The sequence below is a fragment of the Pseudomonas sp. WS 5027 genome, from assembly GCF_012985695.1.
GTDB lineage: Bacteria > Pseudomonadota > Gammaproteobacteria > Pseudomonadales > Pseudomonadaceae > Aquipseudomonas > Aquipseudomonas hygromyciniae.
In genome coordinates, this window is record NZ_JAAQWU010000025.1 from 1 (window position 1) to 57671 (window position 57671).

Below are 57671 nucleotides of genomic sequence, written 5' to 3' on the forward strand. Positions count from 1 at the left end.
GTAGTGAAACGATGCATCGCCGATGGTAGTGTGGGGTTTCCCCATGTGAGAGTAGGTCATCGTCAAGATTAAATTCCGAAACCCCAATTGCGAAAGCAGTTGGGGTTTTGTTTTGGGCGGTCGAAAAAAGAGTGCTCTTAACTCGGTTGATAGCCACTTGACCCCCGTTCGGGCAATTCAATACAAAGTGTTTCTGCATTTTTGGTATGGTGCAGCACCTGTTCCAAGGACTGATCTTTGCACCGCAGGATGCGGCATTGTCCCTGCTTAACGAGATGCTGTAGAAATGCCCGAAGCCATACCGATCAAAGACCACGAAAAAGAGCATCGCTTGGTCAACAAACGCCTGCTGGCCTGCGCAATACTGGTGCTTGGCATCACCTGCGCCCTAGTCGCCCGCATGTACTTCCTGCAAGTGGTTGAGTTCGACTATCACTCCACCATCTCCGAAAACAATCGTGTCCACGTCCTACCCATCACCCCGACTCGCGGCCTGATCTATGACCGGAACGGCGTGGTCCTGGCCGATAACCGCCCCAGTTATAACCTGACGATCACCCGCGAACGGGCGACCGACCTCAAAGGCGAGCTGGATTCGATCATCACTCTCCTGCACCTGCCAGCCGAAGACCGCGCAGTCTTTGACAAGGCCTTGAAGCAGGCGCGTCACCCATTTGTGCCCGTGACGCTGTTCTATGAATTGACTGAAGAACAGATCGCCATATTGGCCGTCAACGAATTCCGCCTGCCCGGCGTGGATGTGGAACCACAGTTCGTGCGTCACTACCCGTTGGGTGCACACTTCGCGCACTCCATTGGCTACGTGGGCCGTATCAACGAAAAAGAGTCAAAAGAGCTGGATTCGGTCGAGTATCGTGGCACGCAATCTATCGGCAAAACCGGTATCGAGCGTTTCTACGAGCCACAGTTGCACGGCCATGTGGGTTATGAAGAGGTCGAGACCAACGCCCAGGGCCGAGTCCTGCGAGTGCTCAAGCATACCGACCCGATCCCTGGTAAAAACATTGTCCTGAGCCTGGATATCAAGCTCCAGGAAGCCGCCGAAGAAGCCCTGGGCGATCGTCGTGGTTCAGTGGTTGCCCTTGATCCGCAAACCGGCGAAGTCCTGGCAATGGTCAGCAAGCCCAGCTTTGACCCCAACGCGTTTGTCACCGGCATCAGCTTCAAGGAATATGCCGCTCTGCATGATTCCATCGACCGCCCCTTGTTCAACCGGGTCCTGCGCGGGCTGTATGCGCCAGGCTCGACGATCAAGCCGGAAGTGGCCATCGCCGGTCTCGACAGTGGTGTCGTCACCGCACAGACACGGGTCTTTGACCCCGGTTACTACCAACTGCCCGACTTTGATCACAAATACCGCAACTGGAACCACAGCGGCGATGGCTGGGTAGATATGGACGCTGCCATCATGCGTTCCAACGACACCTACTTCTACGACCTGGCCCACAAACTGGGGATCGATCGCCTACACGACTATATGGCCGAATTCGGCCTGGGCCAGAAAGTCTCCCTGGATATGTTCGAAGAGTCGGCTGGCTTGATGCCGTCCCAGGCCTGGAAACGTGCGACGCGCCGCCAGCCGTGGTTCCCGGGCGAAACCGTGATCCTTGGCATCGGCCAGGGCTATATGCAGGTCACGCCATTGCAACTGGCCCAGGCCACCGCGCTGATCGCCAACAAGGGCGTGTGGAATCGCCCGCATCTGGCCAAGACCATCGACGGTGTACCGCCCGTGGATGAACATCCCATGCCCAATGTCGTCCTTAAGAACCCCCGCGACTGGGACCAGGTCAACCACGGCATGCAAATGGTGATGCACGATCCGCGCGGGATCGCCCGCGCATCGGCCGCCGGCGCGCAGTACCGGATCGCCGGCAAGAGCGGGACCGCACAGGTGGTGGCGATCAAGCAGGGGGAGCGCTACAACCGGCTCAAGACCCGCGAGCGCAATCGCGATAACGCATTGTTCGTCGGCTTCGCCCCGGCTGAGCACCCGAGGATCGTGATTTCAGTGATGATCGAAAACGGCGAGGCGGGCGGCCGCGTAGCAGGCCCGGTGGTACGCCAGATCATGGATGCCTGGCTGCTTGACCAACAGGGCCACCTCAAACCGCAGTACGCTACCCCGGCCAAGGCACCGGGTGACCCTCACGTATAGGACACCTGCCACCGCGGACTCGGCCAACACCTTCAAGGCCCAGTCGTTCGGCCACTGTCAGCGACGAGGCCCTGCATTCAAGGGCGCCGAAGCCATCCTCGCTACTACGGCCAGGAACGCACTGCGTCCCTGGCCGTGCCCTACGATTGGTGAGCTACTTGATCACCACCGGGTTCACCGGTGCGCCGCTGCCACCGACAATCTTCAACGGTGCAGCGGTATAGAGGAACTTCCACTGACCGTCGTCAGCGCAATCGGCGGCCAGTTCCTCCAGCAGCACAATCTCGGTAAAGGCGATACCGAGGTTGCGCATCAGCGCACAATGCAATGGAATCTGCACCCCCGACACCGGATCGGTGATCACCTCATTGGCGATGGTGTCGGTCACCAGGTTGGGGATTTCCATGGTATGGAACCACTCCACCAACTCCCGGCTGTAGGTCAGGCCAGGCTCCACCAGGTCCTTGAAGAACTCAGTCTTGCCATACTCGTAGAACGCGCCCATGGAGCCGGTACGGATGATCAGGATGTCGCGTTTTTCGATGGTCACGCCCTGGGCCTTGGCAGCCGCCAGCAAGTCCAGGTGGTTGAAGGTTTCGCCACGGCCCAGGTATTTCTTGCCGCGATGGCGAGCCATGTCGATCAGCACCGCGCGCCCGACCACGCCACGTTCGGCAATCGCCAGCACACTGGCCTTGGCCATGCCGCCGACGGTGCTCATGGCGTCGTAGCCGTTCCACAGTTGATTGTCGTACCAGGCATGCCCGAGGGCGTCGTACTGGGTCGAGCCTTGCAACTGCATGAAGATCACATCGTCGCAATACGCCGCGCCACCGGTCATTTCGGGTTGCTTGCCGAAGTGATAGTGGCTGTGATCCAGGGTATTGAAGCGCATCGACGGGTTGCGCGCCGGCCACATCGGGTCGCCGCCCGGATGGCCGATCTGCACCTGCAGCGTGAAGGTCTTGCCCTGGCGCACCGAGGCCACGCCGCGCAGCACTTCGGCTTCGGTCAGGTAATTGAGGGCGCCGACCTCATCGTCCGGTCCCCATTTACCCCAGTTCTTTGGCAGGCCATCGAGTAATTGCTTGGTGCTCGGTTCGTTCTTGTTATGTAAGTCACACATATCGACTCCGATCCCTATGGTCGTTGAGTTACACGCAGCGCCCACCATCGACTTCAAGGCAAGTGCCGGTGATAAAAGCCGCTTCGTCCGAGGCCAGGTACAGGCAGGCATTGGCCACGTCTTGCGGGGTGGAAAAACGTCCCAGGGGGATAGTCGCCATGAACTTCTGACGGTTTTCCGGGGTGTCCGGCACACCCATGAACTCACTGAGCAGCGCAGTGGCGCCGACCACCGGGTTCACGCAGTTGACGCGGATATTGTCCGGACCCAGTTCCGCTGCCATGGTCTTGCTCATGACCACCACCGCGCCCTTGCTGCCGTTATACCAGACCAGCCCGGGGCGCGGGCGGATCGCCGCAGTCGAGGCAATATTGACGAACACGCCGCCGCCCTGGCCGCGAAAGTGCGGCACAAAGTGCTTGGCGCTAAGGAAGATACTTTTGACGTTGACCGCGAACACCCGGTCGAACTCGGCCTCGTCCACTTCCAGCATCGGCCGGTTGCGGTGGGTGGTGCCGGCGTTGTTGATGACGATATCCAGCCCGCCGAATTGCTCCAGGGTCGCCCGCAGCAGCGCGCCCACGCTTTCGTCGTTGGCCACGTTGACCTCGACGAAATGAGCATGGCCGCCGCTGGCTGCGATCTCATTGACCACCCGCTGGCCGCCGGTGGCGTTCATGTCGGCGACGATAACCCGCGCACCTTGTTGGGCGAAGGTCTTGGCGATGCCCTCACCAAAGCCGGAACCGGCGCCGGTGACGATGGCTACTTTGTTTGCAAGACGCATGGAGTGTTCTCCTTTCTTGTTGTTGTAATGGCTTAGCCGTGTTTGATCGCAATGGTCTTCAAGGTGGTAAAGCCCAGCAGGGCCTCGAAGCCTTTTTCGCGGCCATAACCGCTGGACTTGACGCCGCCGAAGGGCAGTTCAACCCCGCCGCCGGCCCCGTAGTTATTGATGAAAACCTGGCCGCAGCGCAGTTTGCGGGCCAGGCGCATCTGCCGGGCGCCGTCGCGGGTCCACACGCCGGCGACCAGGCCGAAATCGCTGCCGTTGGCCAGGCGGATGGCCTCGGCTTCGTCGTCGAAGGGCATCACGGCCAGCACCGGGCCAAAGACTTCCTCCTGGGCCAGGCGGCTGTCGGGCGGCACGTCGCGAAACAGCACCGCTTCCTGGAAGTAACCGCCACTGCCGGCCTCGGCCATCACCTGGCCGCGCGCGGCAACGGGGATGCCGGCCTGCTCGGCTTCGCGCACAAACTCGCGCACCAGGCGCTGTTGCTTCTGGTTGATCAGCGGGCCCATATCCAAGTCCAGCGCCGAAGGCCCGGTGCGCAGCTCGGAAAAGCGCTGGCTGAGCCTGGCCAGCACCGTTTCATACACGCTGCGCTCTACCAGCAAGCGGCTACCGGCAGAACAGGTCTGCCCGCAGTTCTGCACAATGGCATTGACCAGCACCGGCAGGGCTTCCTCCAGGTCCGCATCGGCGAACACCAGTTGCGGTGATTTGCCGCCCAGTTCCAGGGTCACCGGGCAATGCCGCTCTGCGGCCGCTTTCGATACCGCGGTGCCGGTCACGGTGGAGCCAGTAAAGGAGATGTGATCGATTCCCGGATGGCTGCACAACGCAGCGCCCGCTTCGTAGCCATAGCCGGTCACCACATTGATCGCGCCCGCCGGAAAGCCCACGTCGGCGGCGATCTGTGCCAGGCGCAGCAGCGACAGGCTGGCATCCTCGGCCGGCTTGACCACGCAAGCATTGCCCGCCGCCAGGGACGCACCGACGCTGCGGCCGAAGATCTGCATCGGGTAATTCCACGGGATGATATGCCCCGTCACCCCATGGGGCTCGCGCACCGTCAGCACCGTGTAGCCGTTTTGATAGGGCAGGGTTTCGCCGTGCAACTTGTCGGCGGCGCCAGCGTAATACTCGAAGTAGCGGGCGAGGGCGGTGGCATCGGCCCGTGCGACTTTCAGCGCCTTGCCGGTGTCCCGTGCCTCGATCTGCGCCAACTCTTCGTGGTGTTGCAACACGGCCATACCGAGCCTGGCCAGCAAGCGGCTGCGCTCCAGGGCCGACAACGAGCCCCATGGACCATCAAAGGTCTCGCCCACGGCCTGGCGGGCGGCGCTGACGGCGGTGTGGATATCGGCAGCGGTGCCCCGGGCGATGCTGGAATAGGTTTCGCCACTGCTGGGATCAATCACCGGAATGTCTTCCTGCGACGTCGAGGCCTGCCATTGGTTGGCGATGTAGTGTGCGTTGATCATGTTCAGCTCCTGTTCCCGGCGATGCATTCGGCGATGGCTACGCCCACTTCAATCGTGCTGGCGCTGCCGCCCATTTCCCGGGTGCGTGGACCTTCGGCAAGTACCGTCTCGATGGCCGAGACAATGGCGGCGGCGGCCTGTTGGTAGAGCGGGTTGCCATTGCCCAGATGCTCGATCATCAACGCCGCCGACCAGATCTGCCCGATGGGGTTGGCCACGCCGAGCCCGGCGATATCCGGTGCCGAGCCGTGCACCGGCTCGAACAGCGACGGGTAGCGTCGCTCGGGGTTGAGGTTGGCCGACGGGGCAATACCGATGGTGCCGGTACAGGCCGGGCCGAGGTCGGAGAGGATGTCGCCAAACAGGTTGGAGGCCACCACCACGTCAAACCAGTCCGGGTGTTGCACGAAGTGCGCACACAGAATATCGATATGGAATTTAGCGCTCTTGACGTCCGGGTAGCGCTGGGCGATCAGGTTCACCCGCTCGTCCCAGAATGGCATGGTGATGGAAATACCGTTGGATTTGGTGGCGGCCACCAGGTTCTTGCGCGGTCGCTGCTGGGCCAGTTTGAAGGCATAGTCCACCACCCGGTCCACGCCTTCGCGGGAGAAGATCGACTCCTGCACCGCGATCTCGCGCGGCGTGCCTTCCCACATCCGCCCGCCGACGCTGGAGTATTCGCCCTCGGTGTTTTCCCGCACCACGATAAAGTCGATATCCCCCGGCACACGGCCGGCGAGCGGGCAGGGCACGCCGGGCATCAGGCGTACCGGGCGGATGTTGATGTACTGGTCGAACTGGCGGCGGATCTTCAGCAGCGACTCCCACACCGCCGTGTGGTCGGCGATGATGTCCGGTGCGCCCACGGCACCGAAGAAGATCGCGTCATGGCTGCCGATCTGCTCGGCCCAGTCGTCCGGCATCATGCTGCCGTGGGCCAGGTAGTGCTCGCTGCACCAGGCGAAGTGATCGAACTCAAAGGCAATGCCGAAACGCCGGCTGACAGCCTCCAGTACACGCAGGCCTTCGGGCACCACCTCGCGGCCGATACCGTCGCCGGGAATCACGGCAATACGATGGGGGGTGCTGGTCGTGGAATTGGACACGCCGTGTCTCCTGTTTTTGTTGTTGTCAGTGAGGCGGGGACATTCTTGGCACAGCTGCAGCGGTGGGGGAATTGCTGATTATGGAAGTGGCCTTCGCAAAACTCGAAGGCCAGTGGTTAGGCGCGATGGCAGGCACCGAGGTAGTCGAACAGCGCCAGGCTTGTAGGCGAAGGCTGTTGCTGGCGGGTGCAGAGGTACATCTGGCGGTCGGCCCAAGGGTCGTCGATTTCGATAAAGCGCAAGGCCATTTCCTTGCGAAAGATCTGCACTGCACCCTGGGGCAACACGCCAACCCCTTGCCCGGCGGCAATCAGTCGGCACACGGCTTCAAAGCTGCGTACCTGGACCCGCAGGCGCAGCGGCATGCCAATCGCGGCGGCGGCTTCGGTGATCAGTGCGGTGATGGCGGCGTTATCTTCCAGACCGACAAAGTCATAGCCCAGCAAATCCGCAAAGCGCGCATGGCGCATCTTGAACGGATGATCATCGGGCACCAGCAGGCACAGGCGGTCCTGGCAGTAAGGGACAAAGCGCAGGTCCTCGCCGCCGGGTTGGGTGGTGACGATCCCCACATCGGCCACGCCATCGCGCACCGCCTGGAGGATTTCGCGGCTGCGCTCCTCGCGGATATCCAGGCGGATACCGGGATGCAGGGCGTTCCACTGGGTCAATTGGTTGGGCAGTTGCTGGCTCATCGCCGAGCTGTTGGCATACAGGCACACACGGCCGGTGGCGCCCTTGGCGTAGTCGGCAAGGTCGGCATGCATTACGTCTACCGCGCGCAAGATCGACAACCCATGCTCGACCAGCACTTCCCCGGCCGCCGTCGGCGAGACGCCGGTCGAGGAGCGGTGCAACAGGGCGACCTTGAAATGCTGCTCGAGCAACGACAGACGTCGGCTGGCCGCTGACAGCGAGAGGTGCGACTGCTCGGCAGCCCGGGACAGATTGCCCAGCTTGACCGTCTTGAGGAACAGCTCGATGGAGGTGAGATCGGGGGCCATGCCAGAGTCCTTGTGCGCGGTCTGTGAAAACTACGCAGTTGGGGCCGGGCTGTCCAATCGGTTGCCTGCGCTTTTGATACAGACTTGGAGGCGCCGCCGATCCCTCGACTTTTGTGAAGGGCAGAAAATTTCTATTAAGGCCTTATGGCGGATGCCGAGTAGAATCGCGCCCTGAAAGCGATTCCTGAGGTGCGGCAAGGTGGATTTACAGCAGGGTTTTGTCCTGACCCGGCATTGGTCCGATACCCCGGCGGGCACGCAGGTCAGCTTTTGGCTGGCGACCGACCAGGGGCCGCGGTATATCCGTCTGCCGGTGCAGCCTTCGGTGATGTTTATTCCCGTGGCCCATCGCGAGCACGCGCAACGGGTGCTCAAGGGCGAGCGCGATGTGGATCTGCGACCGCTGCAGTTGTGTGACTTCCATCACCGCCCGGTCCTGGGCCTCTATACCCGCCAGCATCGCCAGGCAATGGACCTGGAAAAACGTCTACGCCAGGCCGGTGTGGATGTTTATGAAGGCGATGTACGCCCCCCCGAACGCTACATGATGGAACGCTTTATCACCGCGCCCGTGGCGTTTGGCGGCACTCCGGGCGAGGGCGGGATGCTGCTGGAGGCGCAGATGAAGCCGGCGCCCGACTACCGCCCGGCGTTGAAGCTGGTGTCTCTGGATATCGAAACCACCGCGCGCGGTGAGCTGTATTCCATCGCCCTGGAAGGCTGCGGCGAGCGGCAGGTGTATATGCTCGGCCCGCCGAACAAAACGGACACCGTGGATTTCAAGCTCGAATACTGCGACAGCCGCGGCCAGTTGCTGGAGCGCCTGAACCAATGGCTGGCGCAACACGACCCCGACGCGATCATCGGCTGGAACCTGGTGCAGTTCGACCTGCGGGTCCTCCACGAGCATGCCCAGCGCCTTAATGTGCCCTTGTTGCTCGGCCGTGGCGGCGAAGCCATGGCCTGGCGTGAACACGGCAGCCGTAACCATTACTTCGCTGCCGCTGCAGGGCGCCTGATCATCGATGGCATCGAAGCCCTGCGTTCGGCAACCTGGAGCTTTGAGTCATTCAGCCTGGAAAACGTCGCCCAGACCCTGCTTGGCGAAGGCAAGTCGATTTCCACGCCTTACCAGCGCATGGACGAGATCAATCGCATGTTCGCCGAGGACAAGCCCGCCCTGGCGCGCTACAACCTCAAGGACTGCGAGCTGGTGACGCGGATTTTCGCAAAGACCGAGCTGCTCAAATTCCTGCTGGAGCGAGCCAGCGTCACCGGCCTGCCGGCGGATCGCAACGGCGGTTCAGTGGCGGCGTTCACCCATTTGTACATGCCACTGATGCATCGCCAGGGCTTTGTCGCCCCCAACCTGGGGGACAAACCACCCCAGGCCAGCCCTGGCGGTTTTGTCATGGATTCGCGGCCGGGGCTTTACGAGTCGGTGCTGGTGCTGGACTACAAAAGCCTTTATCCGTCGATCATTCGCAGCTTCCTGATCGACCCCGTAGGCCTGATCGAAGGCCTGCGCCACCCTGACGACAGCGAGTCGGTGGAAGGCTTTCGCGGTGCGCGGTTTTCTCGCACCCGGCATTGCCTGCCGTCGATTGTGGCGCGGGTCTCCGAAGGCCGCGAGGTGGCCAAGCGTGAGCATAATGCGCCGTTGTCCCAGGCCCTGAAGATCATCATGAATGCCTTCTACGGCGTACTGGGTTCCAGCGGCTGCCGGTTCTTCGACACGCGGCTGGCGTCGTCCATCACGATGCGCGGCCACCAGATCATGCGCCAGACCCGCGAACTGGTCGAAGCCCAGGGGTATGAAGTGATCTATGGCGACACCGACTCCACCTTTGTCTGGCTCGGGAGTGCCCATTCCCAGGAGGATGCCACGCGCATCGGCCAGGGGCTGGTGCAGCACGTCAACCAGTGGTGGCGCGAACGTCTGCAAAGCGAATTCGGCCTGCAAAGCGCCCTGGAATTGCAATACGAAACCCACTTCAGCCGCTTCCTGATGCCGACCATTCGCGGTGCGGAGGAGGGCAGCAAGAAGCGCTACGCCGGCCTGGTGACCCGGGCCGATGGCAGTGAAGAAATGATCTACAAAGGCCTGGAAACCGTGCGCAGCGACTGGTCGCCCCTGGCCCGCCAATTCCAGCAGGAACTCTACCAGCGCATCTTCCACCGCCAGCCCCACCAGGACTATGTGCGCGACTACGTGCGCCGCACCCTCGCCGGCGAATTCGATGAGCTGCTGATCTACCGCAAGCGCCTGCGCCGCCGACTGGGCGATTACGAGCGTAACGTGCCGCCCCATGTGCGGGCCGCGCGCCTGGCCGATGAGTACAACGACCGCGAGGGCCGCCCACACCAGTACCAAAATGGTGGCTGGATTCGCTACGTGATGACCGTCAATGGCCCTGAGCCCCTAGAAGTGCGCCAGGCGCCGATTGACTACGACCACTACGTCACCCGGCAATTGCAGCCGGTGGCCGACGCGATCCTGCCGTTTGTCGATGACGATTTCAGCACCTTGGTCGGTGGTCAGATGGGCTTGTTTTAACAGCGGGAAAACGCTTCACTCTGGACGCTGAACCTGTCGGAGGAACGCCCCATGCACACGCTCTACGGCACACAAAGCTCAGGCTCATGCATCGTCGAAATCGCCCTGCAACGTTGCGGCGTGCCGTGGCAACAGGTGGACGCCAGCCCCTGGGGCGATGCGGCGGGGATGGAGGCCCTTGGGCAGATCAACCCGCTGCGGCAAATCCCCACCCTGCAACTGCCGGATGGCAGCGTGCTGACCGAGAGCGCGGCGATCCTGATCCACCTGGGCCTGGAGTATCCAGACTCTGGGTTGCTGTCCGGCAACCGCGCCCAGATCATTCGTGGCCTGGTGTATATCGCCGCCAACTGCTATTCGGCGATCACCATCATCGACTACCCGCAACGCTTTCTCGACGACGCCGATGAGACGGTGCAGGCGCAATTGATCGCGGGCACGCAACAGAAACTGCACCGAACCTGGCAGGTATTTGCCGAGCAGTTTGCCGGGCAACTTTTTACCCCACAGGGGTTGCCCAATGCCTTGGGCATCATGGCGGGCGCCGTGTCCCGTTGGGAGGGCGTGCGGGACGTCCTGCAGCATTCCCACCCCGCGTGCGCCCAGGCCCTGGCGCAGGTGGATGGCGATCCGCAGGTAGCTCCGGTATTTGCCTGGCACTGGCCGGATTGGCCCGGGCAGTGAGCCCTGGTAATCAGAGGAAACAATGAGGCCCGAGGGGCCTCAAGCCCTTGCGTCGCGGGCGTCCTGGCCTACTCTTTCTGATAGTCGCGTAGGAATCATCCTTGAAATTGGCTGTCGCAGACATGAAACTCAAAAACTCTGCATGGAATTGGAAGGAGGTACGCATGCTCGTCCGGTCGCTGACCCTGGCTACCTTGATGGCGTTTACGGGGCCGTTGTTGGCTGCGGATAACCGAGGCCCGCTGGAACAGGATCAAGGCAAATTCCGCCCGCTGATCGTGATTGCACCCAGCTCTATCGACCCGACTCAGGTCAAGCTCAAGCAAGACCTTGAGCAGCCTGAGAACAAACAGAAGTTCACCGAGCGCAACATGGTGCTCTACACCGTGAACTACACGAACATCGGCATCGTCGGCCAGCGTGATGGCAAGGACCTTGACCCCCAGAACGCCGCTGCGCTGATCCGTGCGCTTAAGCTTGGCGCCAGTGCCGGTACCAAAGTGATTCTGGTGGGCAAGGACGGCGAGAAGAAAGTCGAAAAGACCGTACCGCCCGATACCCTGGACCTTGCAGAGTTCTTCGCCGAAATAGACAAGATGCCAATGGCAGAAAAAGAAGCCGCCGCCCCGACCGAGCCTGAACCCGCCGCACCGGCTGCGGGCAAGCCTGGCGCCAAAGTCAAACCAGGCAAGCACGCGCCGCAACCCCTGGAAGACTAAGCGTACTTATTGTGGCGAGGGGGCTTGTCCCCCGTTGGGCTGCGCAGCAGCCCCAAAAACAGGCGCTACGGAGTATCTGATACACCGCACTCGGCTTACTGGGGCTACTTCGCAGGACTGCGCGGGCGATGCGGCGTTCCGACAAGCCAGCTCCCTCTTTGTTTGGTGGTGTGGCCAAAACGCTGCGCCCGACAAAGATCCCCTGTAGGAGCACCACGCGCAGGCTTTTGCTGTGCGCAGCTCACGCCTTCCACGGCTTGAGCCACAGCCCCAACCCCACCAGTACCCCGGCGCCCGCCAGGGTACTCAAGCCCAGTTGCCAGCCATCGTTGTGCAACGGGTGCAGAACCAGCGCCGCCGCTCCCAGCAACACCACACTCAACCCCCACTGCAACGGCCAGCCCAGTTGCCCGAGCAGGTGTTGGCGTTGCATCAGCAGCAGGTTGGTGACGATCACCCCACCCAGGGCCGCCAAGGCAATGCCCGGCAGGCCGAAAAAGTACGGCAGCACTATCAGCAGGCCGGCATTGACCAGGCTGCCTAGCAGTTCACATTTGAGCGGCAGGCGCGTATCGCCGCTGGCGTAGGCATAACGGGCGAGCATGGCGTTCCAGGCGCCGAACACCAGGGGCGTGGCGAACCAGGCGAGCAGGGCGGGCAGTGGGCCGTCGGCGCTTTGCGCGGGCATCAGCAGGTGAATCAGCACGGGGCTGGCGCCAATCAGGCCGAGGGCCGCCGGCAGGCTCAGCAGGGTGGCGGCGTCCAGGCCACGGCGTAGCAGCGCCAGGCGTTGTTGGCCTTGCTCACCACTCATCATCCCCAGCAATACCTGGTTAAGGCTCATCAGGGCAATCAGCGGCAGGTTGATCAGTTTGCGCGCCAGGTTGACCCAGGTCACCGCGCCTTCGCCCAGGTAACTGGCGATCAGCCGTTCGAGCAAGGCCAGGCCCTGGCTGGCGACGTTACTTGCCAACAGCGGACCGATACGCCCCAGCAGCTCGCGGCCGGCCAGGACATCGCCCTTGACCTGCCAGGGGCGCCAGCCGAACGACCAGACCGGCGCCAGTAGCGGCAGGCACATCAACACGCTGCCGGCAAAAAAACACAGCGCCAGTTCCGCGCTGTCGCTGGCCGTGCCCTGGATAAACAGGTACAGCACTGGCGGCAGGTTGAACAGTAACGAGCCCAACCCCGGCAGCACAAAGCGCTGGCGCGCCTGCAACGGAATACTGAACAGGCCATGCATCACCAGCCCCGGTGCACAGGCGGCCAGCCAGCGCAGGTTGGCAGCGGCCTGGTCGTGGGCGGCGGCGTCCAGCCCCGGGCCGATCAGCCGCACCCACAATGGCGCGCCCAGTGCCAACAGGGCGAACAGGCCCAGGCCCACGCCGAGCAGGCGCGGCGACAGGCTGGCCAACCAGGCTTGCTGGCGCTGCGCATCACGTTGTTGATAGAGGGGCAGGGCAGCCGCTGCGAGCAAGCCGGCGGCCAGGGTCATGCGCAGCGCTTCGGGCAGAAACACCGCCACCAGGAACCCGTCGCTGCGGCTGCCCGCACCCCAGGCCGCGACCAGCAGCCATTCCCGGGCAAAGCCGGCCACCAGCCCGGCGAGGGTCGCCAGGGTCAGCCACAGGGTGCTGCCAAACATCAGTGGAACAGGGTGAACAGGCCCTTGCCACCCACCTTGTAGTTCAGCCCGCGAACGCGTTCGCCCATGACTTTGGCGCCGGTGCCACCGACAATTTTGTACGGCGCGACGGTTTTGGCCACCACGGTATTGGCGGTCACCACCGAGCCTTCGCACAGATGGGTGCCGAAACCGATCAGTGCCCGGCTGCCGATCCACACGTAGTCGTCGATATAAATCGCCCCGGAAATCGACCAGAACTCCGGCGCCTGCAAGTCATGGCTGCCGGCGATGATCAGTACATGGGAGGCAATCGCCACATGGTTGCCGATCACCAGGCCAGAGCGCGCATCCACCTGGCAATGCCAGCCGATCACCGTGTCGTCACCCACTCTGAGGTTGTGGATGCCTAGCACCTCGGTGTTGCGCCACAGGCTGGAGCCCTTGCCGATCTTCGCGCCGCCCAAGCGCAGCCAGCCGATACGGATGTGGTGGCTGGGGATCTTGTTGATCAGGATGTTGTAGGCCATGTCCCAGGCGCTGCGCCAGCGGTCCTTGAGGGTTGCCAGGTTCTTGCCATAGATCGGCAGGAACTGCGCCGGGATATCCTGTTTCATGCGATGGAACAAGCGGCGTGCCACCGGATGTCCAATGGTCGGTTCTACGTCGAAGGAGGTCATCCAGAAGAGTTTGTTGCTGCCTTCGCCTTCTTCAAAAACCACCTCGTTGGCCAGGCACCAGGCCAAGCCATCTTGCAAGTCTTCCAGGCTCACGCCGAGTTCGCTGGCCAGGGCGGGCAGGCGGTCACGCAGGTCGGGGGAGTGAATAGTGCGATGTTTCATGGTCGGTCATCCTTTGGCACGGAAACAGGAGCGGTAATGGTCGGGCTCAGGCGCACCTGTTGCAGGCTGATGCCCATCAACAGCCAGAACAGCGCGATCAATACAAAGGTGAAGCTGAAGTAGTGGTCGAAAATCCCGGTCAGCAGCGCCGCCAGCACGCCGCACACGCAGCCCAGCCACAGCGCGTTGTCGGCGGTGACCTTGCGCACCGAGCCAAGCGGCCGCACTTCGCGCCACCACAATACGGTGACGGCGATAAACAACAGCATCCCGGGAATGCCGATCTTGTAGATGAAGTTCAGCCACAGGTTGGAAATCCCCAGCAGGTTGCTGCCCGGCACCGGTGGGTCGATTTTGAAGCCGATGCCTAGCGGGTACTTGGCCATTACTTTGGGGAACCCGGCGTACTCGTCGAAGCGGATCTCGGTACTGGCGTTGGTGGTCGAGAACATCGTCATCAAACGGTCCTGCAACGGCGGATAGAACATCACCAGGGCGATCACAAAGGCGACGCCGATGCCGATAATCCGCCCGCTGTTGGGCACACGCTTATAGGTCAGCCAGATCAGGATCAGCGCCAGGGCCACAATCGCGCCCCGGGAGATACTCAGCAGCAGCCCGGCGCAACCGAGCACGGCCACCGCCAGGCCCAGGGCGCGGCGCCAGCCGGTGCGGGTCCAGCCGTAGAACAGCGCCAGCGGGATAAACAGCACCAACACGCCACCGGTCAGGTTCGGGTGAACCCAAGGCGAGGCCATGCGCTTGTAGTTGGCCGAGAAGATGTCCTTGACCGCCTCGGGGTGGGCGTATTTGAGGTCGGTGAGGATGTCGATCATCGACATCGCATTGCGCGTCTTGAGGAACATGAAGATCGACAGCAACAGCATCGCCAGGTTGCCCAGCAGCAGGGCGACCACCACTTTGTCGCGGTCGGCATCGGTGCGCAGCAGCAGCGGCACGATAAACAGCAGCGACAGGTTCATCAGCCAGCGTACCCAGTTGACCGGCCCATTGCCCTCGGCGTGGATGATGATCATGCCCCAGATAAACGGGATGGTGCTGAACAGCATCAGCCACATCAATGCCCGTTCGGTGGGGCGCCAGACCATGAAACCACGGGTCTTGCCGATAAACGATTGCCAGAACACCCCGGCCCAGGTCAGGCCCAGCACGGCTTCGCTGATGGTGGTGCGGATCCCCAACTGCAAGGTGGTGTAGGGAATACTGGTGGCCAAGACGGCAAAGATCAGCAGCCCCCACAAGGGTTTGCGGATCAGGGTCAGCGCCACGCCCACGCCGACCACTATCATAAAGACCTTCATCGGCGGCAGCGCCAACAGCAAGCCACCGAAGACCAGGCCCAGGAGCAGACTAACGAGTTTTCCTGGCAGCATTAGCGGTTCAATTCCTTGAGCAGTTTATCCAGGCGCAGGCGATAGGCCGGTTCGGCAAATTGCCGGGCCCACGTGCGTTGCAATTGGGGGTCGGCCTTGGCCCCAGGCGCTGCCAGTGACAGCATCAATGTTTGCAGTTGCCCGGCGTCGTCGGGGGCAAAGCGCGGCGCCGTGGGCGGCGCCACTTCATCCAGGGCCGAACCACGGGCCACCGCCACTGGCGTGCCGACACTCAGCGCTTCCACCACCGGCAGGCCAAACCCTTCGGCATAGGAAGGCTGCCACAGGTATGCGGCCTGCCGGTACAGCGCCTGCAACTGGCCGTCGGACAGGCCGTTGCGCCAATGCAGGCCGGGCAAGTCGCCGAGGGTCGCCGGCACATCGCTGGCGTGGCCAACCAATACCAAATCCGGCACGCTCGGGTCCTGGGCGCGGCTGGCTTGCCATTGCGCAAGAAAGAACGCCATGTTCTTGCGTGGCTCACGGGTGCCCACCACCAGCCAGTAGCGCGCGGGCAAGCCCTCGGGCAGCGGCTCGGGTGCTTCGGTGAACTGCGGCACCAAGTTGTTCAACACCCGGAACTTGGCCCGCGCCCAGGGAAACAGGCGCGCGGCTTCATCGCACGAGAACTGCGACGGGCACCACACCCGATCCGCCTGCCAGACCGACCAGGCAATCGACGCGCCATCGATCAGGCGATAGGCCAGGGCCTTGAGTCGGGAGCGATGGAAGTTGCGGTGGGTCAGTTGGAACAGGTCGTGCAGCACCAGCACATAGCGGGTGCCTGCGGGTTTGCGGCACAAGGGCAAGCCCATATTGGCCGTGGCGATGTACAACTCGATCCGCTGTTCGTGGATCCCACGGGGCAAAAAACCGCGTTCAAAGCGCAGCCGCACCTGGGGGCGTTGCAGGCCTTCCAGCGGGCTGGTCCAGGACGGGCACACCGCCGTATCGCGCTGGGGATGATCCAGTGGTGCTTCGCTAAACAGCACCACTTCAGTGTTGTCCCGGGAGCGCAAGGCTTGCTCCAGGGCCAGGACCTGACGGGCGATGCCCGACGACGGCGCGACCGTGGCGGGGCGGTAATCCAGGGCTACGCGCATGCTTGGGGCTCCTGATAGGTAGGCAAGGTGCGGTAGATCTGCTCCAGTTCGTTACCGGCCACCGCCCAGTCGTGATAGTTGCGTGCGTAGTCCCGCGCGGCATCCGCCAGTTGGCGGGCCAGCGCCGGTTCGTCCAGCAGGCGCACAATGGCGTCGGCCAGGGCTTCGGCGCTTTCACCGGCCAGATAATGTGCCTGCGCCTCGACCGCCAGCCCGGACACGCCCTGGGCGGTGCTCACCAGCGGCAGACCTGCGGCCATTGCCTCCAGCACTTTGAGTTTGGAGCCGCCGCCGTGGCGCAGGGCGGCGACAAAACCTGCGCAGCGGCGCTGCAAGGCGGTCAGGTCGGGGACAAAGCCCTGCCATTCAATACGTTCGTCCGGCCAGCGCTCGCGCCAGTGTTCGGGCAAGCCGAAGCCGGCCACCGCCAGGCGGGCGCCGGGGCACTGCAACCAGACCCTGGGGAAGATTTCGTCGAGCAGCCACTGCACCGCGTCGAGGTTCGGCGCGTATTCGTAGTTGCCGACAAACAGCAGGCGCTGGCTCTGCGCATCGGCGCTGACTGTGCTGAATGCACGGCTGTCGACCCCGTTGACCACCACGCTCACCGGGGTCGCGGTCAGTTGGCCGATGGCCTGGGCATCGGCCTGGGTCACGGCCACCACATGGCACGCCGCATCAAACGCCTTGCGTTCCCACTGCCGGCAGCGCCACTGGTCGTAGCGCACGAACGGCCCGGCCCATTTCGGGAAACGGTCATAGGTGGCGCCGCCCAGGCTGGATTCCAGGTTGTGCTCGGTGAGCACGAAATCCCGCGATTGCTGGCGCAGGATATTGAAGTACGGTTGCAGGCTGTAGCTGTGTTCGACCTGGATCACATCCCAGGTTTCGTCCAGCAGTTCGCCAAAGCGCGCCTGCAATAGCGGCGACAGGCCGTTGACCGTGGTCAGCAGCGGCCAGGGCGCAAACACCCCGGCGAGCAGGGTCATGGGGTGTTTGAGCGGCCGGCGTGGTACCACGATCAGGCGTTCGAGCAAGGGCTCAAGGGCGGCGTGCACAGCGGCGTCGGCCGCCGTCTTCGATTGCACCAGCAAGGTGATGCGGTGCCCGCGCTCACTCAAGGTACGCAGCAAATGGTACTGCCGGGTCTTGCCGCCGCTGGTCATCGGCCACGGCAGATAGGGCACAATCCACAGGATTCTCACGTGCAGCTCTCCATGCCTGGGCGTGCTACCACACCAGTATCTGCAACGACGGTTTCACCACGGGGCGAATGCCGTTGTAATCGTTAAGGGCTTGCCTGGCGCCGGTCAATGGGTCCAGCAACTCGGCGTGCTGTACTTTGGGCAAGGTGATGCTGGTGCCTTCAGCGCTCCAGTACATCAACAGGTGTTTACCGTCTTCGCGGGTCCAGGCCACGCTGTAGAAAGTCTTGGGTACGTCCTCCAGTACCGGAGTGACGCCCGGCTTGAGCGTCGGCCCGGTGATCTCGAGGAAGCGGGCGAGGGCGCTATAGACCGGCTTGGGTTCGCCGTTGAGGTCGAGCAGGCCGTAGTGCTGGTCACGCACCGAGGCGCGTTCATCCAGGTCGGACAGGGCAAACAGGAAGATCTTCTGGTAGTCCTGGGACGCCATCAGCGCCAGGCGGCGCAAGGTGAAATCGGCCTGGCCGTCGACGCCGATCAGGTCCTGCATCTCCTTGGGCCCGGCATAGCTGGACCAGCCCCACTCGGTAGCCCACACATCCTTGACTCCGGCACCGTGCAGCACCGCATTGAGCTGGTCGCCGCGCAGCAGTACTTCATTCTTGCCCGGTTCGTCGGTTTCCGGGGTCATCGAATACGGGTGATACGCCGCCACCATGCCCAGGGTTTGTACGCCCATTTTGCCGAGGGCTTCGAACATCAGGCTCTTGCCGCTCGGTGGCATCTGGCTGTAGTAGGCCATGCCGCCCATCACCTGGATCTTGTCCGGGGCGGCGATGTTCAGCGCCTGGTGACTGGCCAGCAGCAAGCGTGCGTATTCCTCGGCATTCACCTGCGGGCGCCAATTGTTCGGCAGGTTCTGTTCGTTCCACACCTGCCAGGCGTTGATATTCGGGTAGCGCTTGGCCAATAGCGCCAGGCGCAGGGCGTACACGTTGGCATCCCTTGGGCGGTACTGGTCCTGGAATTGCGCGCCCTTGGGGGCGGTGGTGATGAAGGGCGCCGAGCCGACGAGGTAGAACACCGAGCGGATCTTCTCGGCCGTCAGGGTGCGGTCCAGTTCGTCGAAGGTGCTCAGTTGATAGTCTTCTTCCTTGGGTTCCAGGCGGTCCCAGTGCAGGTCGACACGCACCCAGTCCAGCCCCAGCTTCTGGTATTGGCGGATCTGCTTCTGGTACTGCTCGGGCTTGAACCACAGAAAATGCGCGTTCACCCCCAAAAATTCTCGCCAGACCACGGTGCGCTGGGGCGCCAGGTTGACCGGCTCCGCATCGACCTTTTCACTGAGCAGCAGTGCGCCGCCCACGGCAAGGGCAATGACCAATGGCAGGTAGCGCCACATCGGGCGAGTAGAGGACGTGTTCATCGCAAAGGCTCCTTGACTGCGGCCTGGAACAACTCGGTAAAGCGTTGGGCGGTATTGGCCCACTGGCGCTGGCGGCCGATGTCGGCAGCGTGGTCGGCCCACTGGCGGGCCTGTTGCGGGTCGAGGATCAGGCGGCTCAAGGCATCGCTCAACGAGGTGATATCACCCTGTTGATAGGTGATGCCATTGCCACCGGCAACTTCTTCGGCGAAGGCGCGGGCGTTGGAGGTAATCACCCCGCGCCCGCAGGCATTGGCCCAGGACAGCGCGCCACTGGTGCCGCGCATCTGGCCAAGGAAGCCGAGCTTTTTCGATTCGCGGTACGGCAGCACCATCACATGGTGCGCCTGGATCGTGCGCGGGATATCGGCTGAAGGCAGGTCCAGTTGCCAGTCCACCACATCGCCCAGTTGCAGGGTGGCGATCAGTTGGCGCAGGCCATCGAGGTAGTTGCCGGCTGGGTCGAAGGTCATTTCCGGCGCGGTGCCACCGGCCAGGGTCAGGCGCACCTGGCCACGGCATTGCGGGTGGGTGGCCAGGGCGCGGGCCAGGGCTTGCAGCAGGTCTTCGATGCCCTTGCCCCGGTAGATAAAGCCGAAGTACAGCAGGCGCAACGGTTGCAACGGCGGCAAGGCCGCGGGGGCGATGGGCAGGTTGCCGTGGGCAATCACCGCCACTTGTTCGGGATTGAGGCCCATGCGCTGGCGCAGGCAGTCGCCACCCAGGCGGGTGAGGGTGATCAGGCGACGCATGCTTTTGGCCAGGCGCCGCTCTTCGTAAAGGGTCAATGGATCGGCCAGCAACGCCGCCGCCTGGGGCAGCGGGTGGGGCAGGCGTTCGAGCAGGGTCAGTGGGAAGAACAGCTTGGCCCGGCGCCAGATCAGGCGTTCCGGATCGTGCACCGTGGCGGTCAGCGGCAATTGCGGCTGGGCCCGGCGCAGGTAATCCAGGGCCTGGAATTCGGCAAAGCGCCCGCCGCCCAGTTCGGCATGCACCAGGTCCACGCCGCGCCAGTCAAAGGCTTGCAGGCGCTGCAACTGTTGCGTCAGGTCCAGGCAACCTTCCAGGGGCGTCAGCACCTCCAGGCCGCGTTCGCGCAACGCGCTGCGTAAATGCGCAGCGTAGTCGGCGATCCCGGTCTGTTCCGGCGGCAGTGGCGCCAGCAGCGCAATGCGCATCAGGCCGCACCGCGCCAGCTGTTGATCCGCGCCAGGACATTGGCCGGCACTTCAAAACGGCGGCGGTTGAGGATCATCCCGTCGACTTTGCCGAACGCAGTGGTCAGCAACGACAGGGCGTTCTCGATGGTCGGCACGGTACTGGTGCGAGCTTCGATCACCAGCACAATCTGGTCGGCGCGGCGCAGGGTAAGGAATGCCTGGGGGTTGGACGACAGGGCAGACGCGTCCAACAGCAGCACTTCACCTGGCTTCGCGGCCTCGCTGCCGTTGACCGAAACGCGGTGGCCACGCTCTTCGAGCAGGCGCTTGAGTTGCTCGATGATAAAGCTCACGCCTTCGCCATGCCGTGCCGAGGTCAGGCCCAGGGCAAAGCCCTCGCTAGCGATACGCTCGGCGGGCAGCAGGCTGTACAGGCGGTAGATGCTGGCGGTGAGGGCTGCCGGCGTGGCGTGTTGCACATCGGGGATGCTGCTCCACAGCGGTACACCGAACACTTCCTGCAAGCGCGCACCATCGTGGATACGCTGGTCCAGCAGGTACAGCACATAGATGGTCAGCAAACCGACGGCCAGGCCGGCAGGAATGGTGAACAGCAGAATCAGCAGGCTCTTGGGAAACACACGCGCCGGGTTAAGGGTGGCGTGTTCGATCAGGGCGATGTTGCTGATCTGGCTGCTGTCCAGTTCGTGGTCGATGCGCGCCTGTTCGAGGTTTTCCGAGTACAGCGCGTAGCTTTTCTCGGCGGTGCGCAGTTGCTGGGTCAGCTTGTTCAGTTCAGGTTCATCGGTCATCGCCTGGTCACGCTGGGCGCGCAGTTCGGCGAGGGTCTTGTCGTAGTTCTCGATTTCCCCGGCCAGTTTGCGCTCCTGCAACTGGGCGTCGATGATCTGCTGCTTGACGTTGATCACCAGGCTGTTGGGCGCGGTGTTTTGCGAGCGTTCCAGGCGTGTCGCTTCCTGGGCGCTGAGGGCCTCCATGTCGCGGATGTTCTGCTCGATCTGGTTGACCTGCGGCGTACCTGGCAAGTAGGTGCGCAGCAGGCGTGCGCGTTCCACCTGCAGGGCATTGAGTTGGCGCTTGAGGTCAAGCTGGGTCGGGTTGAGGCTGGTTTCCCGGGCCGTTACCACTTCCGCTGGCTGGCTCTTGATCTGCTGGCTGGCGTTGGCCAGGAAGCTGCGGATCCCCGCGATCTGGTTTTGTGCGGTGACCTTGGCGTCGGTGACGCGGTCGATCTGGTTGGTCAGGTTTTTCAGGCGCGCATCCACGCTGATCGAATCGATCTGCTTCAAGCGGCCCTGCAGTTCATCCTTGAGCCCCTGGATATTGGTGGCGACCTTGGTACGCTCGGCTTCATAGAAGGTATGCAGGCTCTTGCGCCCGAGAATCCGCGCACGTTCTTCGAGGTAGGCATCGACCCAGGTCTCGACGACCTTTTGCGCGATGACCGGATCGTCCCAGGTGAAGGAAATCTCGATCACCGAGGAACCCGGTTCGTGGCCGGCTTCGAAGTTTTTCTCCAGCTTGGTCGCCAGGCGTTCCAGCGGGCTTTGCTTCTCGGCAAGTCCCACGAACTGCAGGACGCTGCGCACCGCGTCGAGCACTTCGCCGGCGGCTTTCTTGACGTAGAACTTGGTGACTTTCCAGAAGCCCTGTGGCGGCTCGGACGTCATCGCCAGGTAGCGCTCGGCAACGATATGCACGATGGGCCGGCCGGTGAGCATCTTCTCCTCATCCACGATCGGGTCGTGTTGGGTGCTGGGCGCAATCAGCGTCTGGCGGTTGGCGGCTTCGATCGGCAACGTGGTGTTGTCCCGCCCGGGCTTGACCAGCAAGCGCGCGTCGGACTCGTAGCGAGCCGGCAACAGGAAGGCACCCAACACGGCCACCACAATCGTGGTGATCACGGCCAGTTTGAATTCGCGGCGGAAGATGAAAAACAGCCGCAAGAGGTCGCGTAGAGAGCGGATTTCGATCACAGGATCACTCCATTGAAAAAGCGTTGTATGCCAGATGGAATCAGCAGACTTGAGTGATACCAAGCCTGCTCCATGATCAGTTTGGCGAGAGATTGTAGGTGGTATCGCCGGACTTGTTATTGAGCTGATAATTCAAGCCCACTCCAACTCCTTTGTTAACCGGAAACAGCCTTGTGAAGTACATATCCACCGCTTCCACGGTGGCGCCGATGCCCGACTGAGGCACATAGATCAGGTCACCACGTTGCAGGGCCACCCGTGGGTGATTGGAGTCGGTCAGCATGCTGTTCAAGCTGATGAAGTAGGTCTTGTACTTGCCATCCGGGCCGGTACGCATTAACGCCACGTTAGAGCTATCCGCCGACGGCAAAACTCCCCCTGAACTCAGCAACGCCTGCTCCACACTGACATTGCCCGCCAGGTCGAAAAACGCCGGATTAGGCACCGCCCCACCGATAAACACCTTATTGCTCGGGGCGCTGGCGATGTTCACCGTCACCGCCGGTTCGCGGTAGATGCGCTTGTACTTGTCGGTAATTTCCTTGCCCAGGTCTTCAGGCGTGCGCAATGCCGCCTTGATCCGACCGATGTTGGGCATTGAGATCACCCCATCGGGACGCACGACAAATACCGTCATGTCGTCGGCTGCCGCCGGCTCCTGGGCATCGCGCACGATGCGCAGCAAGTCACCGCTCTGGATCAGCACCTGCGGCGGTGGCAGGTCGGCCAGGCCCAACGCTGCCTGGTGACCGGCCTTGAGCGTGTTGTTATCAGGAAGCGGCACCCGCGCAGGGGTCGAACAACCAGCCAGCCAGATCGAGGCACTCAACAGGCTGAACAGGGTAAGACGGGAACGTCGGTTGGTAGTCTTCATGACGGCTCAAGTCCAGTAGGTGGAAAACATGCCCAGGCGCTGCTTGAGCGATTTGGGCAGGTAGCGTTCAAGGTGGCCGAGGCGATAGCCCAGCAATTTAAAGGCACTGCGCACCACCACTTCGGGCGCGCGGTGCAAGGCGTGGGCCTCGCGCAAGGCACGTAGTTCGGCCAGTACATAGCGTTTACCTTCGCCGCCGGCGTCGCCGAACGCTTGGCGAATCCACGGCTCGCGGCCGTAGAACACACCAATGTCGAAGTAGCGGTGAAATTCATCCATGAGTCGGTAATCGTGGGAGTGATAGACCCGGGCGCTGGCGGCGTACTGCACCTTCCAGCCCGCCAGCAGCATGCGTGCGGCGACGTAGGCGTCCTCGCTGCCGATCACATCGGCGGGGAACCCGTCCACGGCCTGCAGGGCGCTGCGCCGGTACACGGAAAACGAGTCGGAGCTAAAGCATGTCTTGATCCCCAACTGCGGCGCATCGGCCAGGCTTTTGCTGCGGCTGTGCGCCGGGTAATTGAAGTGCCGCGACTGCGCCCCCAGCACACCCGCGCCGGGGTGCGGCAGTTGCCGGCCGTAGGCAACACCATTGAGCGGGTCCAGTTGCAGCTCTTCGAGCAGCTTGGCGAAGGTCTCGGGTTCGGCCGGAATCGCGTCCTGGGTCATCACGATCAGGGCGTCGCCGCCCACTTGTTCGCTGGCCCAGCGGCGGGTGCCGCCGTGGTTGAAGTGGCGTGCGTCGATCACTTCGACACGGGCGCCGAACTCGCGAAAGCGCGCCACCGTGTCGTCGCTCGACGCGCTGTCGACCACCAGCATTTCGTCGGGCTGCAGGGTTTGCATGCGCAGCGCCGGCAGCAGCCGGTCGAGGTGGCTGGCGGCGTTGCGGGTCGGGATGATCAGGGAGGTACGCATCAGGGCTGGGGCTCGCCGGCGGGCGCGCGGCCGTAGATATCGTCGAAGCGCACGATGTCGTCCTCGCCCAGGTACTCGCCGCTCTGCACCTCGATCATCACCAGGTCGATGATGCCGGGGTTGGTCAGGCGGTGTTTGTGCCCGGCGGGAATATAGGTGGACTCGTTCATATTGAGCAGGATCTCGCGCTCGCCATTGGTGATCATGGCCGCGCCGCTGACTACCACCCAGTGTTCGCTGCGGTGATGGTGCATCTGCAAAGACAGCGACGCCTTGGGCTTGACCACGATGCGCTTGATCTTGAAGCGGGTGCTTTCCTCCAGCACCGTATAGGTGCCCCAGGGTCGGGTGACGGTGCGGTGCAGGCTGAATGCCGGGTGGTTCTGGCGCTTGAGCTCGGCGACGATATGGCGCACGTCCTGGCTGCGGTTGGCGTCGGCAATCAGCAGGGCGTCGGGGGTGTCGACGATGATCAGGTCGCGCACCCCGACCGCCCCCAACACGCGCTTGGGCGAGTCGATGTAGCAGTTGTGCACGTCGTGCAGGATCGCTTCGCCATTGATCTGGTTGCCGTTGTCGTCGCTGGGGGTCAACTGGCGCACGGCCTCCCAAGAGCCGATATCGCTCCAGCCAATGTCACAGGGCACCACGGCGACCTGGGCGGATTTCTCCATCAGGGCCACGTCGATGGAGATGTCCGGCGCGCTGCCAAAACCTTGCGGGTTCAGTTCGCGCTGGCGGCTGCTGCTGTTCTGCAGGCTGGTGCTGTGCGCCAGCGCGGCTTTGGCGGCGTCCAGCACGGCTGGCGCGTGGGTCGCCAGTTCTTCGAGCACGCTGGCGGCCTTGAAGCAGAACATCCCGGCATTCCACAGATGCTTGCCGCCATCCAGGTAGCCTTGGGCGGTGGCCAGGTCGGGTTTTTCGACGAAGCGCTGGACGCTGAAGCCTTGGGCCAGGGCTGTGCCTTGTTCGATATAGCCAAAGCCCGTTTCGGGGCGGTCGGGCTGGATGCCGAAGGTCACCAGGTAACCCGCTTCGGCCAATTCACGGGCCTGGGCCACGGCCTGGGCGAAGGCGCTTTCATCGAGGATCAGGTGGTCGGCAGGCATCACCAGCAACAGTGCGTCGCCGCCGAAAAACTCTTGCACATGCAGGGCCGCGACCGCGATGGCGGCGGCGGTGTTGCGGCCAAACGGTTCGAGCAGCAGGTCCAGGCCCAATTGGGCCGTGTTGACCGCGCGGTAATCGTCCAGGGTGCGAAACAGCAGGTCGCGGTTGGTCACCGTCAGCACGCTGTCGACCCCCGGCAGGTGGCTGGCGCGCAGGAAGGTTTTCTGCAGCAGGCTCTGGTCGTCGCGCATACGCATGAACGGCTTGGGCATGTTCTGCCGCGAAACCGGCCACAGCCGCGTGCCCGAGCCACCGGAAATGATGCAGGGAATCAATCCGTTGAGGGGGTTCATCAATAGACTTCCTTGGTGGAAAGGACGGCCGGGACCGTCATGAAAACGATGTAAAGGTCAAACCACACCGACCATTTGGCGATGTATTCCAGGTCGTATTCGACCCGTTTCTGAATCTTGAACAGGGTGTCGGTTTCACCGCGGTAGCCATTGATCTGCGCCCAACCGGTGATGCCTGGCTTGACCCGGTGGCGCGAGCTGTACTCGCTGACGGCTTCCTCGAAAGGAATCCCGGCGGCCTTGGTGGCCGTGGCATGGGGGCGTGGGCCGACCATCGACATGTTGCCCAGCAGCACGTTGAACAGTTGGGGCAGCTCGTCGATGCTGGTCTTGCGAATAATCCGCCCGACGCGGGTGATGCGCGGGTCGAGGCGGGTGGTCTGGCATTCGGCATTGCGGTCGGTCTGGTCGACGTACATCGAGCGGAACTTGAACACCCGGATCAGGTTGTCGTTGTAGCCATAGCGCTTCTGGCGAAACAGCACCGGGCCCTTGGAGTCGAGTTTGATGGCGATGGCCGTCACCAGCATGATCGGCGACAACAGCAGCAGCCCGGCACTGGCCAGCAGCAGGTCTTCGCAGCGCTTGATAAAGGGTGACCAGCCGCGCAGTGGCAGTTGCGAGGTGTTGAACATCAGGATGCCGCCGACATCGGTGATGCGGTTGTGGCCATAGCGCAGGGCGGCCATGTCGGGCACCAGCATGACGTTGACCGACATCTGCCGCAGGCGCTTGACCAGCCCGTTGATGCGCTGCTCGGCGGCCCAGGGCAGGGTGATCATTACCTGGTTGACCTGTTCGGACCTGATCAGCTTTTCCAGGTCGCGGGTGTTGCCCAGCAACGGCAGGTTGCTCAGTTCGTTGGGGATGCGTTCGGTGCGGTCGTCGATAAAACCGATCAGGCCGGAGCGGATATCACTGTTGCGCGACAAGTGTTCGGCCACATGCACGGCGGTGTCGGTAAAGCCGAGGATCACCGTGCGCTGCAGGAACTTGCCGTTTTTCATCAGGTTGCGATACAGGCGCAGCATCAGGATGCGTTCCACACCAAACAACAGCAGGCTCAGGGTGAACCAGAACATCAGGTTGCGCGGGCTCAACTGCGGGAACAGCAGCAGGATCTGGTACATGAACAGCAGGATGCAAAAGGCGGAGATCCAGGCGACCAGCATGACGCGAAAACGCAGGCGGTTGCTGAACAGGTCCTCGGAGTACACCCCCAGGGCCTGGAACAGAATGATGGTCAGGATCGCAAAGAACAGCAGCAGGCCCAGGTAGTGGCTACGCATTTGCGGGTCCACCGGATCCGGATAGAACAACAGGATCATCGCCGGCAGGACCGCCGTCAGGCCGTGCAGTAATTTGACGAAAACCACAAAGAATTCAACAAAGCCGGTACGAGTCAGGAACAGGCTGTCGACTGACGACTTCTCACGCATAAATCATCCCTCAATGCACCACCAGGACTTCCCTGTTCGGTTGCTCATCCATAAGGCAGTTGCTTACAAGTGGCGCAACGCGAACGAATGCTTTCGCTGGGTAAAGCGCAATTACCTGTCTGCTCGCAGGTATTCTTGCAAAGTAATGGCTAAATGATGGCTCCTTTTGATTTGTTCGTCAAGGTTTTGACTTTTATCAAGGTGGTTGCCGTCGAGTTTCATAAGATACTCTTGTTGTGACGGATTGTTGACATGTTTTGCCGGTATTCTCAGATTTATCGAGAATAAGTGATGGCTTTTTGGAGTGTAGAAACAAAAATCGGAATTATCCTGCCGGGCAGGAAAACCTTTTTTGACAGAGGGATAGGAGCCGGCTGGCCGGCCCCTACAGGGGGATGGGGATCAGAAGTCGCCCTTGAGACTCACGGTGAAGTTACGCGGCTCGCCATAGAAGTTACCCCAGGAGTCGGTCCCGACGGTCTGGTAGTAGTTTTTGTCGAACAGGTTGTTGCCGTTCAGTGCCACGGTCCAGGTGTTGTCCACCCGATAGGCCAGGCGCGCGCTCCACAAGGCGTAGCCGGGTTGTTCCAGCTTGATTGTCTGGAGCCGGTAGTTGCTGCTTTGGGCACTGACGCCGCTGCCCACTGTCCATTTCGACAGGGCGCCGTCCAATTGGTAGTCACCCCATAGCCGGAACATATGCCGTGGCACATAGCTGGTGGAGGCCCTGCCTTCGGCCTGCGTGTCGATGTTGTTGAGGGTCTTGGTCTGGGTGTAGGTATAGCCGCCGAAGACTTGCAGGCGTTCCAGCAGTTCACCGCTGATCTCGGCCTCCAGACCCTGGGCGCGGACCTTGCCGGTGTCGGTGTAGCAGTAACCGTCGGCCGAGGTGCCGCACTGGGTGAGGTAGTCGGTTTGGGCAGCGTTTTTCTCGATGGCGCGGAACAGTGCCAGGGAGCTGTTGAGGCGCCCGTCGAACCATTCGCCCTTGATCCCCAGTTCGTAGTTCTCGCCGATCTTCGGCTTCAGGGCCGCGCCGCTGACGGTGGCGTAGGAGCTTTGAGGCTGGAAGATATCGGCGTAGCTGGTGTAGACCGACAGGTTGTCGTTGAGGTCATAGATCAACGCGGCGAAGGGTGTGACTTCGCCGGTTTCCTTGGTGCGCGCATCCTGTACGCTCCACTCGCCCCAGGCCAGGTTGTTCGATTGGCGGCGGTTTTCGAACCAACTGACGCGGCTGCCGACCACCAGCAGCAACGGCTCGGTCAGACGCAGGCGCAGGGTGGCGTAGGTGCCGTATTGAGTGGCGGTTTCCTTGACCGTGCCGCCGCGGTACATGTTTGGCCAGAACGTGTCGTCCGCCGGCTCCGGCAGGTGGTGATTGGGTTGGTAGAGGGGCTGGCGCTGGGGCAGGTTGCGGATCGCGTACACATCGTCCTGGCTGCCACGGCTGCCGTTGGCACCGAGGATCAGTTCATGCTCCAGGCCAAAGGCTTCGAACTTGCCGTCGATGTAGGCGTCCAGGCCGTAGTCCTTGTGATCGTAGTCAAACAGCGCGGCGTAGCTGTTGGCCGTGGGGGCCGGGTCGCCATAGGCCACGGTACCTTGGCTGGCGGCGTATTTGATGTCTTGCAGGTTGCGGCTGTGGACCGCGCTGACCTTGAGTTTCCAGTCGTCATTGAAGTGGTGGGTCAGGTCGGCGAACAGGGTGCTGCGCCGACTTTGCCAGTCATTCCAGGATTGGCCCAGGCACGTGGAGCGGCTCAGGCCGATGCTCTTGCCATCGCTGTAGCGCGGGATGCCGCCCCAGCAGGGCGTGGCATCGACGTCTTCGTAGCTGGCGCCGAAACCGAGGGTGGTATCGGGGGTGATATCCATGTCCAGGGCGGTGTAGAACGCCTGGTCCTGGCGCTTGGCGATATCCATGTAGGAAGCACGATTCTGCTGGCTGACCGCCGCCCGGCCGCGCACGGTGCCGCTGTCATTGAGCGGGCCGCCGGTATCCACTTCTGCCTTGTAGTTATCCCAGGTGCCGGCCGAAAGCGCGAGGTGGGTGGTGGGCTTGTCCTGGGGCCGCTTGCGCACAAAATTCACCGCGCCACTGGCGGTACCGGCGCCCTTGAGCATGCCGGCAGCACCCTTGAGCACTTCCACGCGGTCGTAGATCGCCATGTTGGCGCTGAAGCTGTCGGCCTGAACATAATCCTTGCCCATGTCCAGCGGCACGCCGTCGTACTGGTACTGCCCGAGCATCTTGAAACCCCGGGAGTAGAAGTACTTGCCGCCCATAGGCGATTCGTAGGTGGTGATCCCCGGCGTACGTTCCAGTAATTCATCAATGGTGTTGATGTTCTGGTCATCCATAAACGTGCGGGTCATCACACTCACCGATTGCGGGGTTTCCCGCAGGCTGTGTTGGCCCTTGCCAATGGTCACGGCGCCTGTGGTGTAGGAACCACTGCCCTCGGTGGTGGCGCCCAGGCGCTCGCCGGTGATGGTGGTGGCGCCTAGGTTCAGCGCGTCGGTTTGGCCCGTCGCTGGCAGCAGGAGCCAAGTGTTGTCGCCCTGGCGCTGGGCTTGCAGGTCCTGGCCCTGGAGCAGTTGGCCCAGGGCCTGCGGGCTGTCGAATGCGCCGGTCAGGCCCGAGCTGGTTTTGCCGGCCACGCTGCTGGCGTCATAAGACAGGCTGATGCCGGCCTGGCGGGCGAACTGGTCAAGGGCGCTGGCCAGTGGGCCGGGGGCAATATTCCAGGTGCGCGTCTGGCTGTCGCGAGTCGGCTCCTGGGCCAGGGCGGTGCCGGGCAGGGTGCTTGCCAGGCAGGCACAGAGCAGGGCGGCGTTGATGGCTTGGCGCAGGGGGGAACGCTGTGAGGGGAACGCTTGCATGAGCGCGGGTTGCTCCTGAAGGAAGTGGACAGAACGGGCCTGTTGATCGGCCTTTCCTTACAGGTCGAACGGCAATGAGAATTCACCTCATTTATTTTTCACGAGCGGGCGGTGCGCGGGGTAACCGTGACCCAATAGCGGCTGCGATAGGTGACACTGACCGGCAATGCCTGGGCGACCAAGGCCAGCACTTGATCGGTATCGCCCACCTGATAAGTGCCCGACACGCGCAGGCCGGCGACGGCCTCGCTGCAGCGCAACAAGCCGTGGCGGTAGCGGCCCAGTTCGCTGAGGAAGTCATCCAGGCGCATGTCGCGGGCGCTGATCACGCCGTCGCTCCAGGCCCAGGGGTCGAGGCCGTTGGCGGGCGGGGGATGAATCCCGTCGCGGTTGAACAGCACCTGTTCGCCGTGCTTGACCACCTGGCGGGCATTGCCTGATAGACGGTCGGCAAACACCGCGACGCTGCCCTGTTGCACGGCGAGCAGGGTGCCTTGAGGCTCCTCGCGCACCATAAAGCGCGTGCCGAGCGCCCGCAGATAACCGTTGTGGGTCTGTACCCAGAAGGGCCGTGGCGAACGGCCGTCGCGGCCGGTATCGATCAGCATCTGGCCCTGGCGCAGTTGCACCAGGCGTTGTTCGCGGTTGAACGAGGTGTCGATGGCGCTGGCGCTGTTGAGTTGGATACGGCTGCCGTCATCCAGGCTGATCCAGCGCTGTTCACCGGTGGTGGTGCGGTACTCGGCCAGCAGGCTGGGCAGCGGCGTGTAGTCGCGGCCCAGCCAGGTCAACCCGGCGCTACCGGCCACCAGGCCCAGCAGCTTCAAGCTCTCGCGGCGGCTGATCCGCCGGCGAGCGCTGTCCAGGGTCTGGCGACTGAGGTGGGCGGGCAGATGGCGCAAATCATCATTCATCGTCGCGACCCGCTGCCAGGCCTGCTGGTGCTCGGTGCTGCTGGCCAGCCAGCTTTCGAACGCGGCGGTGCTGGCGTCATCGGCGGTGTTGAAACGCAGCTTGATCATCCATTCAATGGCCTGGTCCACCAGGCGCGGATCAGCAGTCGGCATAGCGCAACCGATAACAGGCATGCAGCGCCTTGGCCAGGTCGCGTTCCACGGTGGCCTTGGACACGCCCAGACGCAGGGCGATCTGCGGGCAGGTCAGGCCGTCCAGTTGCGCCAGCAAAAATGCTTCGCGCACCCGTGGCTTGAGCTGGTCCAGCAGGCGGTCAATGCGCTCCAGGCTGTCGAGGATCAACAGGCGGGTTTCTGGCGAAGGGGCTTCGTATTCGGGGAAATGGGCCAGGCTGTCGAGATAGGCGCGTTCCAGTTCGCGCCGCCGATACTGGTCGATCATCAGGCTGCGGGCGATGCTGCTCAGGTACGCCCTGGGTTGCAGCAAGCTCTGCTGCTTGCGGCTATTGAGCAGGCGTACGAAGGTTTCCTGGGCCAGGTCGGCGGCATGCTCGCGACAGCCGGTACGCTGCTTCAACCAGCCGCGCAACCAGGAATGGTGGGTCTGGTAGAGCTGGCCGATTGCCGCATGATCCGGAGGGTAGTCGCTCGACATGGTCGTCCTGGCGCAGGCGTCTTAATTGATAACGGTTCGCATTCTAGGCGTGGCCTGTGGGATTGGGCAATCACCTATCTTCAGCTACCGCGCCGGCAAGCTGGTATCGGTGGCGCAGGTAGGACTAATCTACGGTTTTCCCTGGCGGATGAGCTGAGCATGATCGATCTCGCAACCCTGGCGGTTTTCTCCGGTTCCGTACTGCTGTTGTTGCTGTCGCCCGGGCCGAACATGGCCTTTGTCATCAGCCATGGCGTGAGCTACGGCTGGCGGGGTGGGGTAGCGGCTGGCCTGGGGATCGGCGTGGCGGACCTGCTGCTGACCGCACTGACCGCAACCGGCGTCACCGCCCTGGTGGCCAGTTGGCCCCCGGCCTTTGACCTGATTCGCTATGCCGGCGTGGTCTACCTGCTGTGGCTGGCGTTCAAGACCCTGCAGAAAAAACCGTCCCTGGACACCGCCCAGGTTGTGCGGGTACGCCTGGGCGGGGTGTTTATGCGCGCCATGCTCAACAGCCTGCTCAACCCCAAGGCGCTGCTGTTTTTCATGGTGTTCCTGCCGCAGTTCGTCAAGCCCGAGGCCGGCCCCATTGCCCTGCAACTGGTGCAACTGGGCTTGGTCCTGACGTTGATTGCAGGCGTGTTTCACGCAGTGCTGGGGGTGTTTGGCGGGGCGATCAGCCGGTTTTTCGCTGGCAGTGAAAAGACCGCAGGCCTGCAAAAATGGGGGCTGGCCACGGTGTTGACGTTGCTGGCCGTGCGCCTGGCGTTGATGCCGCGCACGGTGTAGCGGGCTTGTTGTGGCGAGCGGGCTTGTCGGAACGCCGCATCGCCCGCGCTGGGTGGCGGAGCCGCCCCAGAACCTGCCGGCGCGGTATGTCTGAAACAACCGCGGTGCCTGGAGTGGGGCTGCTACGCAGCCCAGCGCGGGGCAAGCCCGCTCGCCACAGGGTAAGTCGTCAGTTTCTGAAAGTTATGTAGATACCGATGGTCATCCCAGGCAAGCCCGCACAAGGGGAAAAGTCCGGTCTTCAGCCCAGCCGCGCCGCTGCCCTTGCGGTGATTTCGGCGCGGGTCTTGCGTGATTGCGCGGTGCGTTTGTTGGCCTCGTCCAGCACTGGCCGTGGCGCGGTGTCTGGGCGCCCGGCGTTGAAGGGCGGGGCCGGCGCATATTCGAGTTGCAACTGCACCAGTTGCGCGGCCGCCTCGCCGTACAACTCGGCGGCCAGGGTCAGGGCAAAATCGATCCCCGCCGTAATGCCGCCACCGGTAAACAGATTGCCGTCGCGCACCACGCGTTCCTGTATCGGGATCGCGCCCAGGGTGGCCAGCATGTCGTGATAGGCCCAGTGCGTAGTAGCCCGCCGCCCGCGCAGCAAGCCCGCCGCACCCAACACCAGCGAGCCGGTACACACCGACGTCACATAGCGTGCGGTCTGGGATTGTTGGCGCAAAAAGCCCAGGGTCGGCTCATCTTCCATCAACGGTCCTACCCCTGAACCGCCCGGTACGCAGATCACATCCAGCACCGGGCAGTCGTCGTAAGTGATGGTTGGACAGAGCACCAACCCGCTGCTGGAAGTGAGTGGCGCCAGGTCTTTCCAGATCAGGTGCAGCTTCACATCCGGCAATGACGCCAGCACGTCGTAGGGCCCGGTGAGGTCCAGTTGCTGGATACCGGGGAACAACACAAAGCCGATCTGCAAGGTCATGGTGAAACTCCAGGAAAGAGGATGGACGGCTTCACTCTAGTGGCCTAGGCTTTGGCGCATACGCCATTGAGCCCACGAATCACGCCAATCATGCCGAAAATCATCCATGTACTCGCCTTTGCCAATGTGCAGGTGCTCGACGTCACCGGCCCCTTGCAGGTGTTTGCCTCGGCCAATGACCTGGCGCGCCAGCAAGGCTTGCCGTTGCCCTATGCGGTCAACGTGATTGCCGCCCAGGCCGAGCCGGTGATGACATCCGCCGGCTTGGCCCTGGTGGCCGAGCCGTTACCTGCTACCGAGACGCCCTGTGACACCCTGGTGATCGCCGGCGGCTGGGGGGTGTATGGCGCCGCCGAAGATCCGGGCCTGGTGGAGTGGGTGCGGAACAAGGCCAGGCACTCTCGGCGCGTGACGTCGGTGTGTACCGGCGCATTCCTGCTGGCTGCCAGTGGCCTGTTGGACGGTTGCCGTGTCGCGACCCACTGGACGCGCTGCGAGGAACTGGCGCGCAAATACCCCAGGCTGCAGGTCGAGGCCAACCCGATTTTTATCCAGCAGGGGGCGGTCTGGACCTCGGCGGGGGTCACCGCCGGTATCGATTTGTGCCTGGCCCTGGTGGAAGAGGACCTGGGCCGCGCGGTGGCCCTGGAGGTGGCGCGGCACTTGGTGGTGTTTCTCAAGCGCCCCGGTGGGCAGTCGCAGTTCAGCGTCACCCTGTCCCTGCAAAAGGGCGGCAGCCGCTTCAGCGAGTTGCATGCGTGGATTGCCGAACACCTGCACCTGGACTTGAACATCCCGACCCTGGCGGCGGCGTGCGGCATGAGCGAACGCAGCTTCGTGCGCCATTACCGCGCCGAAACGGGGCAGACTCCAGCGCGAGCAGTCGAGTTGATCCGCGTGGAAACCGCACGCCGGCAACTGGCCGACAGCGCCGTAGCGATCAAGCGCATCGCCGCGCAATGTGGTTTTGGCAGCGAAGAAACCATGCGCCGCAGTTTTCTGCGCGCCTTGTCGATCACTCCGCAGGTTTACCGCGAGCGGTTTTCGGCGCCGGCTTGAGTCAGCTCAATGCTCGTGTGACAGCAGTGAAAACACCTGCAGGTCCTGATAACACCCCGCCCAGAACCCGGCCTCGCGCAGCACGCCCTCGCGAGTAAAGCCCAAACGTTCCAGCAACGCCTGTGACGGCCGGTTTTGGGGGTGAACCAGCGCTTCGACACGATGCAGTTGCATCTGCGCAAAGCCCCAGTCGAGCACGCTGCGCAGGGCCTCGCTCATCAAGCCGTGCCCCCGGGCCGACGGCGCCAGCTCGCAGGCCAGGGCGCAACTGTTCCAGTGGCGATTCCATTTGAACAGCCCGCAGGTGCCGATCAACCTGCCGTCATGCTCCAGGCCCCAGCGCGTGCCCGGATTGGCCTGGGTGCGCCATTGGGCGAAGGTGGTTATCAGGGTGTGGGCCTGGGATAGGTCGGTCATGGGGTCGATGCCAAACCAAGGCATGGCCTCGGCATCGCGATAGATCGCGAACAGCGCCGGGGCGTCGTTGGCGGTCAACTCCCGCAGTTGCAAGCGTTCGGTGCAGAGGGTGGGGAAGCTATTCAAGTCGAGTTGCCTGGTTGGCGGGAGTCATGCTCGTTCCTTGAGCACAGGAGCAGCGGTATATACCTGGCTTTTTTCGATTGTGAAAGAAGTCGAGGTTCTGTGCTGCCGATGGCGAGCGGGCTATTGTGGCAAGCGGGCTTGTTGTGGCGAGCGGGCTTGCCCCGCGTTGGGCTGCGGAGCAGCCCCAATAGGGTCACCGAGTTCCATCAGGCAGACCGCGATAGCAGGTTTTGGGGCCGCTTCGCAGCCCAGCGCGGGGCAAGCCCGCTCGCCACAACAAGCCCGCTCGCCACAGTCAGTGAGCCCAGCTCTGTAAAACCAGAGGATCAAGGCTGCCACACCGTTTTCTCCCCACTCAACTTACGATCCAGAAACGTCGCCGCGCTGATCAACGCCAAATGACTCAAGGCTTGCGGCGTGTTGCCCAAGTGTCGCGCCTGGCTGTCGAATTCCTCGGCATACAATCCCAGCGGGTTGGCATAGCGCAGCAGTTGCTCGAATTCCAGATGGGCCTTTTCCACTTGGCCTGCGCGAGCCAGGCATTCGACGTACCAGAATGAGCAGGCAGTAAACGCTCCCTCAGTGCCTTGCAGGCCATCAATCTGGCTGTCGTCATTGCGGTAGCGGTACACCATGCCGTCGCGCACCAGGCTTTTTTGGATGGCCTCCAGGGTCGACAACCAGCGTGGGTCGGTGGCCGCCACGAAGCGCACCAGTGGCATCAATAGCATCGAACCATCCAGGGCGGTGCTGCCGATGTGCTGCACGAAATGCCCGCGTTCCTCGTTCCAGAAGTTGTTCCAGATATCTTCATATATCGCCTGGCGGGTCTGGTCCCAGCGGGCGAACGGTGCCGGCAGCGAACGCTTGGAGGCCAGGCGGATCGCGCGGTCGAGGGCGACCCAGCACATCAGCCGTGAGTGCAGGAAGTGATGTTGCTCGCCGCGCATTTCCCAGATGCCGACGTCTTTCTGGTTCCAGGTCTCACACACCTGATCGACCACTTCCAGGGTGTGTTTCCAGCCCTCATGGGAGATGGCTTCGCCGTATTTGTTGACCAGGTACACCGCGTCCATCAGTTCGCCAAAAATATCCAGTTGCACCTGATCATAGGCCTCGTTGCCAATGCGCACCGGTTGCGCGCCGCCATGGCCGCTGAGGTGGGTCAACTCGGTTTCCGGCAACTGTTGGCGGCCGTCGATGCCATACAGGATGTTGATTTTCATCGGCTGCCCGCAGCAATCGCTGACGCGCCCGCGCAACCAGCGCATGTAGTCATTGGCTTCCTGGACAAAACCCAGGCGCATAAAGGCGTAGACGGTGAACGAGGCGTCACGGATCCAGGTGTAGCGGTAGTCCCAATTGCGTTCGCCGCCGGGGGTTTCCGGCAGGCCGAAGGTGGCGGCTGCGAGGATTGCGCCGTGCTTGCGCGAGGTCAGCAGCTTTAGGGCCAGGGCCGAGCGATTGACCATTTCCCGCCAGCGCCCGCGGTAGTTGGACTGGGCCAGCCAGCCGCGCCAGAACGCCAGGGTGCGCTGCAAGCACAGGTCGGTACCGCTGCTGTCGACGCGCACATCGTCCAGGCCGCCAAGGACAAATTCGGCACCTTGGTCCTGGTCCAGGGTAAAGCAGGCGACGGCGGCATCGTCCTCGATCTTCATGGGCAGGCTGCTGGCCAGGCGCAGGCTGGGCAGGCCTGGCGCCTCGAAGCACACATCAGCGTTATCCGCCGTGGCCCGAGTGGGCGCCCGGGCATAGTCATGACGTACCGCGCAGCGCATATGCAGGGTGGCCTTGCCGCTGACCACCCGCACACGGCGTATCAACAGGGGCAGGTCATCGACGTCGTCGCTGATGCTCAGCAGGTCGGTGATTTCCACCACCGCCTCATCGCTCAGCCAGCGGGTTTGCAGGACATTGGTGTCCGGCAGGTAGATCTGCTCCCGGCGCGCCTGGGGCAGGTCCGGGGTCAGTTGGAAGATCCCGGCGGCGGGGGAGTCCAGCAGTGAGCAGAAGATCGATGGGCTGTCGAATTCCGGCCAGCAGAAAAAGTCGATGCTGCCTTGGTCGTTGATCAGCGCTGCACTGCGCATATCGCCGATGATGCCGTGGGCATCGATGGCGCTTTGAGCTTCGTTTTTCAGATCAACCATTGTCTTTGAACTCCGGATAGAGACTCATGCCGCCGTCGATAAACAAGGTGCTGCCCACCACATAGTCGGAGGCATCACTGGCCAGCCAGACCACGGCGTTGGCCACATCTTCGACGTCACCGACGCGGCCATAGGGGATCAGTTTCAGCAGCGCCTGCTCGGCATCGCCCTCGGTGGCGGCGCGGTTGATCGCCGTGCGGATCGCCCCCGGCGCGATGCCGTTGATGCGGATCCGTTGGTGGCTGACTTCCTGGGCGAGGCTGCGCATCAACATTTCGACGCCGCCCTTGGAGGCGGCGTAGTTGACGTGGCCGGCCCATGGGATCAACTGGTGCACCGAACTCATATGGATGATCTTGCCAGCGGCCCGGGATACCCCCGCTCGCACGCCCTGGCGGTTGAAAATACGCAGGGCGGCGCGGGCGCAGAGGAACTGGCCGGTGAGGTTGACGCCGATCACCGCGTTCCACTGCTCAAGGGTCATGTCACTGATGGCGGCGTCTTTTTGCAGGCCGGAATTGGCCACCAGAATGTCGAGATGACCGAAGGCGTCCAGGGTCTGCGCAAACAGGCGCTCGACGTCATCCTCCCTGGACACATCGGCGCCGATGGCCAGGGCCCGGCCACCGCCCTGGTTGATCTGCGCCGCGAGGGCCTGGGCGGGCTCTGCCTGGCGGTTGTAGTTCACCACCACCGCCGCGCCGGCCGCGGCCAAAGCCCTGGCGGCGCCCGCGCCGATGCCGGAGCTGGCGCCGGTGACCACGGCCACTTGTTGTTCCAACGAGATGCGCATTGTCCACCCAACCTTTTTTCCAGGAGTCCATTGAGCTGACTGACCGTGCGCGGCACAAGTTCAGTGGTTTGTCTGGAATGCGACGATGGCTGTCTATATCTATCGTTTTCGCCAATGGGCTTTTAGTTAGAATCACCGGCTTAACGACGTGAGACGCTGCCCATGACAACTGCGCACCGGCCCTGGCTTGAGGCTTATGCCGACAACTACCGCAACGACGAAGTGGTCCATCCCCATTGTCATACCCAGGCGCAACTGATTCACGGCGTCACCGGGGTGATGGTGGTCAGTACGGCCCAGGGCAGTTGGCTGGTGCCGTCCGGGCATGCGTTGTGGGTCCCGGCCGAGACGCCCCACGAAATTCGCATGGCCGGCGAGGTGCACATGCGTACGTTGTTTCTTATGCCCGAGGTGGAGCCTAGTCTTGGGCGCACTTGTCAGGTGATCGAGGTTTCAGCGCTGCTGCGGGAGCTGATCGTGGCCGCCACACTGATTGCCGGTCAGGTCAACAACCCGCGCCTGCTGGCGATGGTGGAGTTGATCCGCATGGAGTTGCTGGCCGCGCCGGTGGTGGCCATGCACGTGCCGGTGCCCGGCGACGCACGGCTGGCCAGGTTGTGTACGCGGTTTATCCGCAACCCGGCCGATGACAGCAGCCTGGAGTCCTGGGCCGACACCCTGAACATGAGTGCGCGCACCCTCAGCCGGATTTTCCAGCGTGAGCTGGGCATGAGCTTTGGCGAGTGGCGCAAGCGTGCGCGCCTGGCGTTGAGCCTGAAGTTACTGGCTCAGGGCGCTTCCATCCTGGAAGTTGCACTGGAACATGGTTATCAAAGCCCCAGCGCGTTCAGTGCGATGTTCCGTCGTTCGCTGGGGTATCCGCCGAGTCATTTCCGCCCCGGGGCCTGATGTTGCTTCATGTAACCCTATTGTCCATTTGGCGACGATACATGGCCCTGGCGCGGGCGAATCTGCCAGGGCGCATGCCTAATCTGCAAAGCTCATTCTTCAGCGAGCTTTGTGATGCCCAGCCTTGTCGTTCATCCCCCCACTAGCAATCGATTCCCGGCAGCCCTGACCCTGCTTTTGCTGGGCGCGCTGGCCGGATGCAGCGGCCTGCCCGACGAACCAGCAGCGCAGTTGATGGCCCAGGCGACAGCGCAATTGTCCAGCGGGTCGGCAACCCAGGTGCTGCCCCAGCGCTGGTGGCAGCTTTACCGCGACCGGCAGCTGGATCTGTTGGTCGAGCAGGCCTTGAACCACAACAAAGACCTTGAGGCCGCCGCCGCTCACGTCGACGCGTTGCTCGCCCGCCTGGAGCAGGTCGACAGCCAGCGCCAACCCTCGACCTTGCTGACTTACGGCGTGGGCTACGGCCGCAGCCGCGACGACCAGACCCTGGCCCAGGCAACCGGTGAACGTGCCGATGCCGAGTGGAGCCATGCTCCCGGATTCTCCCTGAGCTACACCCTGGACCTGTGGGGCGAAGTGCGTTATCGCCTGGCCGCCGCTCGCGCCAATGCGGATGCGGCGCGGGCGCTAGAAGATGAATGGCGGGTGATGGTGGCCGCGCAGACCACACGGGCCTATGCCCAGGCGTGCGTCTATGCCTTCAGCAGCCAGGCGCAGCGTCATTCGGTGCAGGTGTTGGAGCGCAGTGTCGAAGTCACTCGCAAACTGCAGGAGGCCGGCGCGGCCACCGCCCTGGACCTGGCGCGCCTCAATGGCCTGCTGGAAGAAACCCGTGCGCCGTTGCCCATGTTGACTGCCCGCCATCAGGCAGCCCTGTATGAATTGACCGTGCTAAGTGGCATGCGGCCCCAGGACGTGGCCCGCAACAGCTGTGCCCGGCCTCCGCAATTGCAGGCGCCGCTGCCCGTGGGAGATGGCTGGGCGCTGGTGCAGCGGCGTGCCGATATCCGGCGTGCCGAGCGCCAACTGCAAGCGGCCACACTGGCCATTGGCGTCGCCCGCACCGAACTGTACCCGCGGGTGACGTTCGGTGCCGCATTGGAGTCTTCCGCGAGCAGCCTGGGCAAGTTGGGGGACAGTGAGGCGCTGGTGTATTCCGTGGGGCCGTTGCTGTCCTGGCGCTTTCCCAATCGCGGTGTCGCCCAGGCCCAGGTGGGGCAGCGCCGGGCCCAGGCGCGCGAGGCCCAGGCGCGTTTCGACGCCACGGTGCTCAGCGCGTTGAAACAGGTCGAACAAGCCCTGGCGCTGTACCAGGGCGAGCAGCAGCGCCACCAGGCCCTGCAAGCCGCGCTGGACAACAGCCAGCAGGCATTTGAGCTGGCTACCCGCAGTTACCGGGCCGGTGCCCTCGATGCCCTGCAATTGCTCGACAGCGAGCGCAGCCTGGTCAGCCTGCAGGCCACCCTGGCCCAGGCCGACCTGCGCTTGATCAACCGCCAGATCGACCTGTTCCAGGCTCTGGGTGGCGGCTGGCAACGTGACGATCAACCCCAACCCTTACCCCTTGCTGCCCTTGGAGCCAAGCCATGAACCAGGCTGTTGAACCCGCCATCCTGCAATCCACTCCCAGCTTGATGCAGCGCCATCGCCGCGCACTGCTCACAGGCGCATCCCTGGCGACGCTGCTGGGGGTGGGGCTGTTTGCCGGGTATTGGTGGCAGTGGGGGCGATTCCTTGAAGAGACCGACGACGCCTACGTGCGCGCCGACTGGGTCGCGGTCAGCCCGCGCATCGCCGGCTACGTGGCTCAGGTGCTGGTGGAGGACAACCAGCCGGTCAAGGCGGGCGATGTGCTGGTGCAACTGGATGACCGGGACTTTATCGAACAGTTGCGCAGCACCGAGGCGAAGTTGCAGCAAGCCCGGGCAGCGGCGACGGCGCGCCAGTCCAGCCTGCATACCCTGGACGCACGGTTGGGCGAGCAGCAGCAACGCATCGCCCAGGCCCAGGCGGCCTTGAATAGCAGCGAGGCCGAGGCCCATCGTGCTCGCCTGGACTACCTGCGTTATCGCGATTTGGTGGACCAGCAGATTGCTACCCGTGAGCGCCTGGAAACTGCCAGTGCCGGCCAGGCCAAGGCGCTGGCGGCGGTTAACCAAGCCCACGCCCAAGTGGCCCGGCAGCAGGCGCAGTGCCAGGTCCTGCAGGCGCGTCGCCAACAGGCCCAGGCGCGTATCGCCGAATCCCAGGCCCGGGTGGGCGAGGCCCAGGCCAATCTGGCCCTGGCCCGCAATGCCTTGAATGACACGGCGATCCGCGCGCCGTTCGACGGGGTGGTGGGCCAGCGCAAGGTCCGTCGCCAGCAGTATGTGATGCCAGGCCTGCCGTTACTGGCGGTGGTGCCGGTGGAGCAGGCCTATGTGATCGCCAACTACAAGGAAACCCAGTTGCAGCACATGGCGCCGGGGCAATCGGTGGATATTGCGGTGGACAGTTTTGCCGGCCAGCGCTGGCGCGGCCAGGTGGAAAGTATCGCGCCCGGTTCCGGCGCGGTGTTCGCCTTGTTACCGCCGGACAACGCCACCGGCAATTTCACCAAGATTGTGCAGCGCTTTCCGGTGAAGATCCGCCTGGTCGTGGATGAGGCCAATGCCCCCGCGATCTTGCCGGGGATGTCGGTGATCGCCACGGTGGATACCCGTCCGGCCCGCCAGCAGGACAGTTCCCATGGTGGCTGACGCGCGCAGCACCTCGACGGTATCGTTTCGCGCCTGGGTCGCGGTGATCGGTGGTCTGTTCGGTTGCTTCATGGCTGGCATGAACGTGCATGTCACCAGTGCCGCGCTGCCGGAAATCGAAGGGGCCCTGGGGGCTACGTTTGAGGAGGGTTCGTGGATTTCCACGGCCTACCTGGTGGCGGAAATCATCATGATCCCGCTCACCGCGTGGCTGGTGCAGGTGTTCTCGTTGCGGCGGGTGATGCTGTGGGGCTCTGGGGTCTTTCTGGTGGCCTCGGTGGCCTGCTCGATGGCGCCGAACCTGCCGGTGATGATCATCATCCGGGTGATCCAGGGGGCGGCGGGGGCGGTGCTGATTCCGTTGTCGTTCCAGTTGATCATCACTGAACTGCCCGCCAGCAAGATTCCGTTGGGCATGGCGCTGTTCAGCCTGGCCAACAGTGTGGCCCAGGCCGCAGGGCCGTCTATTGGTGGCTGGCTGACCGATGTCTATTCGTGGCGCTGGATCTTCTACCTGCAACTGTTCCCCGGCATCGCGCTGTTGGCGGCAGTGGCCTGGTCCATCGATCGCCAACCGATGAACCTGGGGTTGTTGCGCCAGGGCGACTGGCTGGGCATCGCGTGCATGGTGCTGGGCCTGGGGGCGTTGCAGATCGTGCTGGAGGAGGGCGGGCGCAAGGATTGGTTCGGCTCGGCCTTTATTGTATGGATGAGCCTGGCGGCGGTGGTCGGGCTGGCAGGGTTTATCAGTCGCCAATTGTGGGGCAGCAAAAGCTTTATCAACCTGCGGTTGTTGGCGCACTACAACTTTGGCGTGGCCAGCGTGGCGATGTTTATCTTCGGCGCCAGTACCTATGGCCTGGTGTTTCTGGTGCCCAACTACCTGTCCCAGATGCAGGGCTATAACGCCAGCGAAATTGGCATCAGCCTGATTGCCTACGGCATGGTGCAACTGGTGCTGGCGCCGTTCCTGCCACGGCTGATGAAGTGGTTGAGCGCGAAAATCCTCGTGGCTTCAGGTTTCGCGATCATGGCGTTGGGCTGTTGGATGGGCGCGCATTTGTCGGCCGACAGCGCTAGCAACGTGATCATCCCCTCGATCGTGGTGCGCGGCATCGGCCAGCCGTTGATCATGGTGGCGCTGTCGGTACTGGCGGTGCATGGGCTGGCCAAGGCCGAGTCTGGCTCCGCTTCGGCGGTATTCTCGATGTTGCGCAACCTGGGCGGCGCCGTGGGCACGGCCTTGCTGGCACAGTTGGTAGTGGTGCGCGAGCAGGTGCATTCGGCGCGGATCGGTGAGTCGCTGAACATTTTCGAGCCAGCCTTGCAGCAACGCTTGCCGGGCGGCGGTTTGCTACAGGAACAATGGCCGGAGCACCAGCAGGTGCTGGGGTTGCTGGACCAGAGCGTACGGCACCAGTCATTTTTGATGGCTTACAGCGATGCGTTTTACCTGGCGTGTGTGGCGTTGACGTTGTGTGCGGTGGCGGCGCTGTTGTTGCGGCGTACCTGAGCCTCGTTTCCAGGGGGTAGTTGTGGTGAGGGGCCTACTGTGGTGAGGGGGCTTGTTGTGGCGAGGGGGCTTGTCCCCCGCTGGGTTGCGCAGCGACCCCAAAAAATGGGCCTGCTGCGCAGTCCAGCGGGGGACAAGCCCCCTCGCCACAACAGGCCCGCCTTGCCACCGCAGTCAGGCCACAGGCTTCAAGCCCCGAAGCAGCAGATCCAAGCCTTGCAGCGCTTGCTCCAGGCATTCATCCGGGTGTTCGGCGTGGGCAATCCATTGCGCCGTATCCACCAGGCTGCCATTGATCAATCGGGCCAGCGCCAGGCTGGGAGCCTGTTCAATCAATCCGGTTTGCATCAACCCCTCCAGCAGCCGGCGCAAGGATTCGATGCATTGCTGCTGGGCACCGACGTCAGCACCCAGTACCGCCGGTGCATCTTGCAGCACAATGCGCTGGATTTCCGGGTCCTGGGCCATGCGCAGATAAGCGCGGCAGCGTTCGCAAAAACCGTCCCAGGAGTTTATGGCCTGGGCACTGATTTGTTGCAGGTGCTCATCCATTTCGCCGTCGAGTTGCGCGACGACCGCCGCCAGTAGCCCTTTTTTGTCGCCAAAGTGATGGTACAACGCCCCTCGCGTGAGGCCGGCGCGGGCGGTGAAATCGTCCATCGAGGTATTGGCAAAACCTTGGGTCGCAAAGGCGTGGCGGGCGCTGGCTAGCAAGCGGGCGCGGGTTTCTTCGATCATCTCGGCGCGGGCTCGGCTCATGGAAAACGCTCGTTCTAGTCGGATGGGTAGTTGACATACGCTGCGTATGTTACTCATGATTTGTCACATACGCACCGTATATCTTTTGCCCGGATTGCATTGAATGGCAAGCTCCAGGGCTCCCAGCAAGAGGTCACGCACCATGGCAAACCCCTACGCCGAGTTGTTCCAGGCGCCAGGTTCCAGGGCTTTTGTATCGGCCGGCATGCTCGCGCGCATGCCGATTTCCATGACCGGTATCGGGTTGATCACCATGTTGTCCCAACTGCGTGGTGGTTATGGGCTGGCGGGCGCGGTGGCGGCCACCTTTGCCTTGGCGACGGCGTTTTGCGCGCCCCAGGTTTCACGGCTGGTAGACCGTTACGGTCAGGGCCGCGTATTACCGGTGGCGGCCATGATTGGCGGGGGAGCGTTGCTGCTGTTGCTGCTGTGTACCCGCTTGCAGGCGCCGGATTGGACCCTGTTTATCTTTGCCGCACTGGCCGGTTGCATGCCCAATATGTCGGCCATGGTGCGTGCGCGCTGGACCGAGATCTATCGTGGTCAGCCCCGGTTGCAAACCGCCTTTGCCCTGGAATCGGTGCTTGATGAGGTGTGCTTTATCCTTGGTCCGCCGTTATCGGTGGGGCTGTGCGTGCTGCTGTTTCCCGAAGCCGGGCCGCTGGTGGGCGCGATCTTGCTGGCGGTCGGTGTAACCACCTTCGTTCTGCAAAAACAGACTGAACCGGCGATTCACGCACAGCTTGAGCAGCAGGGCCGCTGGTTGATCACCCAGCCTTCGGTATTGGTGTTGATGATCCTGCTGATGGCCATGGGCACCATTGTCGGTGTGGTGGACGTGGTCAGCGTAGCGTTCGCCCAGCATCAGGGCCAACCGGCGGCGGCGAGCATTGTGCTGTCGGTGTATGCCATTGGCTCGTGCCTGGCGGGGCTGGCTTTTGGTGCGTTGAAATTGCATATGCCGTTGCCCCGGCAGTTCCTGCTCTGTGGCCTGGCCACGGCGTTGACCACGCTGCCGTTATTGTGGGTGGGGGATATCCTCGGGCTGGCGCTGGCGGTGTTTGTGTCCGGGTTGTTTTTTGCGCCGACGCTGATTGTGTCCATGGCGCTGGTGGAGCGGGTCGTGCCCCCCAGCCGTCTGACCGAAGGCATGACCTGGCTGATCACCGGCCTGAGCATCGGCGTGGCCATCGGTGCGGCAAGTTCCGGCTGGATGATCGATCAATATGGCGCCCCCAGCGGGTTCTGGGTGGCGCTGATGGCCGGTGCGGTGGTGCTGGCGGCCGCCGTGTTGGGCTACCGCCGCCTGGGATGAGTCACCCCAGGGCGGGGTGACTGTCCGTAGCGTGATGACGCAGGAACTCGTTCAACGCCTGGCGCGTCAGGTCGTTGAGCGTGACCTTTTTCTGCGTCGCCGCCAGCGCCGCGGCCAGGTGCAGATCATGGCCGACCCGCACATTGAATGAGCCTTTGCATGGTTTTTCCGGTGCCTGGCCGAGTGTCTGGCACGTAGCCAGGTAATCCTCCACGGCTTCGCGAAAGGCCGCTTCCAACTGGGCCACGGTCTGGCCTTCGTAGCTGACCAGGGCGCGGATAAACAGCAGCTTGCCGAACAGGCAATTGTCCTCGACGCTGGCTTCTATGGAGCCGATGTAGCCTTTGTGTTTCAACTGGTTGCTCATTGAAGCAAGCCTCCTGATTCCAACTGTTCAATGATCTGGCGCCGAATGTAGTGTTTCAGCTCATTGCCAGGGTGGGGCTTGTGCAGGGTGATCATTGCACTCGGGTCGCCGATGTCGAACTTGACGCGGCTCCCAGCCCCTTCGATTTGTCGATAACCCAGCCAGCCCAGCAACGTGATGAGCTCAGGCCAGGTAAATGCCATCTGCAGGTTGAGCAGTTTGGCGAGCAGCTTTTCATTTTTGGACACGGCGTTCCCTGCGTGTAACTAAATGTAGTTGCAAATGTGGTTGTGCGTCAATGATAGGACCTCTTCGCGGGCTTCTCCCGGCTTTGATGTAACGCCCGATGACTGCACTCGCCTGCGCTAATTTTTCCCGTCTGGATTCGTTTTATAGGGACGACGTGCCTTTGTGCTTCCTGCCTATTGCTCCGGATCCCAAGAAATGAACGCTGAAGACTCCTTGAAACTTGCTCGCCGGTTTATCGGGTTGCCCCTGGACAAACGCCAGATGTTCCTCCAGGCGCTGCAAAAAGAAGGGATCGACTTCTCGCGTTTTCCGATTCCGGCCCAGGTCGAGGCCGAGGATCGCCAGGCGTTGTCCTACGCCCAGCAGCGGATGTGGTTTCTCTGGCAACTGGATCCGGCCAGCGCAGCCTACAACCTGCCGGGCGCGGTGCGTCTGAAGGGACGTTTGAGTCTGCCAGCGATCGAGCAGGCGTTTGCCAGCTTGATCGCACGGCATGAAACCCTGCGCACAGTGTTCCAGCGCCAGGCCGATGAGCGCCTGTTGCAAGTGCCCTGCGAGCCTGCGTTGGCGATTGAACCTCTGGATCTTTGCAACTTGCCGCTGGCCGAGCGCGAACAGGCGGTGATGGCCGCTGCCACCGCACAATCGCTGCAGCCCTTCGACTTGGCCACTGGCCCGCTGCTGCGTGTGCAATTGCTCAAGCTGGCCGAGCAGGAACATGTGTTGCTGTTGACCCTGCATCACATCGTTTCGGACGGCTGGTCGATGAACGTGCTGATCGACGAGTTCATCCGTTGCTATGACGCCTTTGAGCGCCAGCAGTCGCCGCAACTGCCGGCCCTGCCGATCCAGTACAGCGACTACGCCCTGTGGCAGCGCCGCTGGCTGGAGGCAGGGGAGCAGGCGCGGCAACTGGATTACTGGCGTGAGCAACTGGGCGATGAGCACCCGGTGCTGGAGTTGCCCCTGGACTTCCCACGCCCAGCGGTGGCCAGTCATCAGGGCCAGCGTTATGAGTTCGCCGTGCCGGCGCAATTGGCCGAGGGCGCGCGCTTGCTGGCGCGCCAGCAGAACGTGTCGTTGTTCACGGTGTTGCTGGCCGCCTTCAAGATCCTGCTGTTTCGCTACACCGGCCAGACCGACCTGCGGGTGGGCGTGCCGATTGCCAACCGGCACCGGGGTGAAACCGAAGGCTTGATCGGCCTGTTCGTCAACACCCAGGTCATGGCCGCGCACGTCGATGGGCAGGCGCGGGCCAGTGACTTGCTGCAGGTGCTCAAGGACGTGGTCAATGGCGCCCAGGCCCATCAGGACCTGCCGTTCGAGCGCCTGGTCGAGGCCCTCAAGCCGGAGCGCAGTCTGAGCCACACGCCGCTGTTCCAGGTGCTGTACAACCACCAGCCGCAAGTGGCTGATCTTGAGGCGCTGGTGCTGGAATGCGGCCTGTCCCTGAGCCTGGTGGAGTGGCAAAGCCGCACCACCCAATTCGACCTGAGCCTCGACACCTGGGAGAAGGGCGGCAGCCTGTGCGCCGCGCTGACCTTCGCCACGGACCTGTTCACGCCCGCCACCATCGAACGCATGGCCCGCCATTGGAGCCACTTGCTCGGCGGCATGGTCGACAACGTGCAACAGCGTGTGGCCGAGTTGCCCATGCTGGATGCTACGGACTACCAGCAGCAGATCCATGACTGGAACGCCACCGCCTCTGAGTACCCGCAACAGCGCAGCATTCATCGACTGATCGCCGAGCAGGTGGAGCGCCAGCCCGACGCCCTGGCCCTGACCTATGGCGCCAAGACCCTGAGCTATCGCCAATTGGACCGCCAGGCCAATCAACTGGCGCACAAGCTGATCGAACTGGGCGTGGGCCCCGAAGTGCGGGTTGGCGTGGCCATGCAGCGTTCCGACGCCTTGATCGTCGCCTTGCTTGGCGTGCTCAAGGCCGGCGGCGCCTATGTGCCGCTGGACCCGGATTATCCCGCCGACCGTGTCGCCTACATGCTCGCCGACAGCTGCGCCCAGGTGCTGCTGACCGAAGCCGAGCTGCTCGCCGACTTGCCCGAGACCCAGGCCCAGGTGCTGTTGATGGATCAGTTGGTCGACTACCCGCTGACGGCACCCGTCACGCAAGTGGAGCCTGACAACCTGGCCTACGTGATCTACACCTCCGGGTCCACCGGCAAGCCCAAGGGCGTGGCGATTGCCCATGGCAACGTACTGGCGTTGATCCACTGGTCGCAGCAGGTCTACAGCCGTGAAGATATCCAGGGCGTGCTGGCCTCGACCTCTGTGTGTTTTGACCTGTCGGTGTGGGAAATCTTTGTCACCCTGGCCAACGGCGGCTCGCTGATCCTTGCGCGCAATGCCCTGGAGCTGCCGGACTTGCCGGCCCGCGACCAGGTGCGCCTGATCAACACCGTGCCGTCGGCGATAAACGCCTTGCAGCGTGCCGGGCAGATCCCCGAGAGCGTGCGCATCATCAACCTGGCCGGCGAGCCGCTCAAGCAATCTGTGGTGGATCGTCTCTACCAGCAGCCGTCGATCAAACAGGTCTATGACCTGTATGGCCCGTCCGAAGACACCACCTATTCCACCTGGACGCCCCGCGAAGCCGGCGGCCAGCCGTGCATTGGCCGACCGTTGAGCAACACCCAGGGTTACATCCTCGATGCCGATTTGCAGCCCGTACCCACCGGGTCCGCTGCCGAGTTGCACCTGGCCGGTGCCGGGATTACCCGGGGCTATCTCGGCCAGGCAGCCTTGACCGCAGAAAAATATGTGCCCAATCCGTTTTCCACTAGCGGCGAGCGCCTGTATCGCACCGGCGACCTGACCCGTTATCGCCCTGACGGTGTCATCGAATACGTTGGGCGCATTGACCATCAGGTGAAGATCCGTGGCCTGCGTATTGAGCTGGGGGAAATCGAGGCGCGTCTGCTCAGTCACCCGCAGATCAAGGAAGCGTTGGTGATTGCCCAGGATGGCCGGATGCTGGTGGCCTACGTGGTGCCGGCGGCGATGCCGCAGGATCAAGCGGCATTCGAACAAACCTTGCGCGTGCACTTGGCCGAGACCTTGCCCGAGTACATGCTGCCGACGGTGATCATGGCCTTGGCGCAATTCCCCGCGACCCCCAACGGCAAGCTGGACCGCAAGGCCCTGCCACGGGCCGGCGAGGCCAAGGTGCAGGCGTTCAGCGCGCCTCAGGAGCCCCGGCAATTGCTGCTGGCCGGAATCTGGCAGGACATTCTGGGCCTGCCGCAGATCGGCCTGGATGACAACTTTTTCGAGCTGGGCGGCGACTCCATCGTGTCGATCCAGGTGGTCAGCCGCGCCCGTCAGGCCGGCCTGCAACTGGCGCCCAGCGACCTGTTCCGTCACCAGACCCTGCGCAGCCTGGCCGCTGCCGCCCGCGAAGTATCGACGCGGGCCATTGAGCAAGGACCGGCCCAGGGCCCGGTGCTGCTGACCCCGGTACAACAATGGTTTTTTGCCCAGGATATTCCCGCCCGCCAGCACTGGAACCAGTCGCTGTTGCTCACCCCCCGTCAGTCGGTCAACGTCGCGGCACTGAGCGCCGCGTTGCAGGCGCTGGTGGCACAGCACGATGCCTTGCGCCTGCGTTTCGTCGAACGTGGGGACGGCTGGGAGCAAGTGCACGCGGAATCGGCCACGGTGGATTTGTGGCAGCGCCAGGCCGCCAGTGTCGAGGCCTTGCGCGAGCAGTGTGATCTCGCCCAGGCCAGCCTGGATCTGCAACACGGCCCGTTGATGCGGGCCCTGCTGGTGGACATGGCCGACGGCAGCCAGCGCCTGTTGCTGGTGCTGCATCACTTGGTGGTGGATGGGGTGTCCTGGCGTGTGCTGCTGGAAGATCTGCAGCGCGGTTACGCCCAGGGCGTGGCCGGCGAACCCCTGGTGTCGGTGCATAAGACCAGCGCCTACCAGCAGTGGGCCGCGCGCTTGGATGATTACCGCCGCAGCCCGGCGCTGCTGGCCGAGTTGCCGTACTGGCGCGAGCAATTGCAGGGCGTGGCAACCGACTTGCCTCGGGATAACCCGCAAGGTCGGCAAACCCAGGCAGTGGCTGAGCATGTCCGCCTGCGCCTGGGCCGCGAACAGACCCGGCAACTGCTGCAACAGGCGCCTGCGGCCTACCGCACCCAGGTCAACGACCTGTTGCTGGCAGCCCTGGCGCGCACGATCTGCCAATGGACCGGCCAACCCTCGGCGCTGATCCAGCTAGAAGGTCACGGTCGCGAAGAGCTGTTCGACGATATCGACCTGACCCGCACCCTGGGTTGGTTCACCAGCCTGTATCCGGTGCGCCTGACCCCCAGCAGCGAGCTGGGCGCCACCCTCAAGGCGATCAAGGAGCAATTGCGCCAAGTGCCCCGCAAGGGCATTGGCTACGGCGTGCTGCGCTACGGCGCTGCGGCTGACGAGTTGGCGGCGCTGGCCCAGCCACGGATCACCTTCAATTACCTGGGGCAGTTCGACCAGCAGTTTGGCGAGGATGCGCTGTTCGTACCGGCCAGCGAAGGCGGCGGCCAGGCCCAGAGCCTGGAGGCGCCTCTGGCCAACTGGCTGAGCGTGGAAGGGCGGGTATACGCCGGCGAGCTGGAACTGGACTGGAGCTTCAGTGGCGAAGTCTATCGGCGCCCGACCATCCAGGCCCTGGTAGATCACTGCGCCCAGACCTTGCACGCATTGATCGAACATTGCCTCGATCCACAACAGGGCGGCGCCACGCCTTCGGACTTTCCCCTGATCAGCCTCGACCAGGCGCAACTGGAAGGCCTGGGCCTGCCCCTGGCGCAGATCGAGGATCTCTATCCGTTGTCGCCGATGCAGCAGGGCATGCTGTTCCACAGCGCTTACGACGCTGGGGGCGGCGCCTATATCAACCAACTGCGCCTGACCATCGATGGCCTGGACGTGGAGCGGTTTGGCCACTGCTGGCAAGCGGTGCTGGAGCGCCATGAAGTACTGCGCGCACGGTTTGTCTGGGAAGGCCAGGCGCAGGCGTTGCAAGCGATCCAGCGCTCGGTGCAACTGCCGCTGACGGTGCTGGACCAGGCCCCCGACGACCTCGACCGATTGGCCCTTGAACAACGCGAACAAGGCTTCGATCTGCACCAGGCACCCTTGTTGCGCCTGATGTTGGTGCCGCTGGCGGCCCAGCGTTATGAACTGATCTACACCAGCCATCACATCCTGATGGATGGCTGGAGCAACGCACAGTTGCTTGGTGAAGTCCTGCAACGTTACGCAGGGCAGGTGCCTGCGCCGGTCAGCGGGCGCTATGCCGACTATGTGGGCTGGCTGCAGGCCCAGGACGCTCACGCCAGCGAGCAGTTCTGGAGTACACAACTGCAAGCGCTGCCTGCGCCGACCCTGCTGGCCAACGCCTTGCCGACGCCGCACGCGGGCAGCGGTCACGCCAGTCACCACCTGCTGCTGGATGCCAGCACCACGGCGCGCCTCGGGGAATTTGCCCGGCACAACAAAGTCACCTTCAACACCCTGCTGCAAGCGGCATGGGCGATTTTGCTGCAACGTTATTGCGGCCAGCCAAGCGTGGCCTTTGGCGCCACGGTGGCCGGGCGTCCCGCCCATTTGCCGGGGATCGAGCAGCAGGTCGGGCTGTTTATCAATACATTGCCGATCATTTGCAGCCCGGATGCCACCCATAGCGTCGCCAACTGGCTGCAACAGGTGCAGGCGCACAGCGTGGCCCTGCGCGAGTACGAGCACACGCCGTTGTACGACATTCAGCGCTGGGCCGGGCAGCCCGGCAGCGCACTGTTCGACACCTTGCTGGTGTTCGAAAACTACCCGGTGTCCCAGGCGCTGCAAGCCGGCGCTCCGGCCGGCTTGAGCTTCAGCGGGCTGCACAACCATGAACAGACCAGCTATCCGCTGACCCTGGGCATCGAGCTGGGTGAAACCCTGAGCCTGGACTTCAGCTACGCCCGGGCCGACTTCAGCCCGCAACAGATACACGCTATCGGCACGAGTCTGCTGCAGTTGCTTGAGCAGTTTGTCGAGGATAACGGCCAGGCATTGGGCAACCTGAGCCTGCGCGATCCAGCCTTGGAGCAAGGCGCAGTGCAGCCGGCGCTCGACCCGCTGCTGGCGCACCAGCGTATCGAACGGCGCGCCGCGGCGACCCCGGATGCCCTGGCCTTGATCAGCGGTGACGAGCGCTGGACCTACACCGAACTCAACCAACGCGCCAACCGCCTTGCCCATCGCCTGCGCGAGCAGGGTGTGATGCCCGGCCAGCGAGTCGGGCTGGCGGTGCGTCGCGGTGGGGCGATGATTGCCAGCCTGCTGGCGATCCTCAAGGCCGGCGCTGCCTATGTGCCGCTGGACCCTGATTACCCGGCCCAGCGCCTGGCCTACATGATTGATGACAGCGCCATGGACCTGCTGCTGCGCCAGCCCGGCGTGCTCGACGACGTCTTGGCCGATGCCCGCGTGCCGTGCCTGCTGCTCGACGGTTCGGAGCGCGACTATCCGTGCACCAACCTCGTCAACCTGGCGCTGGCCGAGCACTTGGCCTACGTGATCTACACCTCCGGCTCCACCGGGCAGCCCAAGGGCGTGTCCATTGCCCATGGCGCGCTGCGCGAGTTCTGCACGGTAGCCGCCGAGTACTCGCAACTTACCCCTAAGGAGCGGGTGCTGCAGTTCGCCACGTTCAGCTTCGACGGGTTTGTCGAGCAATGCTTCCCACCGCTGTGCGAAGGCGCCTGCCTGGTGCTGCGCGGTGACGACACCTGGGACACCGCGACCCTGTACGAGCAGATCATCGAGCACGGTGTGACCCTGGCCGACTTGCCGGCGGCATACTGGTTCCTGCTGGCCCAGGACTGGGCCGCAGACCCGCAGCGCAGTCGCGGGCAATTGCGCCAGGTGCATGTGGGGGGCGAGGCGATGTCGGTGGAAGGGCTCAAGCTCTGGCATGCCGCAGGCCTTGGCAGCGTGCGCTTGCTCAACACCTATGGCCCGACCGAAGCCACGGTGGTGTCCAGTACCCACCTGTGCCAACTGAAGGATGCCGACGCGGCCAATGGTGTGCCGATTGGCCGTGCCTTGCCTGGGCGGGCGCTGTATGTGCTCGACCGCGACGCCAACCCGCTGCCCGATGACGTGGTCGGTGAGCTGTGCATCGCCGCGTGCGAGGGCTTGGCCCAGGGTTATCACCAGCGTCCGGCACTGACCGCCGAGCGCTTCATTCCCGACCCCTTCGCCGCCGTGGCCGGCAGCCGCCTGTACCGCAGTGGCGACCTGGCGCGCCGGGACGCGGCGGGGGTGGTGCATTACTGCGGGCGGATCGACCATCAGGTGAAGATCCGTGGGTTCCGTATCGAACTCGGCGAAATCGAGTCGCGCCTGCTGCAACAACCCGGTGTCCGTGACGCAGTGGTGCTGGCCCATCAGGGCGCAAGCGCCCAGCAACTGGTGGCCTATGTTGTGCCGGCGCAGGCCGAGCCTGCGTTGCGCGAGCGTCTCAAGGCCAGTCTCAAGGCGAGCATGCCGGACTACATGGTGCCCACCTACTGGATGCTGCTCGACCACTTGCCACTGACCCCCAATGGCAAACTCGACCGCAAGGCTTTGCCTGCGCCGGACGCCAGCCTGTTGCAACACGATTACGTGGCACCGGTCACGGCGCTGCAACAGCAACTGGCGGCTATCTGGCAAACCGTGTTGAACCTGCCGCGCGTGGGGTTGAACGACAACTTCTTCGAGTTGGGCGGCGATTCGATCCTGTCGATGCAGGTGGTCAGCCGAGCCCGTCAGGCGGGCCTGCACTTCACCGCCAAGGCGCTGTTCGAGCAGCAGACCATTCAAGGCCTGGCCAACGTAACCCGCAGCGGCGATGGCTTGCCGAGCATCGACCAGGAACCGGTAGCCGGTGGCATGCCCTTGCTGGCGGTACAGCAGGCGTTTTTTGACGAAGATATTCCCCAGCGCCAGCACTGGAACCAGTCCGTGCTGCTGACGCCCCAGCAGCCTTTGGACAGCGCACGACTTGCCCAGACCTTGCAGGTGCTGGTCGCCCATCATGATGCATTGCGCCTGAACTTTAAGCACGACGGCGAGCAGTGGGTTGCGAGCCACGGCGAGTCTTTGCACCTTGAGTTGTTGTGGCAGCACCGGGTCAGTACTGAAGCGCAACTGCAGGCCCTGGCCGACCAGGCCCAAGCCAGCTTGGACCTGCAACAAGGCCCGCTGCTGCGCGCGGTATTGTTCGATAAGGCCGATGGCAGCCAGCGCCTGCTGGTGATCATCCATCACTTGGTGGTCGATGGCGTGTCCTGGCGCATCCTCCTGCAAGACCTGCAGAACGCTTACCGCCAGCCAACCGTGGGTTTGCCGGCCAAGACCACCGCGTTCAAAACCTGGGCCGAGCAGTTGCAAGGGCTTGCCCGCAGCCCTGCGCTGCAAACCGAGATTGCGTTCTGGCAATCACTGGAGGCAACCGACAACCATCTGCCAGGCGCCAAGCCAGATGCCAGCCTGCGCAGTCGCGATGGCGTGACGCTCAACACCCGCCTGGATGCCGACCTGACCCGGCGCCTGTTACAGGAGGCACCTGCGGCCTATCGCACCCAGGTCAATGACCTGCTGCTGACTGCACTGGCGCGGGTCATCACGGGCTGGACCGGGCGCCGCGAAGTGCTGATCCAGCTCGAAGGCCACGGTCGTGAAGAGCTGTTCGACCATCAGGACCTGACCCGCACCGTAGGCTGGTTCACCAGCCTGTTCCCGGTACGCCTGGCACCTGCCGAGGCGCTGGGCGATTCGATCAAGCAGGTCAAGGAGCAACTGCGCGCTATTCCCAATCGGGGCGTAGGCTTTGGCGCCTTGCGTTATCTGGGCGACGCTGCCGTGCAGCAAACCCTGGCAGCACTGCCGGTGCCGCGTATTACCTTCAACTACCTGGGCCAGTTCGACAGCAGCCTCGAAGGCGAGCAAGCGGCCTTGTTCGTGCCCAGTGGTGAACACGCCGGGCTTGAACAACATCCGGATGCGCCGCTGGGCAACTGGTTGACCCTCAACGGCCAGGTGTTCGATGGCGAGTTGTGCCTGGGCTGGACCTTCAGCCAGCAGATGTTCGACGCCGCGACCATCCAGCCACTGGCCGATGCCCTGGCCGTGGAACTCAAGGCGCTGATTGAGCATTGCACGACCCGTGGCGAACACGGCGTGACGCCGTCGGACTTCCCGCTGGCGGCGTTGACCCAGGTGCAAGTGGACACGCTGGCCGACGTGCCGGCAGCCATCGAGGACATTTATCCGCTGTCAGCCATGCAGCAAGGCATGTTATTCCACAGCCTGCTGGAGCAAGGCGGCGGCGATTATGTCAATCAGATGCAGGTCGGTATCGAAGGCCTTGATCCCGAACGCTTCCGTGCGGCGTGGCAGGCGGTGGTCGATGTTCATCCGATCCTGCGTACGGCCTTTGCCTGGCAGGGTGGTTTGCAGCAACCGGTGCAGGTGGTGCACAAGCAGCTTGAAGTACCGTTCAGCGTGCTCGACTGGCGTAAACGCAGCGATCAACCGCTGGCACTGCAAGCGCTGGCCGCTGCCGAGCTGGCCCAGGGCTTTGACTTGAACCAGCCCGGGCTGTTGCGCCTGGTGCTGGTGCGCCTGGATGAGCGTCGTTGCGAACTGCTCTACACCCACCACCACATCCTGATGGATGGCTGGAGCAACTCCCAGCTGTTGGGCGAGGTGCTGCAACGCTACGACGGCCAGGTGCCGACGCCGTCGGTGGGGCGTTATCGCGATTACATCGCCTGGCTGCAACGCCAGGATCAACAGACCGGGCAACAGTTCTGGAGCGCCAACTTGGCGGCACTGGAAGAGCCGACCTTGCTGGCCCAGGTGGTCAGCCTCCCGGCGCCGCGCAGTGGCCATGGCGATCATTACCTGACGCTGGATGTGGCGCAAACCCGCCGCCTGGGCGAGTTTGCCCGCCAGCAGAAAGTCACCCCCAACACCCTGGTGCAGGCCGCGTGGCTGCTGTTGTTGCAACGCTATACCGGGCAGGACAGCGTGGCCTTTGGCGCCACGGTTGCCGGTCGCCCGGCTGATCTTGCGGGTATCGAGCAGCAGGTTGGGCTGTTCATCAACACCTTGCCGGTGATTGCCAGCCCGCGCCCCGAGCAAACCGTCAGCCAATGGCTGCACGCCGTACAGGCGCAAAACCTGGCCCTGCGCGAGCATGAGCACACGCCGTTGTTCGATATCCAGCGCTGGGCCGGGCACAGCGGTGACGCGCTGTTCGACAGCCTGCTGGTGTTTGAAAACTACCCAGTGGCCGAAACCCTCAAGCGCGGTGCGCCCCAGGGGCTGGTGTTCGGTGAGGTACGCAGTGTCGAGCAGACGAACTACCCGCTGAGCCTGCTGGTCAGCCTGGGTGAGACCCTGACGGTGCATATGCGCTTTATCCAGGCGCATTTCAGCGAGGGCACCATCGATGAACTCAGCGAGCATTTCAGTCACCTGCTGCTGGGCATGCTCGATCAGCCCGAGCTGGCGCTGGGTGACTTGTCGATGCAAGGTGCGGCCCGTCAACGGCAGGTGGTCGCACAATGGAATCCGCCAGCGGTGGATTACCCGCGCGCGCAGTGCATTCATCAACTGTTCGAAGCCCAGGCCGAGCGGGCCCCCGAAGCCGTCGCCCTGGTATTTGGCCAACAGTCGCTGACCTATGGCGAGCTCAACCGCCAGGCCAACCAACTGGCACACCGGCTGCTGGCCGAAGGTGTCGGGCCGGACCATCTGGTGGGGATTGCGGTGGAGCGTGGCTTACCGATGATCATCAGCCTGCTGGCGATCCTCAAGGCCGGTGGCGCCTACGTGCCGCTGGACCCGGCGTACCCGGCCGATCGCCTGGCGTACATGATGCAAGACAGCGGCCTGCAGTTACTGATTACCCAGGCGCCGCTGCTCGGCGCGCTGCCGATTCCGGGCGGTGTGCAGGCACTGGTGCTGGAGGGCGAGGCGGGCTGGTTCGCCGGTTATCCGAGCCACAATCCACCCGCGTCGGCGGGGCCGGACAACCTGGCCTATGCGATCTACACCTCCGGTTCCACCGGCAAGCCCAAAGGCGTGATGGTGGCCCATGGCGCCCTCGGCAACTTCATTGCGAGCATGGCCCGCGCACCGGGGCTTGCCGCGGGTGAGCGGATCCTCTCGCTGACGACGTTCTCGTTCGACATCTTCGGCCTGGAAATCTACCTGCCGCTGACCGTCGGCGCCTGTGCGGTGCTGGTGGACAAAGACACCACCCTCGACCCGGACGCGATCCTCAACACTGTCGCGACCCAGCGCGTCAACACCCTGCAAGCCACGCCCTCGACCTGGCGCATGTTGCTCGACAGCCCGCAGGTGGCGGCGTTGCAGGGCTGCACCTTGCTCTGCGGTGGCGAAGCCCTGGCCGATGAACTGGCGGCACGCATGCTCGCCCTCGGCGGCGCGGTATGGAACCTCTATGGGCCGACCGAAACCACCATCTGGTCGGCCGCCCATCGCCTCGACGGCCAGCCATGGCTGGGCCGACCCATCGACAACACCGCGTTGTACATCCTCAGCCAGGACGGTGCACTGGCCCCGGTCGGCGTGCCCGGCGAGCTGCTGATCGGCGGTGATGGCCTGGCCCGTGGCTACTTCCAGCGCCCTGGCCTGACTGCCGAGCGTTTCCTGCCGGACCCATTCGGTGCGCCCGGCCAGCGTCTGTACCGCACCGGCGACCTGGCGCGTTATCGCGCCGAAGGGGTGATCGAGTACCTCGGACGCCTGGACCACCAGGTGAAAATCCGCGGCTTTCGTATCGAACTGGGGGAAATCGAGGCGCGCATCCAGGCCCAGGACACGGTGCGCGAAGCAGCCGTGGTCGCCCTCGATGGCCCCAGCGGACCACAACTGGTGGGCTATGTGGTGCTCGCCGAACCTACCGATAGCACCGAACAACAAGCAGCGTTGCGCGAGTCGATCAAGGCCGCCCTCAAGCTGCAGTTGGCCGACTACATGGTCCCGACACACC

Annotated in this window: 39 protein-coding genes (1 of these 39 running past the window's edge); 12 read left to right on the forward strand and 27 right to left on the reverse strand. The window is 63.3% G+C overall.

Features of this window, described 5'->3' with window-relative positions; translation table 11 throughout:
- Window positions 1-286: 286 nt before the first annotated feature.
- Complete coding sequence (mrdA, locus tag HBO09_RS24410; RefSeq protein ID WP_169997623.1) at window positions 287-2179, forward strand: penicillin-binding protein 2; 1893 nt, start codon at window positions 287-289, stop codon at window positions 2177-2179.
- A 154-nt stretch (window positions 2180-2333) separates the two neighbouring features.
- Here the strand turns inward: mrdA and HBO09_RS24415 are convergent, their stop codons facing one another.
- From HBO09_RS24415 to HBO09_RS24435, 5 genes are all read right to left on the reverse strand, one after another.
- Window positions 2334-3305 carry a cyclase family protein gene (locus HBO09_RS24415; RefSeq protein ID WP_169997621.1) on the reverse strand — a complete coding sequence of 324 codons (972 nt, stop codon included), beginning with the start codon at window positions 3303-3305 and terminating at the stop codon, window positions 2334-2336.
- A 28-nt stretch (window positions 3306-3333) separates the two neighbouring features.
- On the reverse strand, window positions 3334-4092 hold the full coding sequence (locus HBO09_RS24420) for an SDR family oxidoreductase (RefSeq protein ID WP_159907053.1): 759 nt from the start codon (window positions 4090-4092) through the stop codon (window positions 3334-3336).
- A 32-nt stretch (window positions 4093-4124) separates the two neighbouring features.
- Entirely contained in the window at window positions 4125-5573 is a 1449-nt protein-coding gene (locus tag HBO09_RS24425) for an aldehyde dehydrogenase family protein (RefSeq protein ID WP_169997619.1), read from the reverse strand.
- A 2-nt stretch (window positions 5574-5575) separates the two neighbouring features.
- Complete coding sequence (locus HBO09_RS24430) at window positions 5576-6682, reverse strand: tartrate dehydrogenase (RefSeq protein ID WP_169997616.1); 1107 nt, start codon at window positions 6680-6682, stop codon at window positions 5576-5578.
- A gap of 116 nt (window positions 6683-6798) precedes the next feature.
- Window positions 6799-7686: a LysR family transcriptional regulator gene (locus tag HBO09_RS24435; RefSeq protein WP_169997614.1), complete on the reverse strand. Its 888-nt coding sequence runs from the start codon at window positions 7684-7686 to the stop codon at window positions 6799-6801.
- Between the two features lie 199 nt (window positions 7687-7885).
- Between HBO09_RS24435 and HBO09_RS24440 the strand changes: the two genes are divergently transcribed.
- The 3 genes from HBO09_RS24440 (at window position 7886) to HBO09_RS24450 (ending at window position 11646) form a co-directional block, all read left to right on the forward strand.
- Window positions 7886-10243: a DNA polymerase II gene (locus tag HBO09_RS24440; RefSeq protein WP_169997611.1), complete on the forward strand. Its 2358-nt coding sequence runs from the start codon at window positions 7886-7888 to the stop codon at window positions 10241-10243.
- A 51-nt stretch (window positions 10244-10294) separates the two neighbouring features.
- On the forward strand, window positions 10295-10927 hold the full coding sequence (locus tag HBO09_RS24445) for a glutathione S-transferase (protein ID WP_169997609.1): 633 nt from the start codon (window positions 10295-10297) through the stop codon (window positions 10925-10927).
- Window positions 10928-11091: 164 nt separating this feature from the next.
- A complete protein-coding gene (locus HBO09_RS24450; protein ID WP_169997607.1) occupies window positions 11092-11646 on the forward strand; it encodes a DUF4174 domain-containing protein in 555 nt (184 codons plus the stop codon).
- A gap of 241 nt (window positions 11647-11887) precedes the next feature.
- Here the strand turns inward: HBO09_RS24450 and HBO09_RS24455 are convergent, their stop codons facing one another.
- The 15 genes from HBO09_RS24455 to HBO09_RS24525 form a co-directional block, all read right to left on the reverse strand.
- Window positions 11888-13294: a lipid II flippase MurJ gene (locus HBO09_RS24455; RefSeq protein WP_169997605.1), complete on the reverse strand. Its 1407-nt coding sequence runs from the start codon at window positions 13292-13294 to the stop codon at window positions 11888-11890.
- Window positions 13294-14115, reverse strand: coding sequence for an acyltransferase (locus HBO09_RS24460; protein ID WP_169997603.1), 822 nt, complete (start codon window positions 14113-14115; stop codon window positions 13294-13296). The genes HBO09_RS24455 and HBO09_RS24460 overlap by 1 nt, the downstream gene beginning before the upstream one ends.
- Complete coding sequence (locus HBO09_RS24465; protein WP_169997601.1) at window positions 14112-15509, reverse strand: O-antigen ligase family protein; 1398 nt, start codon at window positions 15507-15509, stop codon at window positions 14112-14114. Before HBO09_RS24465 ends, HBO09_RS24460 begins: the two co-directional genes overlap by 4 nt.
- On the reverse strand, window positions 15509-16612 hold the full coding sequence (locus tag HBO09_RS24470; protein ID WP_169997599.1) for a glycosyltransferase family 1 protein: 1104 nt from the start codon (window positions 16610-16612) through the stop codon (window positions 15509-15511). Before HBO09_RS24470 ends, HBO09_RS24465 begins: the two co-directional genes overlap by 1 nt.
- Entirely contained in the window at window positions 16603-17817 is a 1215-nt protein-coding gene (locus HBO09_RS24475) for a glycosyltransferase family 4 protein (RefSeq protein WP_169997597.1), read from the reverse strand. The genes HBO09_RS24470 and HBO09_RS24475 overlap by 10 nt, the downstream gene beginning before the upstream one ends.
- Window positions 17818-17842: 25 nt before the next feature.
- The gene (locus HBO09_RS24480; protein ID WP_169997595.1) at window positions 17843-19183 is read right to left on the reverse strand and encodes a beta-xylosidase; all 1341 of its coding nucleotides are present in this window, start codon (window positions 19181-19183) and stop codon (window positions 17843-17845) included.
- Window positions 19180-20361, reverse strand: a complete 1182-nt coding sequence (locus HBO09_RS24485) for a glycosyltransferase (RefSeq protein WP_169997593.1) — start codon at window positions 20359-20361, stop codon at window positions 19180-19182. The genes HBO09_RS24480 and HBO09_RS24485 overlap by 4 nt, the downstream gene beginning before the upstream one ends.
- Window positions 20361-22340 (reverse strand): exopolysaccharide transport family protein, encoded by a 1980-nt coding sequence (locus HBO09_RS24490; protein WP_169997591.1) that lies wholly within the window; start codon window positions 22338-22340, stop codon window positions 20361-20363. Before HBO09_RS24490 ends, HBO09_RS24485 begins: the two co-directional genes overlap by 1 nt.
- Before the next feature lie 76 nt (window positions 22341-22416).
- Complete coding sequence (locus HBO09_RS24495; RefSeq protein WP_169997588.1) at window positions 22417-23214, reverse strand: polysaccharide biosynthesis/export family protein; 798 nt, start codon at window positions 23212-23214, stop codon at window positions 22417-22419.
- Between the two features lie 6 nt (window positions 23215-23220).
- The gene (locus HBO09_RS24500) at window positions 23221-24132 is read right to left on the reverse strand and encodes a glycosyltransferase (RefSeq protein ID WP_169997586.1); all 912 of its coding nucleotides are present in this window, start codon (window positions 24130-24132) and stop codon (window positions 23221-23223) included.
- On the reverse strand, window positions 24132-25595 hold the full coding sequence (locus HBO09_RS24505) for a mannose-1-phosphate guanylyltransferase/mannose-6-phosphate isomerase (protein WP_169997584.1): 1464 nt from the start codon (window positions 25593-25595) through the stop codon (window positions 24132-24134). Before HBO09_RS24505 ends, HBO09_RS24500 begins: the two co-directional genes overlap by 1 nt.
- Entirely contained in the window at window positions 25595-27034 is a 1440-nt protein-coding gene (locus HBO09_RS24510; protein WP_169997582.1) for an undecaprenyl-phosphate glucose phosphotransferase, read from the reverse strand. Before HBO09_RS24510 ends, HBO09_RS24505 begins: the two co-directional genes overlap by 1 nt.
- Before the next feature lie 402 nt (window positions 27035-27436).
- Window positions 27437-29920, reverse strand: a complete 2484-nt coding sequence (locus HBO09_RS24515) for a TonB-dependent receptor (RefSeq protein ID WP_169997580.1) — start codon at window positions 29918-29920, stop codon at window positions 27437-27439.
- 98 nt (window positions 29921-30018) lie between these two features.
- Window positions 30019-30987, reverse strand: coding sequence for a FecR domain-containing protein (locus tag HBO09_RS24520; RefSeq protein WP_169997578.1), 969 nt, complete (start codon window positions 30985-30987; stop codon window positions 30019-30021).
- Entirely contained in the window at window positions 30974-31489 is a 516-nt protein-coding gene (locus HBO09_RS24525; RefSeq protein WP_169997576.1) for a sigma-70 family RNA polymerase sigma factor, read from the reverse strand. Before HBO09_RS24525 ends, HBO09_RS24520 begins: the two co-directional genes overlap by 14 nt.
- A 159-nt stretch (window positions 31490-31648) precedes the next feature.
- Between HBO09_RS24525 and HBO09_RS24530 the strand changes: the two genes are divergently transcribed.
- Window positions 31649-32278 (forward strand): LysE family translocator, encoded by a 630-nt coding sequence (locus HBO09_RS24530; protein ID WP_169997574.1) that lies wholly within the window; start codon window positions 31649-31651, stop codon window positions 32276-32278.
- A gap of 241 nt (window positions 32279-32519) precedes the next feature.
- Here the strand turns inward: HBO09_RS24530 and inhA are convergent, their stop codons facing one another.
- Window positions 32520-33200 (reverse strand): isonitrile hydratase, encoded by a 681-nt coding sequence (gene inhA, locus HBO09_RS24535; protein WP_169997572.1) that lies wholly within the window; start codon window positions 33198-33200, stop codon window positions 32520-32522.
- Between the two features lie 90 nt (window positions 33201-33290).
- On the opposite strand from inhA, the gene HBO09_RS24540 reads away from it, so the two are divergent.
- The gene (locus HBO09_RS24540) at window positions 33291-34259 is read left to right on the forward strand and encodes a helix-turn-helix domain-containing protein (RefSeq protein ID WP_169997570.1); all 969 of its coding nucleotides are present in this window, start codon (window positions 33291-33293) and stop codon (window positions 34257-34259) included.
- A 6-nt stretch (window positions 34260-34265) separates the two neighbouring features.
- Here HBO09_RS24540 and HBO09_RS24545 read toward each other — a convergent pair whose 3' ends face one another.
- From HBO09_RS24545 to HBO09_RS24555, 3 genes are all read right to left on the reverse strand, one after another.
- Complete coding sequence (locus HBO09_RS24545; protein WP_169997568.1) at window positions 34266-34802, reverse strand: GNAT family protein; 537 nt, start codon at window positions 34800-34802, stop codon at window positions 34266-34268.
- A gap of 326 nt (window positions 34803-35128) precedes the next feature.
- On the reverse strand, window positions 35129-36955 hold the full coding sequence (locus HBO09_RS24550) for a glycoside hydrolase family 15 protein (protein WP_169997566.1): 1827 nt from the start codon (window positions 36953-36955) through the stop codon (window positions 35129-35131).
- Window positions 36948-37748 (reverse strand): glucose 1-dehydrogenase, encoded by an 801-nt coding sequence (locus HBO09_RS24555; protein ID WP_169997564.1) that lies wholly within the window; start codon window positions 37746-37748, stop codon window positions 36948-36950. The genes HBO09_RS24550 and HBO09_RS24555 overlap by 8 nt, the downstream gene beginning before the upstream one ends.
- 162 nt (window positions 37749-37910) lie before the next feature.
- Between HBO09_RS24555 and HBO09_RS24560 the strand changes: the two genes are divergently transcribed.
- The 4 genes from HBO09_RS24560 (at window position 37911) to HBO09_RS24575 (ending at window position 42911) form a co-directional block, all read left to right on the forward strand.
- On the forward strand, window positions 37911-38657 hold the full coding sequence (locus tag HBO09_RS24560) for a helix-turn-helix transcriptional regulator (RefSeq protein ID WP_169997562.1): 747 nt from the start codon (window positions 37911-37913) through the stop codon (window positions 38655-38657).
- A gap of 114 nt (window positions 38658-38771) precedes the next feature.
- Window positions 38772-40250 (forward strand): TolC family protein, encoded by a 1479-nt coding sequence (locus HBO09_RS24565; RefSeq protein WP_169997560.1) that lies wholly within the window; start codon window positions 38772-38774, stop codon window positions 40248-40250.
- The gene (locus HBO09_RS24570; RefSeq protein WP_169997558.1) at window positions 40247-41398 is read left to right on the forward strand and encodes an HlyD family secretion protein; all 1152 of its coding nucleotides are present in this window, start codon (window positions 40247-40249) and stop codon (window positions 41396-41398) included. Before HBO09_RS24565 ends, HBO09_RS24570 begins: the two co-directional genes overlap by 4 nt.
- Window positions 41388-42911: an MDR family MFS transporter gene (locus HBO09_RS24575; RefSeq protein WP_169997556.1), complete on the forward strand. Its 1524-nt coding sequence runs from the start codon at window positions 41388-41390 to the stop codon at window positions 42909-42911. The genes HBO09_RS24570 and HBO09_RS24575 overlap by 11 nt, the downstream gene beginning before the upstream one ends.
- A gap of 174 nt (window positions 42912-43085) precedes the next feature.
- On the opposite strand, the gene HBO09_RS24580 is transcribed toward HBO09_RS24575, so the two are convergent.
- Window positions 43086-43670, reverse strand: coding sequence for a TetR/AcrR family transcriptional regulator (locus tag HBO09_RS24580; RefSeq protein WP_169997554.1), 585 nt, complete (start codon window positions 43668-43670; stop codon window positions 43086-43088).
- A 142-nt stretch (window positions 43671-43812) separates the two neighbouring features.
- Here HBO09_RS24580 and HBO09_RS24585 point away from each other — a divergent pair, with 142 nt between their 5' ends.
- The gene (locus HBO09_RS24585; RefSeq protein ID WP_169997552.1) at window positions 43813-44985 is read left to right on the forward strand and encodes an MFS transporter; all 1173 of its coding nucleotides are present in this window, start codon (window positions 43813-43815) and stop codon (window positions 44983-44985) included.
- A 1-nt stretch (window position 44986) separates the two neighbouring features.
- On the opposite strand, the gene HBO09_RS24590 is transcribed toward HBO09_RS24585, so the two are convergent.
- Both HBO09_RS24590 and HBO09_RS24595 read right to left on the reverse strand, forming a co-directional pair.
- The gene (locus tag HBO09_RS24590) at window positions 44987-45352 is read right to left on the reverse strand and encodes a type II toxin-antitoxin system HicB family antitoxin (RefSeq protein WP_169997550.1); all 366 of its coding nucleotides are present in this window, start codon (window positions 45350-45352) and stop codon (window positions 44987-44989) included.
- Window positions 45349-45600 carry a type II toxin-antitoxin system HicA family toxin gene (locus tag HBO09_RS24595; protein ID WP_169997548.1) on the reverse strand — a complete coding sequence of 84 codons (252 nt, stop codon included), beginning with the start codon at window positions 45598-45600 and terminating at the stop codon, window positions 45349-45351. The genes HBO09_RS24590 and HBO09_RS24595 overlap by 4 nt, the downstream gene beginning before the upstream one ends.
- Window positions 45601-45796: 196 nt before the next feature.
- Here HBO09_RS24595 and HBO09_RS24600 point away from each other — a divergent pair, with 196 nt between their 5' ends.
- Window positions 45797-57671, forward strand: the 5' portion of a protein-coding gene (locus HBO09_RS24600) for a non-ribosomal peptide synthase/polyketide synthase (RefSeq protein WP_169997546.1). It continues 416 nt past the right edge of the window; only the first 11875 of its 12291 coding nucleotides appear in the window; the start codon lies at window positions 45797-45799; its stop codon lies beyond the right edge, outside the window.

Coding starts and splice junctions, on each gene's coding strand:
- mrdA (WP_169997623.1), top strand. CDS start 287: ATGCCCGAAGCCATACCGATCAAAGACCACGAAAAAGAGCATCGCTTG.
- HBO09_RS24415 (WP_169997621.1), bottom strand. CDS start 3,305: ATGTGTGACTTACATAACAAGAACGAACCGAGCACCAAGCAATTACTC.
- HBO09_RS24420 (WP_159907053.1), bottom strand. CDS start 4,092: ATGCGTCTTGCAAACAAAGTAGCCATCGTCACCGGCGCCGGTTCCGGC.
- HBO09_RS24425 (WP_169997619.1), bottom strand. CDS start 5,573: ATGATCAACGCACACTACATCGCCAACCAATGGCAGGCCTCGACGTCG.
- HBO09_RS24435 (WP_169997614.1), bottom strand. CDS start 7,686: ATGGCCCCCGATCTCACCTCCATCGAGCTGTTCCTCAAGACGGTCAAG.
- HBO09_RS24445 (WP_169997609.1), top strand. CDS start 10,295: ATGCACACGCTCTACGGCACACAAAGCTCAGGCTCATGCATCGTCGAA.
- HBO09_RS24450 (WP_169997607.1), top strand. CDS start 11,092: ATGCTCGTCCGGTCGCTGACCCTGGCTACCTTGATGGCGTTTACGGGG.
- HBO09_RS24455 (WP_169997605.1), bottom strand. CDS start 13,294: ATGTTTGGCAGCACCCTGTGGCTGACCCTGGCGACCCTCGCCGGGCTG.
- HBO09_RS24460 (WP_169997603.1), bottom strand. CDS start 14,115: ATGAAACATCGCACTATTCACTCCCCCGACCTGCGTGACCGCCTGCCC.
- HBO09_RS24465 (WP_169997601.1), bottom strand. CDS start 15,509: ATGCTGCCAGGAAAACTCGTTAGTCTGCTCCTGGGCCTGGTCTTCGGT.
- HBO09_RS24470 (WP_169997599.1), bottom strand. CDS start 16,612: ATGCGCGTAGCCCTGGATTACCGCCCCGCCACGGTCGCGCCGTCGTCG.
- HBO09_RS24480 (WP_169997595.1), bottom strand. CDS start 19,183: ATGAACACGTCCTCTACTCGCCCGATGTGGCGCTACCTGCCATTGGTC.
- HBO09_RS24485 (WP_169997593.1), bottom strand. CDS start 20,361: ATGCGCATTGCGCTGCTGGCGCCACTGCCGCCGGAACAGACCGGGATC.
- HBO09_RS24495 (WP_169997588.1), bottom strand. CDS start 23,214: ATGAAGACTACCAACCGACGTTCCCGTCTTACCCTGTTCAGCCTGTTG.
- HBO09_RS24500 (WP_169997586.1), bottom strand. CDS start 24,132: ATGCGTACCTCCCTGATCATCCCGACCCGCAACGCCGCCAGCCACCTC.
- HBO09_RS24505 (WP_169997584.1), bottom strand. CDS start 25,595: ATGAACCCCCTCAACGGATTGATTCCCTGCATCATTTCCGGTGGCTCG.
- HBO09_RS24510 (WP_169997582.1), bottom strand. CDS start 27,034: ATGCGTGAGAAGTCGTCAGTCGACAGCCTGTTCCTGACTCGTACCGGC.
- HBO09_RS24515 (WP_169997580.1), bottom strand. CDS start 29,920: ATGCAAGCGTTCCCCTCACAGCGTTCCCCCCTGCGCCAAGCCATCAAC.
- HBO09_RS24520 (WP_169997578.1), bottom strand. CDS start 30,987: ATGCCGACTGCTGATCCGCGCCTGGTGGACCAGGCCATTGAATGGATG.
- HBO09_RS24525 (WP_169997576.1), bottom strand. CDS start 31,489: ATGTCGAGCGACTACCCTCCGGATCATGCGGCAATCGGCCAGCTCTAC.
- HBO09_RS24530 (WP_169997574.1), top strand. CDS start 31,649: ATGATCGATCTCGCAACCCTGGCGGTTTTCTCCGGTTCCGTACTGCTG.
- inhA (WP_169997572.1), bottom strand. CDS start 33,200: ATGACCTTGCAGATCGGCTTTGTGTTGTTCCCCGGTATCCAGCAACTG.
- HBO09_RS24540 (WP_169997570.1), top strand. CDS start 33,291: ATGCCGAAAATCATCCATGTACTCGCCTTTGCCAATGTGCAGGTGCTC.
- HBO09_RS24550 (WP_169997566.1), bottom strand. CDS start 36,955: ATGGTTGATCTGAAAAACGAAGCTCAAAGCGCCATCGATGCCCACGGC.
- HBO09_RS24555 (WP_169997564.1), bottom strand. CDS start 37,748: ATGCGCATCTCGTTGGAACAACAAGTGGCCGTGGTCACCGGCGCCAGC.
- HBO09_RS24560 (WP_169997562.1), top strand. CDS start 37,911: ATGACAACTGCGCACCGGCCCTGGCTTGAGGCTTATGCCGACAACTAC.
- HBO09_RS24565 (WP_169997560.1), top strand. CDS start 38,772: ATGCCCAGCCTTGTCGTTCATCCCCCCACTAGCAATCGATTCCCGGCA.
- HBO09_RS24570 (WP_169997558.1), top strand. CDS start 40,247: ATGAACCAGGCTGTTGAACCCGCCATCCTGCAATCCACTCCCAGCTTG.
- HBO09_RS24575 (WP_169997556.1), top strand. CDS start 41,388: ATGGTGGCTGACGCGCGCAGCACCTCGACGGTATCGTTTCGCGCCTGG.
- HBO09_RS24580 (WP_169997554.1), bottom strand. CDS start 43,670: ATGAGCCGAGCCCGCGCCGAGATGATCGAAGAAACCCGCGCCCGCTTG.
- HBO09_RS24585 (WP_169997552.1), top strand. CDS start 43,813: ATGGCAAACCCCTACGCCGAGTTGTTCCAGGCGCCAGGTTCCAGGGCT.
- HBO09_RS24590 (WP_169997550.1), bottom strand. CDS start 45,352: ATGAGCAACCAGTTGAAACACAAAGGCTACATCGGCTCCATAGAAGCC.